This is a genomic window from Paenibacillus sp. G2S3 (assembly GCF_030123105.1).
Taxonomy (GTDB): Bacteria; Bacillota; Bacilli; order Paenibacillales; family Paenibacillaceae; genus Paenibacillus_AQ.
Window position 1 is genome coordinate 3,287,272 of sequence record NZ_CP126095.1, and the last position, 57,671, is coordinate 3,344,942.

29 protein-coding genes (2 of these 29 only partly in view) are annotated in these 57,671 nt (G+C 43.2%); 15 read left to right on the plus strand and 14 right to left on the minus strand.

What is annotated here, in order from left to right; genetic code table 11:
• The 4 genes from QNH28_RS14470 to QNH28_RS14485 all read left to right on the plus strand — a co-directional run.
• A protein-coding gene (locus QNH28_RS14470) for a GH39 family glycosyl hydrolase (RefSeq protein WP_283911963.1) crosses the window boundary here: on the plus strand, positions 1-1,560 show its 3' portion. Its footprint begins 972 nt before the window's first position; only the last 1,560 of its 2,532 coding nucleotides appear in the window; its start codon lies beyond the left edge, outside the window; its stop codon occupies positions 1,558-1,560.
• Between the two features lie 167 nt (positions 1,561-1,727).
• Positions 1,728-3,041, plus strand: coding sequence for an MFS transporter (locus tag QNH28_RS14475; protein WP_283911964.1), 1,314 nt, complete (start codon positions 1,728-1,730; stop codon positions 3,039-3,041).
• A 37-nt stretch (positions 3,042-3,078) separates the two neighbouring features.
• Positions 3,079-5,352 (plus strand): glycoside hydrolase family 3 protein, encoded by a 2,274-nt coding sequence (locus QNH28_RS14480; protein ID WP_283911965.1) that lies wholly within the window; start codon positions 3,079-3,081, stop codon positions 5,350-5,352.
• Positions 5,353-5,574: 222 nt separating this feature from the next.
• On the plus strand, positions 5,575-8,286 hold the full coding sequence (locus QNH28_RS14485) for a galactose-binding domain-containing protein (protein ID WP_283911966.1): 2,712 nt from the start codon (positions 5,575-5,577) through the stop codon (positions 8,284-8,286).
• A gap of 130 nt (positions 8,287-8,416) precedes the next feature.
• Here QNH28_RS14485 and QNH28_RS14490 read toward each other — a convergent pair whose 3' ends face one another.
• Both QNH28_RS14490 and QNH28_RS14495 read right to left on the minus strand, forming a co-directional pair.
• On the minus strand, positions 8,417-9,553 hold the full coding sequence (locus QNH28_RS14490; RefSeq protein ID WP_283911967.1) for a glycosyltransferase family 61 protein: 1,137 nt from the start codon (positions 9,551-9,553) through the stop codon (positions 8,417-8,419).
• A gap of 111 nt (positions 9,554-9,664) precedes the next feature.
• Positions 9,665-10,528 carry a helix-turn-helix domain-containing protein gene (locus tag QNH28_RS14495; RefSeq protein ID WP_283911968.1) on the minus strand — a complete coding sequence of 288 codons (864 nt, stop codon included), beginning with the start codon at positions 10,526-10,528 and terminating at the stop codon, positions 9,665-9,667.
• A gap of 139 nt (positions 10,529-10,667) precedes the next feature.
• Between QNH28_RS14495 and QNH28_RS14500 the strand changes: the two genes are divergently transcribed.
• Entirely contained in the window at positions 10,668-12,164 is a 1,497-nt protein-coding gene (locus tag QNH28_RS14500; protein ID WP_283911969.1) for a glycoside hydrolase family 43 protein, read from the plus strand.
• A gap of 82 nt (positions 12,165-12,246) precedes the next feature.
• On the opposite strand, the gene QNH28_RS14505 is transcribed toward QNH28_RS14500, so the two are convergent.
• A complete protein-coding gene (locus QNH28_RS14505; protein WP_283911970.1) occupies positions 12,247-12,789 on the minus strand; it encodes an RICIN domain-containing protein in 543 nt (180 codons plus the stop codon).
• A gap of 471 nt (positions 12,790-13,260) precedes the next feature.
• Between QNH28_RS14505 and QNH28_RS14510 the strand changes: the two genes are divergently transcribed.
• On the plus strand, positions 13,261-14,154 hold the full coding sequence (locus QNH28_RS14510; RefSeq protein ID WP_283911971.1) for a hypothetical protein: 894 nt from the start codon (positions 13,261-13,263) through the stop codon (positions 14,152-14,154).
• Positions 14,155-14,256: 102 nt separating this feature from the next.
• On the opposite strand, the gene QNH28_RS14515 is transcribed toward QNH28_RS14510, so the two are convergent.
• The gene (locus QNH28_RS14515) at positions 14,257-14,478 is read right to left on the minus strand and encodes a DUF3955 domain-containing protein (protein ID WP_283911972.1); all 222 of its coding nucleotides are present in this window, start codon (positions 14,476-14,478) and stop codon (positions 14,257-14,259) included.
• A 391-nt stretch (positions 14,479-14,869) separates the two neighbouring features.
• Between QNH28_RS14515 and QNH28_RS14520 the strand changes: the two genes are divergently transcribed.
• From QNH28_RS14520 to QNH28_RS14555, 8 genes are all read left to right on the plus strand, one after another.
• Entirely contained in the window at positions 14,870-16,429 is a 1,560-nt protein-coding gene (locus QNH28_RS14520) for a response regulator transcription factor (RefSeq protein ID WP_283911973.1), read from the plus strand.
• The gene (locus QNH28_RS14525) at positions 16,426-18,204 is read left to right on the plus strand and encodes a sensor histidine kinase (protein ID WP_283911974.1); all 1,779 of its coding nucleotides are present in this window, start codon (positions 16,426-16,428) and stop codon (positions 18,202-18,204) included. Before QNH28_RS14520 ends, QNH28_RS14525 begins: the two co-directional genes overlap by 4 nt.
• Positions 18,205-18,389: 185 nt before the next feature.
• A complete protein-coding gene (locus tag QNH28_RS14530) occupies positions 18,390-19,700 on the plus strand; it encodes an ABC transporter substrate-binding protein (RefSeq protein WP_283911975.1) in 1,311 nt (436 codons plus the stop codon).
• Between the two features lie 227 nt (positions 19,701-19,927).
• Positions 19,928-20,740, plus strand: coding sequence for a carbohydrate ABC transporter permease (locus QNH28_RS14535; protein WP_283912155.1), 813 nt, complete (start codon positions 19,928-19,930; stop codon positions 20,738-20,740).
• Positions 20,740-21,561, plus strand: a complete 822-nt coding sequence (locus QNH28_RS14540) for a carbohydrate ABC transporter permease (RefSeq protein WP_283911976.1) — start codon at positions 20,740-20,742, stop codon at positions 21,559-21,561. The genes QNH28_RS14535 and QNH28_RS14540 overlap by 1 nt, the downstream gene beginning before the upstream one ends.
• Before the next feature lie 39 nt (positions 21,562-21,600).
• A complete protein-coding gene (lacZ, locus tag QNH28_RS14545; protein ID WP_283911977.1) occupies positions 21,601-24,669 on the plus strand; it encodes a beta-galactosidase, LacZ type in 3,069 nt (1,022 codons plus the stop codon).
• A 212-nt stretch (positions 24,670-24,881) separates the two neighbouring features.
• The gene (locus QNH28_RS14550; protein WP_283911978.1) at positions 24,882-31,895 is read left to right on the plus strand and encodes a discoidin domain-containing protein; all 7,014 of its coding nucleotides are present in this window, start codon (positions 24,882-24,884) and stop codon (positions 31,893-31,895) included.
• Positions 31,896-32,109: 214 nt separating this feature from the next.
• A complete protein-coding gene (locus QNH28_RS14555) occupies positions 32,110-44,928 on the plus strand; it encodes a glycosyl hydrolase family 95 catalytic domain-containing protein (RefSeq protein WP_481858390.1) in 12,819 nt (4,272 codons plus the stop codon).
• 75 nt (positions 44,929-45,003) lie between these two features.
• Here QNH28_RS14555 and QNH28_RS14560 read toward each other — a convergent pair whose 3' ends face one another.
• Together QNH28_RS14560 and QNH28_RS14565 are read right to left on the minus strand one after the other, a co-directional pair.
• Positions 45,004-46,257 (minus strand): sensor histidine kinase, encoded by a 1,254-nt coding sequence (locus QNH28_RS14560; RefSeq protein WP_283911980.1) that lies wholly within the window; start codon positions 46,255-46,257, stop codon positions 45,004-45,006.
• Positions 46,258-46,350: 93 nt separating this feature from the next.
• Positions 46,351-46,899, minus strand: a complete 549-nt coding sequence (locus QNH28_RS14565) for a TetR/AcrR family transcriptional regulator (protein ID WP_283911981.1) — start codon at positions 46,897-46,899, stop codon at positions 46,351-46,353.
• A 185-nt stretch (positions 46,900-47,084) separates the two neighbouring features.
• On the opposite strand from QNH28_RS14565, the gene QNH28_RS14570 reads away from it, so the two are divergent.
• Positions 47,085-48,254, plus strand: coding sequence for an MFS transporter (locus QNH28_RS14570; protein ID WP_283911982.1), 1,170 nt, complete (start codon positions 47,085-47,087; stop codon positions 48,252-48,254).
• A gap of 102 nt (positions 48,255-48,356) precedes the next feature.
• On the opposite strand, the gene QNH28_RS14575 is transcribed toward QNH28_RS14570, so the two are convergent.
• The 8 genes from QNH28_RS14575 to QNH28_RS14610 form a co-directional block, all read right to left on the minus strand.
• Positions 48,357-49,496: a Ger(x)C family spore germination protein gene (locus tag QNH28_RS14575; protein ID WP_283911983.1), complete on the minus strand. Its 1,140-nt coding sequence runs from the start codon at positions 49,494-49,496 to the stop codon at positions 48,357-48,359.
• Between the two features lie 2 nt (positions 49,497-49,498).
• Positions 49,499-50,944, minus strand: coding sequence for a spore germination protein (locus tag QNH28_RS14580; protein ID WP_283911984.1), 1,446 nt, complete (start codon positions 50,942-50,944; stop codon positions 49,499-49,501).
• Positions 50,941-52,035 (minus strand): GerAB/ArcD/ProY family transporter, encoded by a 1,095-nt coding sequence (locus tag QNH28_RS14585; RefSeq protein WP_283911985.1) that lies wholly within the window; start codon positions 52,033-52,035, stop codon positions 50,941-50,943. The genes QNH28_RS14580 and QNH28_RS14585 overlap by 4 nt, the downstream gene beginning before the upstream one ends.
• Before the next feature lie 126 nt (positions 52,036-52,161).
• A complete protein-coding gene (locus QNH28_RS14590; protein ID WP_283911986.1) occupies positions 52,162-53,913 on the minus strand; it encodes an ABC transporter substrate-binding protein in 1,752 nt (583 codons plus the stop codon).
• 77 nt (positions 53,914-53,990) lie between these two features.
• Positions 53,991-54,893: a carbohydrate ABC transporter permease gene (locus QNH28_RS14595; RefSeq protein ID WP_283911987.1), complete on the minus strand. Its 903-nt coding sequence runs from the start codon at positions 54,891-54,893 to the stop codon at positions 53,991-53,993.
• Between the two features lie 9 nt (positions 54,894-54,902).
• Positions 54,903-55,859, minus strand: coding sequence for an ABC transporter permease (locus QNH28_RS14600; RefSeq protein WP_283911988.1), 957 nt, complete (start codon positions 55,857-55,859; stop codon positions 54,903-54,905).
• 126 nt (positions 55,860-55,985) lie between these two features.
• Positions 55,986-57,545, minus strand: coding sequence for a response regulator transcription factor (locus QNH28_RS14605; RefSeq protein WP_283911989.1), 1,560 nt, complete (start codon positions 57,543-57,545; stop codon positions 55,986-55,988).
• Positions 57,538-57,671: the 3' end of a cache domain-containing sensor histidine kinase gene (locus QNH28_RS14610; RefSeq protein WP_283911990.1), read on the minus strand. Its footprint extends 1,654 nt past the window's final position; only the last 134 of its 1,788 coding nucleotides appear in the window; the start codon falls outside the window, past its right edge; it ends in the stop codon at positions 57,538-57,540. The genes QNH28_RS14605 and QNH28_RS14610 overlap by 8 nt, the downstream gene beginning before the upstream one ends.

A 57,671-nucleotide genomic window follows, 5' to 3' on the forward strand; every position in this document is an offset into this window, starting at 1 on the left:
GCGAGCATTTCTTTAGACAGGATTCAGCGGCAAATCCAGCATAGCTGGAAAAATATCATTACGATTAGTAAAGCAAATGAAGGACTTCAAAGTGATGTACAAGCTCATTTGAAATATGTACAAGAGCGGTGTCCGTTTCGTTATTTACGTTTTCATGGAATTTTTGATGATTCAATGATGGTGTACCGGGAGGATCACGAAGGGCAGGTACATTATAATTTTCGCTTTGTAGATCAGTTGTTTGATTTTCTGTTATCGATCGGCTTGAAGCCTTTTATAGAACTTGGGTTTATGCCTTTTGATCTCGCAGCAGATAGCAGTAAACATGTGTTTTATGAACAGAGTTATGTGAGTCCGCCTAAATCCATGGACCGCTGGTGTGAATTGGTAGATCGCTTTATTCGTCATTGTCTCAATCGGTATGGTCTTGAAGAGGTGGAAAGCTGGAGGTTTGAATTCTGGAATGAACCGGAATATGGATTGTTCTGGCCAGCGACAGAAGAAGCGTACAACGAAATGTATGCCCGAACGTTTGATACCCTCAAAGCCATCTCTCTGAACCTTCAGATTGGCGCTCCTGGTAGAATTATTACTCTGAACTCCAATGCGTTTTGTGAACAGTTCTTCGCTTTCTGCAAAGAACGGGGTTGTCTTCCAGATTTTATCCCGTTACATTTTTATCCGCATGAGGACATGGATGATCTGCTTATTAAAAATGGGGAGCATAAAGAAGTATTAAGTGAAAAAGAGATATCACCCCTGACGGTAGAGGGGTTCAACAAAGTGTCCCCAAACCCCGATTATTTGAAGGAATCGCTGGAGCGTGAAATCGGGCTGCTCGCTGAGGTGGGACTTAACGGACAAGAGCTATATTTAACCGAATGGAATTCAACAGCATTTCATCGTGAACTGACCAATGACACATTATATAAAGCTGCATATATCGTAAAAAATATCATCGAAAATCTCGACCGCATCAGTGGATTTGGTTACTGGGTCCTAAGTGACAATATCGAAGAAACAGCAGCATCATCCCGGATTTTTCATGGTGGGCTTGGTCTTATGGCTCAGTATGGAATTCCCAAAGCGGCTATGCATGCCTATGAAATGCTCGCTAAGCTGGGGAATCAGCTAGTAGCACACGAAGAGGGTTATATCGTGACGGCTGGAAGAGGGGGTTATCAGATTTTGGCTTATAATTACTGTCATTTTGATGATCTATACGCACTTGGTGATACTTCATTCATTACACCTACTAGCCGTTATAGTGGCTTCAAGAACGAGAGGCTTCTCAAAATTGAGCTAACATTAACTGGATTATCATCTGGCAGGTATAAGCAAGTAACCCATACGATCAGCAGGGCACATGGCAGCAGCTTTGACAAGTGGGTAGAGATGGGGGCTCCAACCGTTCTGACTGCAGAGGACACAGCATATCTGAAAGCTGCCTCTCTTCCAGGTAGACAGATTCAGCTTCTTGAAGTAGGTGAAGAGCTTTCTGTTGTCATTAGAATGGAACCTCATAGCGTAGAGCTCATTGAGCTGACTCCATTGTTTTGAGAAAATGAGTCATTTTTTAAGCTTCATCTTGATGAATAATATTGAAACGCTTTCATTTAGATTAAAAATGAACCTAAAAGTGTGTAATTGACCACCTCTCCTCCAAGAGGTGGTTTATTTTATAATCAAATTGTAAACGGTTTCTAAAAGGACGAGGAGGAATTACAATGACTGGAGCATCGACTAAAGGGCAGGTTCACACCCCTTTTCGTAGATTGACCTTTGGTATTCTGCTTGGTTACGGCATGATGATGCTGGCACTGATGACACCTGCCACCTTGCTGCTGACCTTTAAAATGATTGAAGTAGATCCGAATGGATATACCTCTTCCTATGGACTGGTTGCAGGAATAGGCGCATTCTTTGCTCTTATCGGAAATCCGATTGGCGGTGCACTCAGTGACCGAACCCATCTTTCGTTCGGACGGCGGCGCACGTGGATTATCCTAGGTCCACTAGCTGGCTGTGCTGCACTGGTATGTACTGGTTTCGCCAAGGAGCCTTGGCAGATCATGATTAGCTGGGCAGTCGCACAATTTTTCTTCAATGTAGGGATGGCAGCCTATACAGCGCTCATTCCAGACCAAGTACCTCAGGAGAAACAAGGGACAATCTCGGGATTAATCGGTCTCACTATTCCAATCGCTATGACGGTAGGGATGATCATGATGACAGTGATGACCTCAGTTTCTTCAGAAATTAAGTGGCTTTTGCTAGGTGTAATCGGCATCATAGGTCCACTTCTCAGTACGTTGATTATTAAAGAAGGTAAAGTAGAACTTGTTCCCAAGACACATAATCAAATATCGCTGGGCAAGAAGCTGAGTACGATTTTTCCTAGTCCACGTAAATTCCCGGAATTCTCTTGGGCTTTCGTATCCAAGTTCCTGATCATGATGGGATATTGTAGCACTTTATACCTCACAGTCATGCTGGTAAACCGGATGGGACTTACGGAAGAGCTGGCCACCGCCAAGGTTGCTACGATTAATATCGTTATGCTAGTGGGTGTTGCAATTACAAGTATCTTCGGTGGGGTGTTGTCAGATAAATTTGGTAAGCAAAAACCATTCCTGATTGTTTCAGGGTTCATCATTGCTATTGGGGTTCTGTTGTTTGCCTTTGTGCCAAGTTATCCGGCCTACATTGCCGGAGCTGCAGTGATCGGATTGGGCTTTGGCTGCTTCTCAGCCGTAGATATGGCACTCGTTGCACGCATTCTTCCAAGTAAAGAGGATTCAGCCAAAGACTTCGGGATTATGAACGTAGCTAATGCCTTGCCACAGTCCATTGTTCCAGCAATCGCTCCTGTGCTGTTAGGCATCGGTAGCTGGACCTTCTTTTACATCTTCCTTGCCTTCTGCACTATACTCGGTATGCTGGCAGTGAAGCCACTTCCAGAAGTGGGAACAGAGAAAAGAGCTCAAACTGCTGAATTAACAGCAGTCGAAGCGCAATCACAAAAAGCCAATTTGGTCTAAGTAAAAAACAAACAAGAAAACAGTGGAGGGAAACCATATGAATCAGAGAGAGACTATCAACACTAAAAGCCTTCATACCATTTCTTACGTAAGCAATAAGGGCGGTCCAACTTTGGGTTATTCCCCTGAATCTGGAGTGCAGATTCTCGAGCAGGACGGACTGTTCTTCAAAGATCTGAATCGTAATGGCAAGCTGGATAAATATGAGGACTGGCGATTGACGCCACAAGAGCGGGCTGAAGATTTGGCTTCACAGATGAGTATTGAACAAATTGCTGGACTCATGCTGTATAGTCGTCATCAATCCATCCCAGCACTTAGTAGCAGCTGGTTCTCAGGAACGTATAACGGTAAATCCTATGAGGAGAGCGGAGCTAAGCCATGGGAGCTTACCGATGAACAGCTGGCATTTCTGGCACAGGACCATCTGAGACATATTCTGGTGACCACCGTGGAGAGTCCAGAAATAGCTGCTCTGTGGAACAATCAGGTGCAGGCATTTGCAGAAGGAACCGGCCTAGGGATTCCAGCCAACAACAGCTCCGACCCACGTCATGGCTCAGATTCTAGCTCAGAGTTTAATGCTGGAGCTGGTGGGCAAATCTCCATGTGGCCGGAGACGCTGGGCCTTGCGGCAACCTTCGATCCGAAGATCACCTATCGGTTCGGGCAAGTTGCCTCACGTGAGTATCGTGCACTTGGTCTAGGGACGGCGCTATCGCCGCAAATCGATATTGCTACAGATCCACGATGGTTTCGCTTTAACGGCACTTTTGGCGAGGATTCGAAGTTGTCTGCTGACATGGCAAAGGCTTATGTCGACGGCTTCCAGAACTCGGAAGATGACCGGCAGATTAACGAAGGCTGGGGATATGACAGTGTGAACGCTATGGTAAAACACTGGCCTGGTGGGGGTTCCGGGGAAGGCGGAAGGGATGCACATTATGCTTGCGGCAAGTATGCTGTCTATCCGGGCGGTAACTTTGATGAACATCTTATTCCTTTTACAGAAGGAGCTTTCAAGCTGGATGGCCCAACCAAGCAGGCTTCAGCGGTCATGCCATACTACACAATTTCTACAGATCAAGATCAAGTGAACGGGGAGAATGTCGGAAACTCTTATAATTCATATCTTATTACCAACCTGCTTCGGGGAAAATACGGTTACGAAGGTGTTGTGTGCACGGATTGGCTTATTACAGCCGACGAATCCAATAGTAAGGATTCCTTTCTCAGTGGTAAGCCTTGGGGAGTAGAAGGGCTGTCCGTCGCAGAACGTCATTACAAGCTCTTGATGGCAGGCGTTGACCAATTCGGCGGCAATAATGAGATGGAGCCAGTCCTTGAAGCATACCGAATGGGAGTAGCTGAGCATGGAGAGGTGTGGATGCGGAATCGTTTCGAACGGTCAGCTGTTCGACTTCTGCTTAATATTTTTCGCCTGGGTCTCTTCGAGAACCCCTACTTAAAGCCTGAGGAGAGCACGCAGATTGTTGGGAATCCGGAGTTTATGCAATCAGGCTATGAAGCACAGCTGAAGTCTATCGTGCTGCTAAAGAATAAAAACAATGTATTACCGCTGGCGGCTAAACAAACCGTATATATTCCGAAGCGTTATACTCCAGCAGGAAAGGACTGGTTCGGTAATCCAACACCAGAAAAAACGGAATATCCGGTAAACCTGGATGTTGTGTCTAAATATTATCAAGTGACAGATCAGCCGGAAGAGGCAGACTTTGCTCTTGTCTTCATTAGCAGTCCCAAATCAGGAGTAGGCTTTAGCCAGGAAGATTCGGATCAAGGCGGCAACGGCTATGTACCAATAAGTTTGCAGTACAGACCGTACACTGCGGAACATGCTCGTGAGCAGAGCTTAGCCGGAGATGCACGTGATACCGATGTACTTAACCGCTCTTATAAAGGGAAAACCGTTGTTACGCATAATGAGAGCGATCTGGATAGAATTCTGGAAGCTCGTAAGCTGATGAAAGACAAGCCAGTCATTGTGTCGATGCTGCTCTCTAACCCTTCGGTTGTTGCCGAATTTGAGGAAGAGGCAGATGCCATTCTTGTTAACTTTGGGCTGCAGGATCAAGCACTTATGGAAGTGCTAACAGGTGCCGAGGAACCTTCCGGGTTGCTCCCCGTACAAATGCCATCAGGCATGCAAACGGTAGAAGAGCAGCTGGAAGATGTGGCGCATGACATGGAATGTCACGTAGATTCAGAAGGGCATGTATATGATTTTGCTTTTGGGATGAATTGGAATGGTGTTATAGAGGATGAAAGAACGAAAAACTACCGGAAATAAGAACCGCTCTGGTGATAAATAATAGCAAGGCACCGCCTGAAAAATCCTTCAGGCGGTGCTTTTTGTTTCACTTCAACGTTGCTTAAGCCCGAGAGAAAGTACGAATGTCCGGATACTCCCCCCTAGAAGTCCGGTTAACACTCGCTGGAAGGATTTATGATTAAATAGCCTGAATAGCAGGCCCGATACTTCGGATGATTGATAATGAATGGAGGCAAACAAATGTTAAGAAAGCCGCGAATTAACAAGTATGTGTCTTATGTTCTAGTACTGACTTTGCTGCTGCTACAATTTCCATTAGGCACACCCGCATCAGCGGCGGCACAAATCTATGAAGCGGAGGCGGCGGTGCTTTCGGGGGGAGCTGTCACAGCTGCTGACCATACCGGGTATACCGGATCTGGCTTTGTAGCTGGGTATACCGATGCCAATAAAGGTAATGCTTCAACCCGATTTTCTGTAAGCGTTTCCTCTGCGGGAAGTTACACGGCAGTATTAAGATACGCTAACGGTTCAGGTGTAACCCAGACCTTAAGCCTGTACATTAACGGGATCAAACTTAAGCAAATTTCCCTTCCGGCGACTTCGGATTGGAACACATGGGCTACTGTAACGGAAACGGTAGCCCTAAACGCAGGAAGCAATACCATCGCTTATACGTTTGATGCAGCGGACTCTGGCAACGTAAACCTTGATAACGTGGCTCTGGATACCGTCCTCGGCGCAAACTTGGCGCTGAATAAAAGCGTAACCGCTAACAATGTATACGCTGGATTTCCCGCTGCGAATGCTGTAGATGGCAATGCATCAACTTATTATGAAGGTGCTGCTAATAGCTATCCCAATACAATGACCGTAGATCTTGGAGCTGCGCAGAGTGTTGGAAAGGTTGTGCTGAAGCTCCCTGCTTCCTGGGGAGCGAGAACCCAGACTCTGTCCGTACTGGGGAGTAGCAATAATACGACTTACACGACACTCGTGTCTTCGCAATCCTATTCTTTTAACCCGGCTTCGAATAACACAGTGACCATTCCCTTCACTACGGCATCTGCAAGATATGTACGCATCAGCTATACGGCCAATACTGGCGCTACAGCAGGGCAAACGGCAGAATTCGAAGTGTATGGATCAGGTTCGGTCACACCGACAGCTACACCAGCACCAACGGTAACTCCAACACCGGCGCCATCGGCTACGGTAGCGCCAACAGCTACACCGACTGTGACTCCAACGCCAACCCCACCTGTAGGAACTTATGGAGCATCCATGCCCTATGAGACCTATGAAGCGGAGAATGCTGTGTTTTCAGGAACCATTATCGGCATGTCCACCAAACCTGGAGAGCTTGCCTCTGAAGCTTCAGGCCGAAAGGCTGTCAAGCTAACGGCTGCAGGACAATATGTGCAGATTACGCTGGCCAAACCAGCCCAGGGGATCACACTCAGATACTCGATTCCGGACAATGCGGCCGGTACCGGGATCGATTCTGCGATCAGCATGTATATCGGAGGAACCTTGTATAAAGATATTAATTTGAGCTCCAAATACAGCTGGAACTATGGGGAATGGGGCACGGAAGGCGGGGAAATCCACTGGTCCAACAATCCGAATGCTGCCTCCACTACCCCGCATCATATGTATGATGAAGTATCTGTTGCGTTAGATAAGCAGTACCCTGCGGGCACCGTGATTAAACTGCAGAGAAACGCTTCCAACTTGAACTTCAGCTCTACAGCGAACGTAACGGTTGACCTACTGGAGGCTGAAGCGATTCCTGCGGCATTAACGATGCCGTCCGGTTATGTATCTATTGCAAATTATGGGGCGGTCGCCAATGACGGCCAAGATGATACGACGGCCATCAATAACGCCATCAACGCGGTGAAGAATTCCGGCGCCACTTACAAGGGAGTATGGATTCCGGTCGGCACCTTTACTTTGAACAGCGGCAACAGAGGGGCTGGTTGGGATGGAAGCGGCACAAGACTGTATCTGGATAGCGGGGTATCCGTTAAAGGCGCGGGTGTATGGCACTCCACATTGTCCGGAAATTATGCGGGATTCTATTTAAGAAGCGGTAATGTTACCCTCTCAGATTTCAAGATCAGCGCCAATGATCTGATCCGTGATGATTATAACGGCATAACCGCGGTGGAAGGGAACGGAACGAACTCTACTCTGAACAACCTGTGGATTGAACATGCCAAGGTGGGATTCTGGCTGACAAACCAGACCAATACAGCAGTTATCTCCAATTCCCGGGTTAGAAATGTCTGGGCGGACGGTATCAATCTACACTATGGCACCTCCAACACCACGGTTACCAACAACTCCATACGAAACAGTGGAGACGATGGGATGGCGATGTGGTCGGACACTCATCTGGATACAAATAACACATTCAGCTACAATACCGTGCAGATTCCTACACTTGCCAATAATATCGCAATTTACGGCGGCAAAGACAACAAGGTCATCGGCAACCTGCTGACTGATACAGTGCGCACCGGCGCGGGAATTTCCTTTGGCACAAACTTCAATCCCCCGTCAATGACAGGGACCTTGACGATTCAGAACAATCTGCTGCAAAGAACTGGCTCCGCGCACCGAGATTACGGCTATCAGATTGGCGCCATTTGGGCCTACTGGCTGAACAATAGCGGCAAAGCCCAGAACCTCACTGTTACGGTATCGGGCAATACACTGCAAGACAGTACTTATTCAGGTATCTTCATCGAACAACCTGCGCCGGGTATAGCGGTGAACTTTAACTCTAATACGATTCTGAATTCCGGCACTTACGGTGTTTATATTAATGGCTCTGCCACTGGCACGTCGACTTTTAATGGCAATACGGTGAACGGGGCGCCTTCCGGTAAATTCCTCAATGAGTCAACCAGCTTTACGGTTTCCGGTACGGGGAACAACTGGTAAACGGAAATCCGCGGATTAGAAATCAATAGGATGTAATGAAAGGGCTGCCTCCTAGCAGCCCTTTTTCGTGTGCGGGTTGCCGGACTTGCAGCACGGCGGTTTTCCTTTTTAAATTAATTAAGGGATATTGCTAAGTGTCCAAGCCTGCTAAATGCAGTGTCTGCTTCAGGCGCTGTATATCTACATAGACATCCTCAAGTCCCGGAAAACGAATAGCAGGATCTGGAATGCCTTGCCCGTACACCATATAATATTCGAGTTCATTATGGTTGCTGATCATCCAATAGGTTGGAACAACATGCTGAGCATGGAAAATTTCAATGACCTGTGTTCCACGCTGACAAAAAGCTAAATTGGCGAGTCCAGCACCATGTGGTCCAACGATCACCTTTGCAGAGGCGAATAGTTGGATTTGCTGGCCAACTGTCCAGTCCTCAAGACAAATCGGCACGATGTTAAATTTCTCAAGGGAGCATATAACATCTTCATCATTGACAATCCGCCTTGAACTTGCTTTTTTGCGTGAGATATAAATGCGTTCTGGAGTGACGTGTGATTCATCTCTATGAGGTAACAAAAATTTACGCAGCGTATCCGTCGCCCAAGGAGGATAGTGGGAATTCATCATCAAAGAAGGAACAAGCAGCTGATTGGCCTCAACATAGGCTTCTGGATTTGTCCGGATTACTGAAGATTCTGATATGCCGAGCATAGCCCAGGTTTGTGCCACAAATGGTCCGTATGGATTTGGATTCATGATGATAGAGGTATAAGGAATTCCACTCGTTTTGAGCATCGCCAGCCTAGGGAGTACATCATACATCCAGTGGAAATAGTTATGACTTCCGCAAAAAGTCAACACAGCCACGGTTCCTTCTAAATGTTGAAGTTTCGGGTCATTCCATTGCTGGAATACAGGATGCTCATCTGCTTCTAGCATTCTATTTTGCAGCGCGTCATATTCTTGAGACAGATCAAAGATCAGCTTTCCCTCGGGAGTTAGAACAGCACCAGCTTCTCCCCATACCCTTCCACTCGAGATGGTCGCTACGTATCCGCCAAACGGTTGTAAAGAATAAGGTGTTAATGCAGAATGAATACTCGATTCAATGCTTTTTGGAGCAATGAAATCGGCCGCCCGACCGAAATCAAACGGAATAACCTGTCCAGCTTCATGGATAGTTCCTTTTTGTCTCCATTCTGTTTCAAGTTCCAAGATGCTCTGGTAATATCCAGAGGGCGTTCCCCCGTTCACAGAAAAACTCATCGTTTCACCTCTTTTGACCAAGTAGAACTCCAGAAACATCATTAAGCTATTCTATGGAACAAAGAACTTAAGGACACAATTACTTCTGAAAAGGGCGAGTGAACAGTTATTTTATGATTTTTTCCGATAAGCTTTTGGAGACATACCGTAGGTTTTGGTAAATTGTCGTGTGAAATAATTGCTATCGCTAAACCCGCTTTCATGTGAGATCTGGGTAATACTGTAGTCAGAATGCTTCAACAAGCCGCAAGCCCGCTCCAGTCGCAATCGATGGAGATAGGAGATAGGAGTCGTCTGATAGTAGGAGCGAAAGATCCGGTTTAAGTGTCTAACAGATATCCCTGAGTATGCGGCGATTCGATCCAGCGACAACGCTTCAAGATAATGGTCTTCCATAAAAGAAAGTGCGTTCGCCAAATGTATTAGATGATTATCCTGGCTCCCTTTATCCTGTTTTTCATAATGCCTTGATAAATAGACAACCAGTTCCATAAACCGTGAGATGAGCAAAGTCTGATATCCCTGAAGCTTGTGGCTATATTCTTCAATCATACCGGCAATAAGGGCAGTAACGTACTCCAGCATGGGAATTGGCAAGCTTAGTTTACTTGTGTAGGCGTGTTTGTGACGATACAACGGTTCCAATACAAACAGGGCCTGAAAGCCGTTCGAAGTCCGCAGATCCGATCCAGCCGTCGACAGCATTTCAGGCTTGTACATAATATTGCAGATCTTAAAATCCTGAGGATCTTTAAAAGCATGCGGGGTAGAACCGTTAATCACAAAGACATTCCCCTTCTTGATGAATGATTCTTCGGTATTCACAATATGAGTAGCAGTCCCACTCAAGACAATTACGAGTTCAGAAAAGTCCACATGTCTATGAAGGTCAGTATCATTGTCGTGAAAGCCGTATTGAATAAAGAATGGGAATTTCTGATCCGATGTAAACCAATTCAAATAAAATTCGCTCAATTCGTCACCCTCCAAAAGCATCTCTAGATGAATGTCTATATCATGCTATTTTACGACCGAATAATCAAGGTTTATCGTTTAGCTAGTGGAGTATAATCCATGACATACATGTAATTGTTCAACAAAAGGAGAATGCTTCATGAAATATAACAATCCGATATTACCAGGTTTTTATCCAGATCCAAGCATTTGTAGAGTAGGCGAGGAATATTTTTTGGTAAATAGTTCATTTGCTTACTCTCCGGGTATACCCATTTGGCATAGTAAAGATTTAGTTCATTGGAAGCAGCTTGGATATTGCTTGACGCGCGATTCCCAGCTTCAATTTGACAAATCGGTCGTATCTGGTGGGGTGTGGGCACCAACCATTCGTCATTATAACGGTCGATTCTACATGGTGACGACAAATCAGGATAGTGGTGGACACTTCTACGTTTGGACGGATGACCCAGCAAGTGAGTGGTCGGATCCTATTTATGTGGATCAGGAAGGGATTGATCCATCCTTATTTTTTGACGATGGCAAAGTGTATTTTACAAGCACTGGCACAAAGCATGGGATGGGAATCTACCAATGTGAGATTGATATTGAGACGGGTCACAAGTTGAGCGATTCTCGCTTGATTTGGACAGGCAGTGGCGGTAAATTTCCTGAAGGACCACATCTATATAAAGTAAACGGCTACTATTATTTAATGTGTGCAGAAGGCGGGACAGAATATGGACACATGGAGACCATAGCAAGAAGTAAATCACCCTATGGACCTTATGAGTCCTCATCGCGCAATCCCATTTTGACTCATCGGAGCTCAGATTACCCTATTCAAGCTACTGGTCATGGCGATTTAGTTGAAGCGCAGGATGGCAGCTGGTGGGCGGTATTTTTGGGGATTCGACCGGTAGGATATCCATACCGACATCATCTGGGCAGAGAGACATTCCTAGCGCCAGTTCAGTGGAGTGAGGATGGATGGCCGATGATTGGAGATCAGGGAGTTGTCGGATTAGAAATGGAAGCTGACACACCACCACCAGTGCTATGGGAAGACGAGCCTGAGACCGATGATTTTAATCCATCTGATTTAAGAATGAGCTGGAATTTTATTCGCAATGCTAAAAAAGTCGATTGGTCTTTACAGGAGCGAGCAGGATGGCTAGCATTACGTGGAGCGGATGTGAGATTAAACGAAAAGGAAACGCCAGCGTTTATTGGCTGTAGGCAGCGGCACTTCGATTGTGAAATCACCACCAAAATGGAGTTTAATCCTCTAGAAGGTGACGAAGCGGGTCTTGTTGTTTTTATGGATCAGCAGTATCACTACGCAATTGGGCTTACCCATGTAGAAGGCGAAAATGTGATCACGCTGCGAAGACAGGTGGGTAGCATAAGTGATGTGAAATATTCTTCTCCATTTGAAGGCACAGTCGTAGAATTGAAGATTCAGGCATTACCTGAGAAATATTTGTTCTCTTATCGAGGTGTGGATCAGACATGGCATTCACTAGGAGAAGCCGAGACACATTTGATCTCTACAGAAGTCGCAGGTGGATTTACCGGCGTGTTCTTTGGGATGTATAATTACTCTGCCAATCGAACGACCGCTTATTATGATTGGTTTCGCTATCAAAAGGAATAACAATCCAAAAATATGTTGAATTAAGAAATGGCGGTGCTCAGGAGGTTATCCCTGCACCGCCATTTTTATATTCGGCAATAGCTTAATTTTTCCGTATATATTCTATATGCCAGTGCTGATTGTGACCGCCGTTATCACTCCATTGAATGGCCTGCGCACCGTCGGTTTTATCTTGTCCCGATATATCCAAAAACTTGCCACTGGCTCGGTTTTTAATTTTATACGAGTTTTGTTCACCAGTTGGAATAAGCTCCCACTGTTGGTTCCACCCGTTATTGCTCGGCCATTGAATAACACTGGCCCCATCGGAAGAAGATGCTCCGTTGACATCCAATAAATCTCCGCTAGCTATGTTTCTGAAATTAAAATATCCGGTCTCTACAGTTTCGAGATACCATTTTTGATAATCTGCTCCTTGATCGATGTATTGTACGATAAGCGCACCGTCCGCTTTTGAATCCGCTCCGCTGACTGACAGCACTTTATTGCTGTGTTCATTGATAATTCTCAGCGGAATTGGCACTCCAGCGTGCGTCGTTGAAGGTAGGGCGAGTGACGATGCAGATACAACTAACACAAGTGCCAAAAACGTTTTCAAACCGTACCGAATAAGAGATCTTTTCATGAAAATACACTCCTTCTTCAATTTAATTTAATTTCTTAACTTGCGGCCTGTCCAATTTAAAAACAAGCTTTATGTATTCAAATTAATCACCCCCTAAATCAGTAAATGTATTGCATGACATTTGATAGAATCTGAAAAAGGATTCTATGTTCAAAAGTAAAAAGATAAAATATAAATAAATATTGGATCATTTGCTAAGAATATACTTTAATTTCAAATAATGAGTCAATATGAATTTTTTCGCTATTTATATAAAAATAATACTGTCAGCAGCTTTAAAAGAGCACATTAAAAACCAAAAAACACTCACCAGCCTGCAAAAACACACTGATCTAAATCAGTGTGTTTTTGCGGGGTTTCATGATAATTCACTTCTATGTTCAATGCTAAAGGAAATATCTTCTTGTCTACTTTTCGAGAGAATATTGGTAAAGTAAGGGGATATCAATAAATAAGAGGTGATGAGTTGTCATGAGTAAGAAATACTGCTTGTTCTGTGATGAGATCGTCTCCACTACACAGGATGGCGATTACGATAAATATTTAGGCTGTAATTGTTCACCCGACGGGTTCTATAACTTATTGAAAGACAGCTATGAGCCCATTAATTCACTCCCGCATCAAAAGAAACGCGACATGTTTCATATTGCATCAGCTTATATACGAGAGCAGACAGATCGCGGCGAGAAGGTCAGTCTATCGGCAGACGATTTAGAGTCCGTTGTAATTTCTCCGAAAATTCCTGTAACGATTGAAGATAAAGGAAACCGGTTACTGCAATACTTGTACAGACATTCTGAAGCCCCGGGAGAATCTGTTGTTATTCAACCACTGTCTAGTAGTTATAACCTGACGTATTCGCCCAACCTGCAAGAGCTGGTATATATCATCGATAAGCTGGTTAACGAGCAGTTTATTATCCGGGAAGGCATGACCTTTAAGCTAACAGACGAGGGATGGAAAGAAGCTGCCGCAATCGCAGGCGGTAAAAAATTAAAACCTTGTATTATTCTAATGTCGGAGGCGGAGGATTTGCACACAGAGTGGGTGGACAAGCTGCTTCCTAAAATCGAGCAGTTTGGTTATGTGCCACGTTTGCTAAGGCATACGACAACGCAAAATCGAGAACCGTATTCCTTGGAGCTTATAGAGGAGAGTAATCTGATTATCGCTGATTTAACCGGCCAATCCCCTGAAGTGTATTTTACTGCAGGATATGCGCTCGGTTTGAACATTCCAGTGATTTGGACTGTGAACAGCAGCGATGCTAATAACCTTTTCGTACAAGTGAAAAATATCCGTCCGATCGTTTGGGATACAGCTGAAGAGCTGGCTGTTTTACTCCAGCAGAAGTTGAGTTCATAAAGTTCATGTCATATTTAAAAATAAACATTCCACGAAGAAGAAGCCGCGAATTTCGCGGCTTCTTTCTTTTCAATATAAAGTTAATGTCTCAACTCATGGCTATTACGAAATCTTTTTTCTTTTATGGAGAACTGAACCGAACCCTAAAAATAGGAAAGCAATAATACTGCAGAATAAAAATAAATAGCTAAGCGGAATTAAGAAAAAGGCTGGCTCATGCAAGATTCCATCGGGTCCTACGCTTGAACCCACCATACGTGAGATCATTAAACTGATGATGCTTAATAATAAGGGCGAAGCAGCTAATAAATACTTTTTTTTCATATGACATTCTCCTTTACTTGATAACCACATAATACACAAGTTGAACTTGCAAATCAACATTAATTTATTGTAAATCGATATATCATTATTGTAACTCAAATAAGTTCACTTGTGCTTTAGATTTGAAATGAAAATGAGGACTTGACCATAATTGCTAGTGAGGACTATTATTTGGTTTAAACAAATTCAAGAAAGTGTTAATGCTTTATTTGTACAGATGGTCGCTCCAAGTCGGATAGGTTGAATAGTAACAGATAAATAGAAAACGGTTACATCCAATGCTTCGATAGTATGAAAGGAACGGCGTTCTGATCATTGGCATGGCTTTTTAAATTTGTTCAATTCAGTGTATGAACTTAATAACAGGTTGAACAGCTGCAAGGGGGCAGGTATGAAGCCAATATTTAAAATTATGATTGTGGATGACGAGATGCTGGTTAGACAGGGAATTAAACATCTTTTGAATTGGGAACAAGAAGGGTATCGAATCGTCGGTGAGGCCTCTAACGGTGTTGAAGCACTGAGTATGATGGATGAGCTGAATCCTCATATTATTATTACGGATATCGTAATGCCAATAATGGGCGGGGAGAAGCTAGTCAAGATCGTTAAGGAGAAGTACCCACAGATTGAAGTAATCGTCTTAAGCAGCTTCAGTGAATACGATTATGTCCGTTCCACATTTCAGAGTGGCGTAGCAGATTATATCCTGAAGCCGAAGCTGGAAGCCGATTACCTGTTGTCCATCCTAAATAAAACTACAGCTAAAATGGCAGGGATGAAGATGACCGATCCAGGGACCGATCCAGAGGAAAAGCAGCTTTTGTTCGCGATCGAGAAGCTTATGACGGGATATGAGTCAGTGCTAGAACCTGCTTTGCTTCATTCCAAGTTTCCACACGCACAATTCGCATTTTTCGGAGCAGATATGAAGCATATTAAAGATTCTGGTGATAAGTTAGCATTCGCAAATGAAATCGAAGGAGGAATTCAAAAGTTCGCTTTGGACGATGTTGTGTTTATTCGGCTAAAGTTTGTTAACGACTCGGTCATTTATTTACTTAACGTTAATCCGGAACAATGGGACGAGCTTGTGATTGAACTCCGTTATCTGATCTCTGAAATAGAACATCGTATGAGAGAAGCGCATTTTATTATTAGTCAGAGCTTCGCGGACTTTGAGAGACTTGGTGAGATTTATCGAGATAATTACTTGAAGCTTACACGATACAGTTTCTACTTGCCGGAACGAAGTCTGATTGAGAATGATCATTTGCCGGGTCTTCCGGGAGCTTATCAGGAAATTGACATGGGAGAATTAATGGATCAGTTGAGACGTAAGCAATTCCAGAAGGCATTTACAGAGTTTCTCGAATATGTCCATCTGCGTTCAATGGATTATCGCATTGATATTTTCGAATTCAAATCGCTATTGGGGAACTTTATATTTAACGTAGCGACCACGCTTGGAAAAATGAAGTGTGAGATCGGAGGTCTGGAGGAGACCAAATATGACTACTTCCGAAAAATAGATGAAGCGATGTATGCAAGTGATGCTATTGCAGTTACCGAAGCATTCATTAGAGAAGTTGAGCGCACTATTGGTGAGACGAATTCATCGGTTAACCCCAATATGACAAAACTACTCGAATATATTCAGAATCATTTTGCAGATCCGATTACACTGACAGGAGTAGCTAGACAGTTCCATTTCAATGCTTCTTATTTATCGAGCTATTTTACTGCCCATAATGGCGAAGGCTTTAGTGAGCATCTGAACAAAGTCCGTTTGGAAAAAGCTATGGAATTGCTCGAGACAACGGAAAAATCAATTTCCGATATTAGCGCAAGCGTGGGATATTCAGATCAGAGTTATTTCACCAAGGTATTTAAAAAGCAGACTGGCATTTCTCCGAGCAGGTATCGGAGACAGGATGTAGAGCAGCCATGATTGGAAATACCATAAATAAGTTTAGACAGCAGGGTTTATTTCTCAAGCTGTTTCTCGTGACCCTCATTAGTATTGTAACCGTATCACTCCTGACGCTGGCTATTACGATCAGTATGTCGGAGAAATTATTTTTACAGACCTTTAGCATAACTAATGGAAAATTACTGAACCAGATGAAAACAAACCTGGAATCTTATAACAACATTATTGCTACTGGCGCAACTATGATGGCTCAGAATGAAGCTATCCGAAACTATTTATCAAGCGGAGAGACGGATGCAGTAAATCTTGCGATCAAAACATATCACATGACAGAGGGCATGCGCGCAATCCGCTCTAACCTCAGCGCCGTTGATGTTGGAATCATGATCGTTGGCGTGAATGGCAGGAGTTATTCAACAGATCCTTGGTATTGGGCTATTTCCGCAGATGAACTTATGGCTCACCCAATTACGAAGGAGACCATTAACCATCCTGATCAAATCCTGTATCAGCTCGATCTAAGAGATAATAAAGCGAATGTGAAAGAGCCAATGCTGGTGGCATCCAAAGCTTTATTTGATCATTCGACCGGAAGAATCTATGGCACCATGTACGTAGCCATTCGTGATCGAGATTTCAAGCCCTTTTACGCTAACTTTACGAGTGAAGGCAATGATGTAGTATTGCTGAATCAGAAGGGATTAATTGTATCCAGCAGTAAGACAGAGATGATTGGGCTCCTCGATAAGCAACTGCTTCAAGCAGTAGAGGGTGGAGGTAAAGACGGCGAGTCTACCTATGTGATGGGGAATGAGCGAATTGTTTTTACAGAATACTTACCTGAATTTGATTTTTATTTGGTGAACCTGATCGATAAGAACGCTGTGATCGGACAGATGGTGAATGTCAAAGCGGTGACATTGACAATAATGGCTATCGTGGCAATTTCGCTCATTATTGTTTTTTTAATTACCCGAAAAATGACAAAATCCTTACGTGTACTGGTTAAACAGATGTCGAGTATTCCTACAGGCGAGTTCGATAATCATGTAGATGTCACCAATAGTAGCTATGAAGTTAAGGAGTTAGGTAACGCCTTCAATTTCATGCTTGATTCCCTACATGATTATGTTGATAAGCTGATGGAGACCCAGAAGCAACAGCGTAATGCGGAGCTGGCGGCACTCCAAATGCAGATCAACCCACATTTTTTATATAATACGCTAGCTTCTATCAAATTTCTGGTGCAGCAAGGCAACAAGGAAAAAGCAGCTGGAACGATAAATTCACTAATCTCACTCCTGCAAAATACAGTAAGCGATGTTCATTCTACCATTCCTGTTAGTCAGGAATTGGAGTCGCTGAAGCATTATGTGTATATCAATCACGTGAGGTACGGTGAGAAGATACGTGTAAATTACTTTGTGGAGCCTGAGAGCTTGGATTATCATATGCCGAAGCTAATTCTACAACCTTTTATAGAAAACGCGTTCTTTCATGCATTCAACCTTAAAGATGAGGGAAGAATTCTGATCATGATTGCCGTGCAGGAAGATCAACTTGTATGTGAAGTAGTAGATAACGGTGATGGAATGGATCTTGATCCGAATTTGCTGGAAGAGGAGCAGCTACCAGCTTCGAAGCACAAACGCCAACTGTTCTCCGGGATCGGTATACGGAATGTGGATGATAGAATTAAATTGTTATACGGTGAGAGATACGGGATTAATATTACAAGCAAACGGAATGAAGGTACAAAAATCGTTATTACGCTTCCATTGTTAAAAAACTAAAAATTTTACATGAATCTAAAAATAGTACCAGAGTCGAAATGAGAATCAAAATAGGACCCAATAATATCACCAAAGCTAACAAAGATACTGCCAAAGAAAACGAATACAAAATGATAAGATGGAGGCGTAGCAGAGAAAACGCTTCCATCTTTATTATTTTTTAGACTATCAAGGGGGTTTACGTAGTGAAAAAATTATTATCCGTAATGCTAGCTAGTGTGGTTCTACTGTCGGCATGTTCCACAGGTGGAACGAAAAATGAAACGAGCAATTCTGGTAACTCTGGAGCTGAAGGTAGTACCAAGACAAAAGAGATCACAGTTTGGGCTTGGGACCCGGCTTTTAACATTGCCGCTATGAATGTTGCCAAAGATGCTTATGCGAAAGTTAATCCGGACGTAACGGTTAACGTCGTTGAGAACGCGCAAGCTGATATCGTTCAAAAGCTGAATACGGGGCTAAACTCTGGTTCCACAAAGGGTCTGCCTAACATTGTATTGATCGAAGATTATCGTGCACAGAGCTTCTTACAAGCGTATCCGGATTCCTTTTATGAATTGACGGATGTTGTAAAGGCTGCTGACTTTGCGGATTATAAGATTGGCCCTACCAGTGTTGACGGCAAGCAATACGGTGTTCCGTTTGACTCTGGCGTAACTGGAATGTATGTACGGACAGATTATCTCGAGCAAGCAGGCTACAGCCTGGATGCATTACAGGATATCGACTGGAAGCAATATGTCGAGATCGGTAAAGCTGTAAAAGAGAAAACCGGCAAAAGCATGCTAACACTTGATCCAAACGATCTTGGACTTATCCGAGTGATGATCCAATCGGCGGGCGCATGGTATACGGGAGATGATGGTCAGACTCCGACCATAGAAGGCAACCCTGCTTTGAAAGAGGCACTTGTAATGTACAAAGAAATGATGGATTCCGGTATCGTAAAAGTAATTTCAGACTGGAGCCAGTTTGTAGGTGCATTCAATGGTGGTGAAGTGGCTAGTGTACCTACAGGTAACTGGATTACACCTTCGATTAAAGCCGAAGCTTCCCAATCTGGTAAATGGGCAGTAGCTCCACTACCTAAGTTAGGAGCAACAGAAGGCTCTGTTCACGCATCCAACCTTGGAGGTAGTTCCTGGTACGTTATGAATGTAGATGGTAAAGAAGCAGCAGCGGAGTTCCTATCTAAGACTTTTGCCTCTGATGCGGAACTATATCAAACGTTGAATACAAAAGTTGGTGTTATCGGCACCTTGAAAGCTGCGGCGAGCGGTGAAGCTTACTCAGCTGCGGATGAATTTTTCAAAGGTCAAAAGGTTGTATCAGACTTTGCAGCATGGACCGAGCAAATTCCTAACGTCAACTATGGCATGAACACTTACGCAATTGAGGATATTATGGTTGTAGCGGTGCAATCATATCTAGGCGGTAAAGATGTAGATACTGTTCTGAAAGATGCGCAGAAGCAAGCGGATACTCAAATTCGATAATCGCACTTAGGTAAACAACCGATGCCCTTGCTCCTTCTTCTCCTGTAAATTGGATTTCTACAGAAGGATGGGTAGCAGGGGCTTTCATCTCTAATATATAAGACAGAAGGGTGCGGAGTGGAGTGGAAACTGTAAAGACAGGGCTAAGCCCGCAAAAACAAAAGAGTTCTAAAGGGTCACGGCAGATCCATCTGACGGGTTGGTTATTCATCCTAGTGCCGGTCATCATGATCACTATTTTCTATTTTTATCCAATGATCCAAGCGTTAATTCTATCCTTTAAGACGGGTAGAGGAAGCAATCTTCATTTTACCGGATTTGATAACTATATTCGACTGTTTAGCGATACCACGTTCCTTACAGCCGTCAAAAACACATTTATTTACTTAATTATTCAGGTCCCCGTCATGCTGGTGCTGGCACTCTTTATCGCTGTGCTGCTTAATGACGAAAGACTGAAATTCAAAGGTTTTTTCAGAACGGCCATATTTCTGCCGACGGTAACTTCACTTGTAGCGTACTCCGTTGTTTTCAAGTATATGTTTGGTGCCGAAGGTATCATCAATAAATCTCTAATGAATCTCCATCTAATCAGCGATCCAATTCAATGGATTACTGACCCCTTTTGGGCCAAAGTTACAATCATCATTGCCATCACCTGGCGCTTTACTGGCTATAATATGATTTTCTATTTATCATCCCTGCAAAATGTAGACAAATCTATTTATGAAGCAGCTCACATTGATGGCGCAAGTGCATTTACTCAATTTTTCAAAATTACAATTCCTCTATTAAAACCGATTATTTTGTTTACGACGATAACATCAACCATTGGAACCCTTCAGTTGTTTGATGAGGTGGTTAACATCACGAAAGGTGGACCCGGCAATGCAACCATGTCGATTTCCCAATATATTTATAACCTTTCTTTTGAATACACACCTGACTTTGGATACGCCGCAACCGTCTCCTACTCGATTGTTGTAATGGTACTCATTCTGACGCTAATTCAGAACAAAGTAGGAGGAGACAAGAGATAATGAAAACTAAACGCATGTTTACTTACCTGTTTCTAATCATCGCTGCGCTGATCTCTATCTTTCCATTTATCTGGATGGTGATTAGTGCCACGAATCAGTCGGTTGATGTAACTAAAGGGACATTACTACCGGGTGCGCATCTCTTTAAAAATATTGACAATCTGTTCAGTTCCGTGGATATGTGGCAAGCCCTTTGGAACTCCGCAAAAATCTCAGTGGTGACTACTGTGCTTTCATTGCTGGTAGCATCGGCGGCTGGATATGGTTTTGAAATGTACCGCAGCCGGAGTAAAGATATCGTATTTAATATTTTGCTAGCTTCAATGATGATTCCGTTTGCGGCGATCATGGTACCTCTATTTCAAATGTTCGCCAAAGTATCAAGCGTTGTCCCATTTCTTGGCATTGATACAGCAGCAGCAGTTATTCTGCCAACATTTACAACAGCTTTCCTAATTTTCTTTTTCCGTCAAAACACAAAAATGTTTCCTAAGGAAATGATGGAGGCTGGTCGCATCGATGGTCTTTCAGAATTTGGTTTATTCTTCCGCATCTATATGCCGACGATGAAATCAACTTACGCTGCCGCCGCAATTATCACCTTTCTAAACAGCTGGAACAACTACTTATGGCCATTGATTGTATTGCAATCCACAGAAAATATGACCGTGCCACTTCTAATCTCGAATCTTGGATCGGGTTATGCGCCTGACTATGGTCTGATTATGTCCGCGATTGTAATTACGACACTGCCGACTGCTCTTGTATTCTTCATGATGCAAAAACAATTTGTGGCTGGGATGACGGGTTCAGTTAAATAAAGTAAGCAATCATTTTAAGAAAAGAAGGAGGAAAAATAGATGAAGCAACAAGTTGAACGGGGAGTAGCTCCAAGTCTGGAATGGTTGTCGGACCCTTCCATTTATGCAGTAGGCAGAATACACGCGCACTCCGATCATCGGTATTACGAAACGAAACTTGAAGCCGATGAGCTTGGAGAAATGCCTTGGCGCCATAGCCTGAACGGAAGTTGGAAATTTAGTTACGCCCACAATGCTATGGAACGGCAGGCGCATTTTTATAAGGAGAACGTGTCCTGCAGAGGATGGGATAATATTGAGGTTCCTGGACATATCCAGCTTCAGGGTTTTGGGCAACCTCAGTATGTGAATACGATGTACCCATGGGATGGCCATGAGCATCTGAGACCTCCGAAGATATCAGAGGATCACAATCCAGTAGGTAGCTATGTTAAATATTTTGTAGTACCTGAGGGCTGGGAGCAACGTCCACTGTATATCTCCTTTCAGGGAGTTGAATCCGCTTTTTATCTCTGGCTAAATGGGGAGTTTGTTGGCTATAGCGAAGATAGCTTTACACCTAGCGAATTTGATCTGACACCGTATATGACGGAAGGTGAGAATAAGCTAGCGGTTGAGGTCTATCAGCGCAGTACCGGGAGTTGGTTGGAGGATCAGGACTTCTGGCGCTTTTCTGGAATCTTTCGTGATGTGTACCTATACACAGTGCCTGATGTTCACGTGCGGGATCTCCACATTCAGACTAATCTGGATGAACAATTTGAGCTGGGGACGCTGACAGCTGATTTGCAGTTGATGGGTAATCCAGCTTCGAAAGTGCTCCTTGAGCTTAAGGATAAAGCAGGAAATCTTGTAGTTCGCAGAGAGACTGAAGTTTCAGGAGATTCCGTTACGCTGGTGCTTGAGGCTTCAAAGGTTCATCTGTGGAGCGCAGAAGACCCAAATTTGTATACCCTTTACGTATCTGTCTTCAACGCATCTGGGGATCTTGTGGAAGTCGTGTCGCAAAAGGTTGGTTTTCGAAAATTCGAAATGATCGATAAGATTATGCACTTAAATGGTAAACGTATTGTATTCAAAGGTGTTAATCGCCACGAATTTAATTCCCGCTTCGGTCGCAGCATTACGAAAGAGGATATGTTATGGGATATAAAGACTTTGAAACAGGCGAATATCAACGCTGTACGGACGTCGCACTATCCGAATGAAACACTCTGGTATGAGTTGTGTGATGAATACGGTGTCTATGTTATTGACGAGATGAATTTAGAGTCGCATGGATCATGGCAAAAAATGGGTGTTGTAGAACCGTCTTGGAACATACCGGGCAGTAAGCCTGAATGGCAGGATATCGTAATGGACCGTGCGATTTCCATGGTAGAGAGAGACAAGAATCATCCTTCGATCCTGATTTGGTCCTGTGGCAATGAGTCTTTTGCGGGAGAAGTCATTCGGGATGTAGCGAATTATTTTCGAGAGAAGGATTCCACCCGTTTGGTTCATTATGAAGGAGTGTTCCACAACCGCGAATTTGATGATTCGAGCGATATGGAGAGTCGGATGTATGCGAAAGCAGCAGATATTGAAATGTATTTAAAAGAAGATCCATTAAAGCCATATATTAGCTGCGAATACATGCATGCGATGGGTAATTCCGTCGGAGGATTGCATAAATACACAGAACTCGAGCAGAAGTATCCAATGTATCAAGGTGGATTCATCTGGGACTTCATGGATCAGGTTATCGTAAAAAATGATCGATATGGCAAACCTTACATGGCTTATGGTGGAGACTTCGATGACCGTTCAACCGATTACAACTTCTCCGGAAACGGAATTGTGTATGCGGATCGGAGATGGTCTCCGAAAATGCAGGAAGTGAAATTTCTGTATCAGAACGTCAAACTGTCCCCGGATTGCCATGGCGTAACCATCAAAAATGAGAATTTATTTGTTGGCTTAGATGCGTATAAATTGAACTATTGTCTGAATTATGAGGGCAGGGAATTCCATCGTGGAATTGTATTCGCCCAAGTTAAACCCGGAGAAGAAAGATATGTAGAACTTGACTTACCAGACACAAATCAGTCTGGTGAGTATAGTTTAGATGTTTCGCTTGTGCTCAAGGAAGATTCGTTATGGGCGAACGCTGGTTATGAAATCGCTTTTGGACAGTATGTTTTTCAAGTAGAGAACAAGTCAGAAGATGAGGTTCCAACACATCCTAAGGTAACCACTAAAGTGAATGATTTTCGCGTTGTTGAAGGGGATGTAAATATTGGCGTGCATGGTCGTGACTTCTCCGTTATGTTCTCGAAGCAGGCTGGTACATTGATCTCCGTTAAATATTCAGGAAGAGAAATGATTTCTTTACCTCCGGCACCACTCTTCTGGAGAGCAATGACAGATAACGACAAGGGGGCAGGAATGCATTTCGACTCATCCTCTTGGTATGCTGCAAGTTTGAGCCGAAGAATTTTAAGCTTCGAGCTTATGGAAGAAGAAGACCGAGCGACTGTGACTTACGTGTATAAACTGAGTGTGTCAGAGGGAGTACGAGTAAGTGTAACTTATACGGTGTTCTCCGATGGAAGCATAAAGGTACAATCAAGCTACCATGGAGAGCCGGGTTTACCGAAGTTTCCCCTATTCGCTTTAACCTTCAAAGTGCCAGCCGATTATTACCAGCTGAAATGGTATGCGAATGGGCCAGAAGAAAATTATATTGACCGTTTGTTTGGTGCGAGATTGTGTCGCTTCCAGAATCATGCGTTGGACAATGTATCGTCCTATTTGGTACCGCAGGAATCGGGTAACCGCACAGGTGTGCGCGAAGTATCCATAACCAACGATCTTGGTCAAGGCATTATAATATCGGCACCAGTCGAAGCTCCTGTTGAAGCCAATATATCACCCTATACGGCAATGGAGCTGGAGAATGCGACGCATCATTATGAGCTGCCGAACATTCATCATACCGTTGTTACGATTGCCGGACGTCAAATGGGCGTTGGTGGTGATGACAGCTGGGGAGCGCCAGTTCTTGATGAATATCAGATTGATCCTTCAGTAGATATGGATTTTGAATTTACAATTCGCAGAGCTTAATTTAAGACGGACAACGGTTGCCTCGATTGTAAGGTTGAGGCAACCGAATCCTATTTGTGAATGATGGAATTGTTGTTAAATAAATATTTGTAATCGTTTACATTTTATGGAGGAGGTGCTTAAAATCTAGAAATTATACGTTTGTAATGTTGATCGGAAGAGAGTAAAGAAGTGGTTTCAATGATTATTTTTATGAGAAGGGGGTAATCTGGATGATTACTACAGTTAAACGAAGGTTATTTATTTCTTTTCTTTCTATTTCTTTGATTGTACCTATGTTTTTGGGTCTACCAGGTCAGAAAGTAAGTGCAGCGAATACTACGATTAAATTAGATCCGAACCATATGCAGCAATCTTGGGAAGGATGGGGAACCTCTCTTGCCTGGTTCGGTAATATAACTGGCGGTTGGAACGATAAAGTCAAAAGTGCAATGGCTGATGCTCTATATTCTCCAGATGGATTGAACTTTAATATTGCTAGATATAATATAGGCGGCGGAGAGAATCCTGCTTACAATACGATGCGCCAAGGAGGGGAAGTACCTGGATTCTCGCCATCACCTGGAGTATTCGATTGGACGCAAGATGCTAATCAGCGCTGGTGGCTGGAGGCAGCTAAAGCTAGAGGCGCCAATATTCTAGAAGCGTTCTCAAATTCTGCGCCGTATTATATGACGGTCAGTGGAAGTACGACTGGTCACTGGGAGTCGTGGAAAGACAATTTAAAACCGGATGAGTACGAAAATTTCGCTAACTATTTGACAGAAGTGGTTAAGCATTTTAAAGAAGAATGGAACATCGATTTCAATTATCTTTCACCAGTAAATGAACCTAGTACGGATTACTGGGGATTTAGTGGGGGACAGGAAGGTTCTCACTGGGATGTTGGTTCACAGATGAAGATCATTAATACAACACGGGCCAAATTGGATGCAGCGGGACTAAATTCGGTAGAAATTGCTGCTATGGATGAATCTATTCTGGACACCTTTGTTAGTAACTGGAATTCTTATGATGAGACAACTAAAGCTAACATAGGTAAAATGAATACCCACTCTTACGGTGGGTCAAAGCGGGCTGAGATCAGAGATGCGGCCAAAGAAGCTGGGAAGACGTTATGGATGTCTGAAGTAGACTTAGGTCCTTCTGGGATTGCGCATGATCACGATGATTTCGAGCCAGCACTAGCATTGGCAGAAAGAATTATGACAGACATTACTTGGTTAGAGCCTAAAGCTTGGGTTACTTGGCAAGCGTTTGAAAGCGAGAAGAACATGCAGAAGGATAAGGAGAACATGAACTGGGGTCTCCTTCACGCGGATTTCGACACGCAAGAATGGTGGTATACGAAGAAGTATTACGCCATGCAGCAATTTAGCAAATTTATTCCTCAGGGCGCAAGCTTCATTGGGGATAACGATGATAACACTTTAGCTGCTTATGATCCTACAACTAATAAAATTCATATTGTATATAGAAATCCTAATGTAACCAGTCAAAATATATCTTTAGATTTGTCCCAGTTTGATACAGTTACTGGGGATGCAACACCTTATGTTTCTTCCGCGACTGAGAATGTCGTACAGAAGGGCAAAATTCCTGTTCTGGATAAAACGTTGCAAGCGACGGTTGGAGCGAAGTCCATTACAACCTTCGTAATTGATGGAGCTTCCTTTACAAGCAACTCACTTATTCCTCAGAGTGATATGACGGTAACAGCAAGTAGCGCTCAATCTGGTGAAGAAGCAGAAAGAACACTGGACGGTAATAACTGGACGAATTGGCACACTTCATGGGAACCTTATGATGCGGGGCCGCATTCGATTACCTATGACCTTGGAGCCCACTATGATGATGTCAACAAGCTCAGCTATTTGCCACGGCAAGATAAAGATTGGAACGGAATCATAACGAAGTTTACCATCGAAGTCAGCTCGGATGGCAAGGTGTTCACACCGGTTGCACAAGGAACCTGGAAGAACGACAGATCTGAAAAAACCGCAACATTCTCTTCGCATGCTGCGAGATATGTACGGTTAAAGATCGACGAAGCGAATGATTCAGGAACACAGTATGCATCGGCCGCCGAGATAAATATCATGAGAAAGTCTAATTTCACGGTAGATTCGACTTATCTCAGTAATGCAATTTCTAGAGCAGAGGACTATATTACTGCTAACAACGGGAATTCGAACGTATCGTATTTGCAAGATTTGGTAAATGAAGCCAAAGTAATACAAGCAAACACTTTAGCAACACAGGAAGATATCACACAAATTATCAATAAGCTGAACGTTGAATATAGCGTTCTAGACCAAGGACTTATCCCACAAAGCCAAATGACCGCAACGTCTGACAATTCCGCTTCTGAAGATGGACCGGGAAAAACAATTGATGGAGATAGCGGAACCAAATGGCATACAGCGTATAACAACGAATATTCAACACTTCCGCATCACATTACTTTAAATCTCGGCAAAGCATATAACGGGATCTATATGTTGAAATATTTGCCGCGACAAGATGTGGACTGGAATGGTGTGATCACCAAGTTCGAGGTTTCCGTTAGTACCAACGGTACTGACTTTACCAAAGTTGCAGAAGGAACATGGGCTGCAGACAAAACGGAAAAAACAGCAACCTTTAATGCAAAGGGCGCTGAATATGTAAGATTTACTGCACTTGAATCGAGAAGTGATGCAGGCAAACAATATGCTTCAGCTGCAGAGATAAATATTCTAAACAAGTCTGGTTATAAAGTGGATTTCACCAACCTAGACAGCGCAATTCAAGCTGCAGAGAAATTCAAAACAGATTCTGCGAAAGATTCGTCTTACTTCAAGAATTTGGACGCGTTCCTTAGTCAAGCAGGTACTTTGGTGAAGAGCGCATCAGCGACGCAAGAAGAAATCGTAAAAATGGCAGGCCGTATTTTAGCTGAAATAACCAATATTCAAAACAGTGATCCGAATATTAAAGGAATCAGCCTCTTCTATGCACCTGAGGCCTATAGCTCTAATCCATCCAGTCTCATGCTGGACAACAACACTTCTACCTTCTACGAAACTAACTGGGATAAGAACGGACGGAAATACAAATCTGGTGATTATATCGTTATAGATCTGGGAGAGAGCGTTCCTGACATTGGAAAGGTGCTTGTTACACCAAGACAAGACAAGGCGAATGGCCGCATCAAACAATTCAAAATCTATTACAGCGATGTGAACCTGGAAAAATCACCTTCTGACGGTACGCAAGCTTATTTGGACGAGAATTTCAAATTAGCAGCAAATGGCTCTTTTAGTGACAATAGCACGAGTGTACAATCCGCGACGTTCAAATCCGTTAAAGCTCGGTATGTCGCAATTCAGGCTATTACCACTGGCGGTGACGGTAACACACTCAGCACAGCAGAAATTGCAGTTAGTCAGAAACAAACAGCGACTTTTGATACAAGTAAACTACAAACAGCAATCGATCAATTGCGTACTTTGTCATACATTAGTCCGAAAGTGGATGCTGCGATAGAAAAGCAAATCACAACGATCGGTAATCTTGTTGATTTAACCGAAGAAAGTATTTCGTATTACACGAATCATTTAAATGATTTATACAACCTCTATTTAACTGTAAATAACAAGAGCTCCATTAAGAGCGGTGAAGTATGGTTAGATACGGAAGGCGTGCCGATTCAAGCACATGGCGGAGGTATTCTGTATAACGAGAAGAACAAAACGTATTACTGGTACGGTGAAGACAAGACGGAAGGTTATCTTCCTACTGGAGTTCACGCATATTCGTCCAAAGATTTGTACAATTGGCAAAATGAAGGCATCGTATTGCCCGTCTTCAATAACCCTCAACTTGGCGAAGATGTAGTGCCGGCTGGAAACGACCTGCCATTATATCTGGATGAAAATTCTGAAACGTACAAGAATAGCGGGGTTCCATACGATCCTGATAGAAAAGTAATAATTACAAGTAAAGATGAAGACTACACGGGTAACATGAAATCACCGAACAATACACTCAGTAAACACAATTCACCGGATCGTATCGAAGAGCTTAATAAGCTGTATGCGAATTATACGAATGAAGAGAAGCAAAAGATGTATAAGGATTTCAACTGGGATAAAGTTGTCGAGCGTCCTAAAGTTGTCTACAACAAGAAGAACGACACTTATGTAATGTGGTGGCATCAGGATGGACCGATAGCAGGCGAATATTGGACTGCAGAAGGCGGTGTAGCAGTCAGCGATTCGCCGACTGGACCATTCAAATATCTCGGCACATCCCGATTGCCAAATGTAGGTGATAAAGATGGCAATGATGGAATGCTCCGTGATATGACCTTGTATGTCGATGACGATGGCAATGAAGCGACGGATGACAAAGCCTACTTGGTTTATTCTTCCGAAGAAAATGTAACGACCGTGATCATGATGTTGAATGATGATTACACAGGTCCAGCTCAGAATGTTAAGGGTCAAACCTTAGACGGCATTCACTATAAGAGAGTATTTAGCTACAAGAGAGAAGCACCAGCGATTTTCAAGCAAGACGGAGCCTATTATATGATTTCGTCCGGCTTGTCCGGTTGGAATCCTAACCGCGCCGAATACCACGTCTCCACTCAAGGAATGTTTGGACCATGGGAATTTAAAGGCGATCCTATGGTTAACGACTATGAAGGAACCACCTTTAGAAGCCAAAGCACATTTGTTCTACCTTATCGGGATGGTAATGGCACTCTCGTACCGAATAAATTTATCTTTATGGCCGATCGTTGGTACCCGAATAATTTGAGTGATTCCAGATATGTTTGGCTTCCGATTGAACTCGATAACGAGAACCGTCGAATAGCGGTAAGTTGGCATGACGAGTGGGATACTTCTCTATTCAAGACTGGTACGACTATTAACTTCAATAGCAATGGAGGAAGTTCGATTTCTTCCTTGTATGGGGTTGAAGTCGGTACAAAAATTACTGCGCCTACAGAACCGACTCGGGCAGGATTTACATTTGTGAATTGGTATAAAGACGAAGCATTGACTACGCTATGGGATTTCTCTCTTGATACGGTTCCAGCAAATGATATTACACTCTATGCGAAGTGGGAGCCTATAGCTGCACCGGTAATTACAAATATCATGCCAGTGAACGTAGCTACGTTGATCGGGACCCCACCTGTATTGCCTTCGGTTGTAACAGCTGTATACAGTGATGGAACAACCCAAATCAAATCAGTAGTATGGGACGCGATAGATCCTTCACTATATGCTGAAGCAGGCAGCTTTAGCGTAAATGGAGCGGTTGATGGTGCTTCTATTCCAGCTGTTGCGAATGTAATCGTAAGTGAGGATGTTTATAGAGCACAACTTGCAGCGCGTATCGCAGATGCTCAAGCCATTTATGATTTAGCAGTGGAAGGAATGGACGTCGGTCAGTATCCGATAGGAGCGAAACAGAAATTATTGGATTCGATCACGGAAGCACAGCAAGTGCTTGACAATGATTCAGCTACCCAGACGGAGTTAGAACAAGCAACAATGGATATAAATTCAGCACTTCAAGTATTCGAGGCCTCCAAGAATCAACATGTAAAAGTACAATCCATCTCGATAACGAGCGCATCGTCGTCCATTGAAGTGAAGAAAGGAGCTTTGCAGTTACAAGCGGAAGTCCAACCGGCTAATGCTACGAACAAAACCGTTACGTGGGCGGTCTATGAAGCGGATGGAATAACTGTAGCGGATAAAGCGATCATTAATACAAATGGTTTGTTGACGGCTGCGAAGAACGGCATTGTGAAAGTCGTTGCTACATCCGTTGATAACACCACAGTTTACGGGATAAAAGAGATTACGATAAGCGGTCAAAACGACAGCCCAGAGCCTACTTCAAGCCCAGGAACAAATCCTGAAACAAATCCAGGCAACCCAACGACACCAACGAGTCCTACACCTACGACCCCTCCTACAAAAGAAGATCCGCATCGCTATGTTCCAACAGGAAAAGAACTAAAAAATGAAACAGTACAGAATGGATTAACGAGCCTTTCGATAAACATTGATCGGGAAGGTTTAGAGAAGAAGCTAGAAGCACTTTACAAAACAAAGGAAAGTCCTACTCTTGACATCGAGATTTCAGGAGCGAATGCATGGAATGCAGTACATCTGCCGCTTGATGTTTTGTACAACAGCATGAAAGCGAATAAGGAAACGATCATAACTCTAAGAAGCCATTTAGGAAGTTATGAACTTCCGCTTTCTATTCTGAATCGTGAAGAGTTTGAAAAGGCCGCTAAAGTTGAGGGTGCAACCTTAATCATTCGAATCGATAATGTGACATCAGAGCAAGATAAGAAGTTTGAACAATCCAAGTTAGAACAAGGGTTGAAGCGGGCAAGTGACATCGTCACATTCAAAGTCATTCTTAAATCGAAGGATAAAGAAGAGGAAATTCAAAACTTTGGGAATTCCTTTGTGACACGCGTGATGTATTTGGATGCTGCCATTCAAGATCCTTCGACTGCGACCGCTGTTATATTCGATCCAGCTACAGGTCAAATGCGCTTCGTGCCATCGGTGTTCACAGTGAAGAACGGCAAGACTGAAGTCACAATATTCGGTCAAGCAAATGGCCTATACGCAATCGTACAGAACAAGAAAACATTCGATGACATGATTGGACATTGGGCGCAAAAGGATGTTGAGACCTTAGCCTCTAAACTGATCATTAACGGAATGACGGATCAGACATTTGCTCCAGCGAGCCAAGTCACACGTGCTCAATTCGCGGCATTACTGGTCAGAGCGCTGGGGTTATCGACAGAGTCATTATCGAATGTATTTGCAGATGTTAGTGCCACTGCGTGGTATGCGCAGGACGTGAACACAGCTGCGCAACTTGGTTTGGTTCAAGGTACAGGCGAAGGGAAATTCAGCCCGGATACAATGATTACAAGAGAGCAAATGATCGTCATGATCATGAAAGCTGTTCATCTCGTTCAAGGTGATCTTGGTACGGAAGCTCAAATAAGCACTCCTTTTGCCGATCAAGACCGTATCTCTGATTATGCAAGTCATGCGGTAACAGAAGCAGCAAGCAAAGGATTAATCAAAGGAAAAACAGAAACAACTTTTGCTCCTCAAGATGCAGCTACACGTGCTGAAGCAGCGGTGATGATCAAACAAGTGTTACAATACTTGAAGTTTATGAACTAGATAAAAAGTCAAAAAAATTGTGCTCGGCTCACTGAAATGTGAACCGAGCACAATGATTATCAACTAGTTATATAAGGAGGAGTGAATGATCTTGTTCAAAATCAAATCTTTAGCTAAACGTTTGACAGTGAGTGCTTTATCATTGAGCTTAATTATTCAGCATCCTATATCTGTCCCCATAGCTAAAGCAGAACCTGTAAGCGCAATCACTGGGATGTCCGATGCTCCGGAACATAAATTATCTCTATGGTACCGACAACCGGCGATAAGTTGGGAAACAGATGCGCTTCCAATTGGCAATGGTCTTATGGGTGGAATGGTCTTTGGTGGCGTCGAGCAAGAACGCATTCAATTAAATGAAAAAACGTTGTGGTCAGGCGGCCCAGGTTCTTCTTTTGTATACACTTGGCCTTCCACGGATGAACCAACGACTTCTAACCCGTATACATTCGGTAATCGTGAGGATGGTGCAGATCATTTAGAGAATGTCCGAGCTAAACTCCGCGAGGGGGATATCCAAGGTGCTCATAAAGAAGCAAATGACAATCTTACAGGCTTGAATGAAGGATTAGGAAGTTATCAAACGTTTGGAGACTTGTACCTAGACTTTGAGAAGTCATCGGGCAAAACAGAGAATTATCGCCGGGAGCTTGATCTTGAAGACGCGATATCTCGAGTTAAATACACGCTGGAGGGAGTAGAGTATACACGAGAATATTTTATTAGCTACCCAGATAAAGTAATGGTTACGCGTCTGACAGCCAATCAGCCGGGCAAGCTCTCCCTGGATGTACGTCCGACGAGTGCTCAGGGAGGAGTCGTTACGGCGAGCGGTAACAACATTAATATTAGGGGTAATGTAGTTGACAACAATATGCTATATGAAGGGAATTTCCGTGTTCTCCATCAAGGTGGGAGTATAACGACAGGTAATGGAAAGATCCATGCAGCGAATGTAGATTCGCTAACCATTCTTACGTCATTAGGCACCAACTATGCTAATAGCTATCCTAATTATAGAGGTACTGATCCGCATAATGAGGAAGTGGCGATATTGGATGCCGCTGAGAGTAAATCTTACGAAACACTACTTGAGAACCATAAGAAAGATTATAAGTCTTTGTTTGATCGCGTGAAATTAGATTTGGCCGAGTCCAAGCCTACGATTCCGACAAACGAGCTCTTAGCCACCTATGCAGGCGCGAAAAGTAAAGCGCTTGAGGTTTTATTTTATCAATATGGCCGATATTTATTGATTTCATCTTCTCGTGCCGGATCACTACCGGCCAACCTACAAGGCGTGTGGAATAATTCTAATAGAGCACCTTGGAGCAGCGATCATCACTTTAATATCAATATTCAAATGAACTATTGGCCAGCGATGGTAACGAATCTCCAAGAGACGATGACACCCCTGATCGATTACATAGATTCACTGCGTACTCCAGGGCGTATTTCTTCCGAAAAATACTATGGCATTACTAATGCATGGTCAATTGGAGTGGCGAACAATCCATTCGGATATACTGCGCCGGGATGGGATTTTGATTGGGGCTGGTCACCAGCATCCAATGCTTTTATCTCGAATAACATTTGGGAGAGTTATAAATTTTCCGGAGATATCGATCTACTAAAGTCACGTGTTTATCCAATTCTAAAGGAAACAGCACAATTTTGGACTAAGTTTTTAGTAGAAGACTCAGATGGAACTTTGGTATCAACACCTTGTTATTCTCCAGAACAAGGTACGATCAGTGCAGGATGTGCGTATGACCAGCAGCTTGTACAAGATTTATTTACTAATTATTTGGAGGCAAGTACAACATTAGGTGTCGATTCCGAATTTCGTGAGGAAGTCCAGAGTAAATTAAATCGGGTGTCTCCAATCAAAATCGGAAAGTACGGTCAAATTCAAGAATGGAAAGAGGACATCGACGATCCGAATAACAAACATCGCCATTTGTCCCAACTAGTTGCCTTGTATCCAGGCAAGCAAATTAACAAAAATACACCTGAACTTATGGAAGCTGCCAAAGTATCATTGCAGCATCGCGGAGACGAGGGTACAGGGTGGAGTAAAGCTAACAAAATTAACATGTGGGCTCGTGCGCAAGACGGTACACATGCACATACGATTCTAGAAGGCCAGCTTACTGGAAGTACACTAAATAACTTGTTCGATACACATCCGCCATTCCAAATCGATGGCAACTTCGGTGCTACGTCCGGTATGTCTGAAATGCTGCTACAAAGTCATTTGGATAATATCGACATTTTGCCAGCGCTCCCTGCTTCATGGCCCAAAGGAAGTTATTCTGGCTTGGTTGCCCGCGGGGGATTTGAGGTCAGTGTGAATTGGAACAATGCTAGAGCTACAAACATCAGTGTGAAATCTAATAAAGGCAATCGTGCAGTTGTTACTTATCCAAGCATAGCTGGAGCAATTGTCATGGATCAAGCTGGACAAAGTGTAAAGTATTCGGTAGACAATAACAATCAGATTTCCTTCGACACACAAGTTGGAGGCGTTTACACGATTGGTTCGATTCCTCTACAAGATGGACAACTTTACAAAATGACAATGAAAAACAGCGGTCATTTGTTGGACATTGAAGGGGCATCGGAGGAAGAGCAAGCAGCCGTTGTTCAAATGCCCGAAGTTTCGTTAGTAAGCAGTCAACAGTGGTATATAGAAGGAGCAAGTGATGGCTTCTATAAAATCACCAATAACACAAGCAAAAAAGTGATTGCTGTTCTAGATTCATCAAAGGACGATGGTGCGAAACTCGTACAGCAAACTTATACTTCAGACAACTCTTATAATGATGAATGGCTACTCGTAGACAAAGGAAATGGTTATTATCAGTTAGTTAATCGCGGTAGCGATAAAGCCCTTACGGCTTCAAATAACAGCATAGACGCTGGGGCACAGTTAATCCAATCTTCAATAACAGATTCAAATGAGCAATTATTGAAGATTGATCCTGTGAGAGATCTGTTTGATCAGCAAACGTTCAATCTAACCCTTCAGCACAGCAATTTTCGTATGGACGTGAACGAAGATTCAAAAGCAGATGGGGCTGCAATTATACAATGGTCTGCAGGCTCAGGGTGGAATCAACAATGGATGTTTATGAAGACCAAACCAGGTTTTTACAAAATCATCTCGATGAGCAGTTCAAAAGTGTTGGCTGTAGAGAATGCGTCAACAGCGGATGGTGCAGGAATTATTCAAACTACATACACCGATGATGCGACCTACAATGATGAATGGTCCGTCGTAGATGTAGGTGATGGCCACTATCAATTGAAAAATCGGGCTAGTGGAAAAGTGATTGAAATACCCGATAACAGTTTATCAAGCGGCGAACAATTCGTACAAAACAAAGCTGGTACCGGTAGTAACCAGAAGTTTGAATTCTCGTTAGATAGAACCGTAAACGACAATGCAACCGGATCAGGAAGTGATCAGTTTGTATACAGTTCAGGTTGGGACTATAGCTCTTCCGAAGCTGGGGCATTCAGTCGTGACAACCACTATTCTAACAAATCGGGTTCATACTCGTTTTTGCGTTTTACTGGCTCAAAGGTGCAATTGTATGGAGCTAAAAACGATAATCAGGGGATTGTTGCATTTTCCATCGACGATGGTCCTGAACAATTGGTTGATACTTATGCCTCTTCGCGTTTAGATCAACAACTACTTTTTGAAAGCTCGGAGATGTTGAATCAGGAGCATGTGCTCAAAATCCGGGTGACAGATCAGAAGAATGCCAATGCAAATAACACCTTTATTTCAGTTGACCGTGCGGATATTCAGTCCCGTGTAGTTAAGGGCGTAGATAAAGCTGAGGATTATTATAAACAGACGAAAGAAACAATTAACGGAGTTAACTATAGTGTAATTACCCTGAATTATAAAGGTGAAGACGCTGGGGAGGCTGTGAGAGCAGCAATTGAGGCTGCCAAGAAGGTGCAAAAGCCTGTTATTCTAGACTTTCCGACAGAAACCTATCACTTTAAAGCATCAACCGCGAAACAAGTGCAATATTTCATTTCAAATACATCGACTATTCAACAGACACCAAGCAGCACTCGAAAAGTAGGCCTATTATTCAAAGATATCGAGGATCTTACCATTCGAGGAAATGGCTCAACCTTGTTGTTCCATGGCGTGATGACGCCCATCGTATTTGACCATGCGACCAATATCAAGGTGAACGGAATAAACATTGATTTTAACCGTCCTGTAGTATCGGAGATGACCGTTACTGAAGTGGGCAATAACTACATGAAAGCGAGCATACATCCGGACTCATGGTACTCTATTCAAAATAATCAATTAGTATGGTTTGGAGAAGAGAATTGGACAGAGAACGGAACTCAAAATGTACGAGTTGTGCAAGAATATAATCCCGTTACAAAACAAACCTGGAGAGTGGATAATCCACTGGACGGGTCAACAAGCGCGAAGGATCTTGGTAAACGTGAGGTGCAATTCAGTTTTTCTAAAAAACCAAATGTGACGGTAGGAAATACGTTTCAGTTAAGGGATACAGCTAGAAGAGAACAAGGTGCATTGATTTATCGAAGCAAAGATATTGCGTGGTCGGATGTCAATTTCTATGCTGCTCCAGGGCTAGGGATTGTCAGCCAATACAGCGAAAATGTAACGCTCGATAAGTTGAGCTTTGCACCTAAGGCAGGCAGTGGACGGACGAACGCATCGATGGCGGACTTCCTACAAGTTTCAGGAAGCAAGGGCGAAATTCAGGTGTCGAATTCCTATTTTGCCGGAGCACAAGATGACGCGATTAACATTCATGGCACACATCTGCAAATTGTACAGATTCCGGCATCGAATCAGGTAAAAGTCCAATTTATGCATCCTGAGAGCTGGGGATTTGATGCATTTGCAGTCGGGGATAGGATTGAATATATTAACAAATCAACTCTGCTTTCTAAGGAAAGTGCAGTGGTCACTGGCGTGACACGTTTAAATGATACTCAGATTGTTCTTACCTTAGATAAAGCGGTACCTTCATCGGTAACTGCAAATGAGTATGTGGTGGAAAATGTCACCTGGACGCCGAATGTTACCATTACGAATTCAACATTTGAAACGATTCCAACCAGAGGCATCCTCGTGACAACGCTTGGTGCTGTTCGTATCGAGAATAACACATTTAATGGCATGCAAATGAGCGCGATCCTGATCACTGATGATGCGAACAGTTGGTACGAATCTGGAATGGTGAAGGATGTCTTGATCCGCAACAATACGTTTAATAATAACGGGAATGCGGTGATTAGTGTTGAACCGAGCACTTCTCTGACAAATCCGGATAAGACCGTGCACAGTCATATCGTGATTGATGGCAACCAATTTAATAAGACGGACGGTAACTCTGAGATTTATGCTAAGAGTGTAGATGGATTTACGTTTACGAACAATACCGCAAATCAAGGTGGTTTTGCGCTTTCATTTGATGCATCTAAAGCTGTAACCATTGCAGGGAACAGCTTCGCACAAAGCGATGTTGACAAGAAAATTAACTTTAATCGCATGATCGTGGGCACAGACTCCGTTGAAGCAAGTCAAGGATTTGTTGTCACGAGAACGAATGACTATACACCTACAGTTTCGGATCCAAATGAGATTCCGCAAAGTGAAATGACTGCGACATCAACCAGCAATCACAGCGGAAACGAAGCAAGCAATGTCATTGATGGTGAACCTTCAACTTATTGGCATTCAGAATGGGATCCTATGGCGGAATTACCGCAGTCGATCACCCTAGATCTTGGAAAGCCGAGAATGGTATCTAAACTAAAATATTTGCCAAGACAAAATGGGTCACAGAACGGAAATATTACTTCATATGAATTATCAACAAGTTTGGACGGAACAACATTTTCACGGTTTACAAGCGGAAATTGGAGTGATGACAGCAATGAGAAAATGGCAACATTCGCTCCGGTTACAAGCAGATACCTGAAACTTACCGTTACTGCAGGTCATGGGGGATATGCATCTGTGGCAGAGCTCCATGTTAGCAAAGATGCTAGTGACGTCCGGTATCAGGAGTTGGTTGAGCTTATAACGAATGCGCAAGGCAAGCATGATAGCGCAGTTGAAGGAAGTAGCATAGGGCATTATCCAGCTGGTTCGAAACAAACGTTACAGACGGCTATTAATTCAGCAAAGCAAGCAATCAACACTAGTTCGATTACATCGCAGCAGTTACAGAAGGCTTTTGATGTCTTGAATACTGCGCTAAAAACCTTTGAATCGCTCAAAATCAATGATTCAAATGGCAAATCTATCACGATCACAAGCACAACAAATCGCATTAACGTTAAAGGCGGAAGTCTTCCATTAGGGGTAGTTGTACTCCCGGTTGATCAACCAGTCACATGGAGTGTCTTTGAAGTGGATGGCACTGCAACAGATAAAGCGATTATCAATCAATCTGGTGTATTGACGGCTGCGAAGGATGGAAATGTAAAAGTCATTGCAACGGCAACGAGAGATTCTTCTCTCTTCGGTGAAAAAGTCATTGTCATCACTGGTCAAAATGATGAGAACCCATCAACTGATCCGACGAATCGAGAGGAATTAAATTTCAACACAGGTTGGTTATTCAAACGTGAGGATGTTAGCGGCGCCCAATCGGCAAGTTTTGATGATAGTGCCTGGGAGGGCGTCAATCTACCTCATAGTGTGCGTCTGGAGCCGAAGATCAGCGGCGGCGCTAATCAAAGCTATCAAGGCTTTGCAACGTATCGAAGACATTTCACGCTCGACAATTCTTACAGCGGTAAGAAGTTGTTTATAGAATTCGAAGGTGCGATGATCAACGCTGAAGTGTGGATAAACGGCAATTATCTAGGAGTTCATCACGGAGGATACACCCCTTTTACATTCGACATCACGAAATATGTTCTATTGGAGGGGGCAACGAATGTCATCACAGTCAAGCTTGATAACAGAGATGACCCACAAACGCCGCCAGGAAAACCGCAGAGCGGTTTGGACTTTGAGTATTTCGGTGGACTTTACCGAGATGTTAAACTGCATGTCATGGATAACTTGCACGTCACTGATGCAATATACGCAAATAAGGTGGCGGACGGCGGTATCTTTGTTACCTACCCAGAGGTAAGTAAAGAAGAAGCGACAGTGCAAGTGAAGACAAATATCATCAATGAAAACGCGAGTGCTAAGAACACAAGCGTAAAAACTACGATTGTAGACAGTAACAATCAGGTGGTTGCTACAATGGTGAGTGATCCACAGAAAATAGTCGCGGGAAGCGACTATACATTTGTCCAATCGACGACGATAACTAAACCACAGCTTTGGCATCCTGACCATCCAAATCTGTATACGGTTTATACAGCTGTGAATGACGGGACTGCGTATGTAGATAGCTACAAGACCCGTATCGGGATTCGGCACATTCAATTTACACCTGATCAAGGCTTTCTGATTAATGGTGAAAAATTAATGCTAAATGGCGCGAATCGGCACCAAGAGTTTTTGTATGTGGGCAATGCAATGCCAAATTCTGGACAGTATCGTGACGCTAAGCAGCTTCGAGAAGGTGGCTTCAATAACGTGCGCACAGGTCATTATCCGCAGGATCCAGCGTTCCTCGATGCGGCGGACGAACTTGGATTGACCGTCATCTCCCCAACGCCAGGCTGGCAGTTCTTCGGGGATTCTGTCTTCCAAGAGCGTTCCTATCAAGCCATTCGAGATATGGTACGCCGTGATCGAAACCATCCGAGTATTATTATGTGGGAATCTAGCTTGAATGAAACGACCTACTCGCTGGAGTATGCACAAAATGCTCATAAAGCTACCCACGAGGAATATCCGGGAGATCAGACTTATACGTCTGCAGAATACGGATTCTTTGGAAAAGAAGTTTATGATGTGAACTACAAAGAATTAGATACAGCATTCAAACCACTCTTTACTAGGGAATGGGGAGACGATTGGTCGGAAAGCGCGACAAGTCCTACAGGGTATCGTTCGGTTCGTAAAGTGGGAGAAACCGACATGATCAACTCCATCATCATGCGTCAAAAGGCGCTAAATGGTGACGGATACTTTGACTGGGCGGGCCTCAATGCCAATCCACGCATAGCCGGACATTCGGTTTGGAGCTTTAATGATTACAACCGGGGTATGGATTCTGACCCGGCCTATTCAGGCCTTGTGGATCTGGATCGTTATCCGAAATTTAATTATTATTTCTTCCAAAGCCAGCGTAATCCTGGTGTGAAGCTAAGTGACGTCGACTCTGGACCGATGGTTTATATAGCTAATTATTGGACGCCATCTTCGTCAAGAAATGTCACAGTCGCGAGCAATACGGAACAAGTCCAACTTTATTTGAACGATACACTCATCGCTACCCAAAGTCCTGACAGTGGATTTAAGAATGTAACCCACCCAACCTTTACATTCAACAATGTGTCTTGGGCGGCGGGAACATTGCGGGCTGACGGATTGATTGACGGTGAGGTCGCGGCATCACATACTGTGAAAACGCCGGGACAGCCGCATCATTTGGCAGTAGAGTACGATACGAAGCGTAAGGAACTCGTTGCAGACGGTTCCGACCTGGTGATGGCTTATATTACGGTACGGGATGCTGACAACAACATCGTTCCGACGAATCATATTTCGGTATCCTTAAACTTGAGCGGTCCAGGCGGACTTATCGGTAATGGTGTAACACGAACTTTTGCCAATCCGGTTGCAGTAGAAGGTGGCGTCGCAGCCGCGCTCGTGAAATCTTCACTTGTGGAGGGCACTTTGAAATTATCGGCTTCAGCGAGTGGATTGCTCTCGGGAAGCGCTGAAATCACCACTGTTGCAAGTCAAAGCGTATTCGTTCCTGGTGGAAGTGATGGAGGAGACCATTGGTTTGAAGGTGAGAATGTTGCTTTGAATAAACCTGTAACAACAAGTAGCGCGCAAAGCGGTAATCCAGGAACGAATGGTAATGATGGAAACGAGACTACTGGATGGGTAGCTACAAACAGCAACTCAGATCAATGGTGGGAAGCTGATCTAGGTGAAGTCTATAACATTACGGGATCTGAAATCGTTTGGGCGAGTAGTAGCACCTACAATCAGTATAAAATTGATGTATCCGAAGATCAGGCGAACTGGACGAATATTTTGGATAAAACCCAAAACACGACGACAACGACGCGGCAAAGGGAGAAGTTGGTTGCTAACGCACGGTATGTACGCGTAACGTTAACGGGTGTACAAAACGGTCAGGCTAGTTTCAATGAGTTAAAAGTGTTTGGAGTAGCACCGTTTCAAAATCAGGCGACGCAGCACCCAGAGTTGGTGAATGTCGCGTTGAATAAGTCCGTCAGTGCAAGCAGTTTGGTAACTGGCAACGAAGCTTCCAATGCAAACGACGGAATTAATGCCACATGGTGGGAGGCTAGTAGCAATGCACCTGGATGGTGGCAGGTGGACTTGGGTGCTTCCTACAATCTGACAGGCAGCAAAATCCTTTGGGGAAGGGATAACATCTATTACTCCTATAGAATAGAGGTTTCCTCCAACGGTAAAGAATGGTCGCAAGTGGCGGGCCGCTCGGCTTCTGGTCAAGATATGAAGCCAGACAACTACATGGCAACTGGTGTTAGATATGTACGAGTATTCGTAGATTCTCTTGCAGGAGGCAGTGGTACGGAGAAGCCAGCGATCAAAGAAATTCAAGTCTACAGCGATCCTAAGAACATTGCGCTTAATAAACCTGCTACCGCAGACAGCTCGCAAAGAAATAACCCTATCTCGGCAGGGAACGATGGAAATGAAACAACTCGTTGGAGCGCAGACGACGGTAATGTTGGACACTGGTACAAGGTTGACCTTGGGGCGATTTATGACTTATCGGGTACCCGCGTGAAATGGGAAATGGACAATAAGAATTATGGATATCGAATTGAGGTTTCAGACGATGATGTGAACTGGGCGTCAGTAGCACAAAAGTCAAGTTCACAGCAAGTGCAGTTCGACTATTTCAATACACACGCAAGATATGTACGAATCCATGTGACGGAGATGTCCGATGGTTGGGCGAGTTTCTGGGAATTTGAAGTATTTGGCGCGGTTCCGGTTGATACATCGCTGATCCCACAATCGCAAATGACAGCTACAGCAACGAGTGAAGAGACAAGCGGCGAGATTAATGACGCTTCGCAAGCCATCGACGGTAATCCGTCGACAATCTGGCACACGAAGTGGGATTTGTCCAATCCACTTCCACAGTCGATCACCCTTAATCTTGGGAATACACATGTCATTTCGACATTAAAGTATTTGCCAAGGCAAAATGGGGCACAAAACGGAAATATTACTTCTTATGAGATATTAACAAGTTTGGATGGAGTCAACTTTACACCGGCTACAAGCGGAAGCTGGGATAATGACAGCACTGAGAAAGTCGCAGAATTCACTCCGGTCGCTAGTAGATACCTGAGACTTACTGCTATCGAAGGCCATGGTGGATTGGCTTCAGCGGCAGAGATTAACATCATGAAGAATGAGATGGATGAGGACTATCAAGCTCTTGAAGCTCTCATTACAAGTGTGCAAAGCAAGCACGATAGTGCTATAGAAGGGAATGAAAATGGTCAATATCCAGAAGGTTCAAAACAAACATTGCAAAAAGCCATTGATCAAGCGAAAAAAGTACGCGATAGCTTATCAGTTACGCAGCAGCAATTGCAGCAAGCAGCGAATGACTTAACTGCTGCATTGAAAGTGATGGAGGAGAGTATTAACAATCATGAGATGGTTCAATCGATCATGATTACAAGTGAATCATCAGTGATTACGACTAAGAACGGAACTCTCCAATTAGGCGCTGCCGTACTGCCTACCAATGCTAATAAGTCGGTAACATGGGCTGTGTATGAAGTAGATGGCACAACAGCAACGGACAAAGCGACCATTGATCTATCCGGTTTGCTGACGGCTGTGAAAGATGGAACCGTGAAGGTGGTTGCCACAGCAACGGATGGCTCAGGTGTTCATGATGAAATGGATATTAGCATTAGTGGTCAAACGGACATTATCGATCCAGGCACTGATCCAGTGCATGTTGGAAAGATACACATCACAAGCTCAGGAAATGTGTCCACGATTACAGCTAAGAATGGAACATTGCAACTAGGCGCTACGGTACTACCTGCTAATGCTACGAATAAGTCGGTAACATGGGCTGTATACGGAGTAGATGGCATAACAGCAACGGATATCGCAACCATTGATGTATCTGGTTTGCTCACGGCTGTGAAAGATGGAACTGTGAAAGTGGTAGCTACAGCTGTGGATGGTTCTGGTGTCCAAGGAGACATGGTTATTACCATAAGTGGTCAAACGGACATTATCGACCCGGGCACTGAAACAGTGTATGTTGGAACGATTGACATCACAAGCGCGGGTAATGTGTCGACGATTACTGTTAAGAACGGCAGCCTCCAATTAAGCGCAATCGTGCTACCTGAAAATGCTACGAATAAGTCCGTTACATGGTCTTTATTCGAAGCAGATGGTCGAACAGCTACGGATAAAGCGACCATTGATGTTCACGGTTTGTTAACGGCTGTGAAGGATGGCATCGTAAAAGTGGTTGTGACTGCAAATGACGGCTCCGCAGTTGTTGGAGAAAAATCCATAACCATTACCGGGCAAAGCAATCAATCTGGTAATGAAAATGGCAATGGAAACACAACTACGCCGCAAGTCAAAGAAGATCCGAATCGCTATGTACTGAAAGAAACAGAACTTCGGATCTTAACTCAAGACGGTCAGACGTCGGTGAAGGCGGTCATTGATAGCAAGCGATTGGCACAGAAATTAGCTGATCTCATGGCAGCTAAGGATCGTTCAGTTCTCCATTTTGAAATTCCAGGAGAGCATGACTTGAACGCTGTAGAGTTCCCTCTTCCAATTCTGTACAACAGTATGAAAGGAAGTAGCGAAACCATCTTCACCTTACGAAGTCATTGGGGTTCTTATGAACTTCCGCTTTCCATTCTGAATCGTGAAGAGTTTGAAAAGGCCGCAAAAGTAGAGGGTGCAACCTTAATCATTCGAATGGATAATGCGACTTCACAGCACGAACAGAAGTTTGAACAATCCATAGTAGATAAAGGAATGAAGCGAGTAAGTGACATCATCACCTTCAAAGTCATTCTTAAAACAAATGATAAAGAGGAAGAGATTCAAAGTTTCGGAAATTCATTTGTGACACGCGTCATATATATGGATGGTGCCATTCAAGATCCTTCGACTGCGACCGCTGTTATATTCGATCCAGCTACGGGTCAAATGCGCTTCGTGCCATCGGTGTTCACAGTGAAGAACGGCAAGACTGAAGTCACAATATTTGGTCAAGCAAATGGCATATACGCAATCGTTCAGAACAAGAAAACATTTGATGACATGATTGGACATTGGGCGCAAAAGGATGTTGAGACCTTAGCCTCTAAACTGATCATTAACGGAATGACGGATCGGACGTTTGCTCCAGCAAGCCAGGTCACACGTGCTCAATTTACGGCACTTCTGGTAAGAGCGCTGGGGTTATCGACGGAGTCATTATTGAATGTATTTGCAGATGTTAGTGCCACTGCGTGGTATGCGCAGGATGTGAACACAGCAGCGAAGTTAGGCTTGGTTCAAGGCGTAGGTGAGAAGAGATTCAGCCCGGATACAATAATTACAAGAGAGCAAATGATCGTCATGATCATGAAAGCTGTTCATCTCGTTCAAGGTGAACAGAGCACAGAAGCGCAAGTACGTGCTCCATTTGCTGATCAGAACCTGATCTCAGATTATGCTAGCCAAGCGGTAACAGAAGCAGCAAGTAAAGGATTAATCGAAGGTAAAACAGAAATAACTTTTGCTCCGCAAGATGCAGCAACACGCGCTGAAGCAGCGGTGATAATCAAACATGTTCTGCAATACTTGAAGTTCATCAATTAAATAACATTAAACAGACTCGGTTCAAACGGATAGGTTTGAGCCGAGTTTTTTTGTGCCGTTTGAGCCTGTCCGTACTCAGTTAGTTAATGGTATCGAAAGAATGAATTCAGTTCCTTCTCCTGATTTACTTCGTACAGTTACATCACCGTTCATCGAACGGATTAATTGATAAGAAAGTGTAAGACCCAATCCGGTACCTTTGCTTTTAGTTGAAAAATAAATGCTTCCCAGTCGCTGTATTTGTTCGTTGCTCATTCCAATCCCATTATCAATTATTATTATTTTTGCGAAATGGGATTGACGCTCGATACGGATGCTTACATTACCTGTTGCCATAACAGAGCAAGCTTCTATCGCGTTTTTTATAAAATTAATGAATAGTTGTTTGATTTCAGTAGGGTTTGCAGATACATATAGTTTATCCTCCGAGTGTTGCATCTCCAAAGTAACGTTATTCATATTGGCGTACGGAGTAATGATATCTACGATGGAGTAGATTTGCTGTACAAGTTCCATTTTCTCTACCATTGAATGATTGGGTTTAGCTATCGATAGATATTCAGAAAGAATAACTTCTGTTCGATTGATCTCTTCAAGGCAAATTTCAATATATTTCTGACTCTTTTCTCTTGTGATTGAATCATCCTTCATTAATTTCAGAAATCCCATAACGGCTGTAAGTGGATTACGAACTTCATGGGCTAGAGAGGCTGCGACATGGGCAATCGTTTCCGATTTTTCACTTTGAAGATACCTTAGATACAATTCCTTATCAGAAACTGCTTTATTAAACAGGGAAATTAATATCCAAATTCCGAGGAAATTTTGAACTGGCATAACGAGGATGTTGAACTTTAAATGCTGTATCGTATATTGATATTCCGTTGCAAGCATAGTAGCTATAGGAATGATGGAAAAGCTTATCCCTGCAATGAAGGTAATAAGTTTTCGGTATTGGGAACGATGACGATATAGGATGGATAAGAGGGCAGATAAGGTAAAGGTGATGGAGAGAATAATAATCGCTGAATATAGCCCTTGTCCTCCTAAAAGCAGACGGTAGGTTAAAAACTCAACAAGAAGAAACACTCCAGTAGTTATGCCGCCATAAACCATTCCGAAAAACATAATTACGTAACGAATATCGAAGATGATTCCATTTTGGACACTAGCAGGGAAGGTCATCGACATAAACAGACAAATCATACAGGTAATCGTGATAAATTGTTTTGAATAGTTTTCGGCTTTGTCACGATAGTAAACGGTATAAAGCACAAAAGGGGTTAGGGCAAACAATAATTGCAGCAAAATATCCTTTACAAACAGCATATTAGCCCTCCCACCAGTTTAAAAAGAATTTGATATATTGTTATTCGTTGTAAGTATGAATTCCTCCTCCTGAAGATGGATAGGGTGGATCTTTTACGTTAGGTTACTTTCTAATAAAATTTCCAATTGTGCTTCCATAACATGAGGTGGATAAGGCATTTCGTTAGTAAACCACCATTCTACGATCCCTACATACGCTGGTGCAATAAACTGCAGAATAACGTCTTCGTATAATCCACGCTTCTTTCCCTCTGCCATATCCCATTCATTCTTGATATCCTCGATGACAAACTCAAGAAACCGGCTCCGAAAGAAGGGGGCTCCTTTACTAGATAACATGGCAGAAAAGAATAAAAAATTTGCCTCAAAGTATTCGAACCAGGTCAATTTTCTATGTGCAGCACTAATTTCCGAATCAGATTCACAGGATTCTCGAAGTTCTTGGATATGTTCCTCGATTAGCTTATCTAAAAGATCATATTTATCTTGATAATGAAGATAGATCGTTCTGCGGCTAACATCAGCTCGGTCCGAAATATCCTTTAGTGTGATGTGATCGAAACTTTTATCAGACATCAGTTCAATCATTGCTTTTTTTATTGCTGCTTGTGATTTAAGAATTCTTCTATCAACCTTTGCCAAGTAGAATCACCAAACTTTCCTTCAGATAATAAACAGATCCAAGCAACGTGTGAATTAATATACGGATTATTAACATTTGATCATTGAAGTAATTCGAGCATTCTTTAATAATACACATTAGAGCAATAATACATCAATGTTTACTTTCGGGTGTAAAACAAATTTTCAATACTGAAGGAGTTCATATGGCAAAACAAAATCAATTGTATTTATTTATCCTAATCATAGGAGTCTTCGGCATTCTGACAACTGAAATGGGGATAATTGGGATATTACCGCTAATCGCCGAGAACTATCATGTCACGGTCTCCAAAGCAGGGCTGTTAGTTAGTCTCTTTGCACTTGCTGTTTCTATCGCTGGTCCCACGATGCCTTTGTTATTCTCAGGTCTAAATCGTAAAAAAGTTATGTTACTTGTACTCGGTATTTTTATACTTGGCAATATCATTTCCATGTTCACATCAAACTTTACTGTGTTGCTCATTGCCCGAGTGCTGCCAGCCTTTTTTCATCCAGTGTATTGTTCATTGGCTTTGACAGTAGCTGCTACATCGGTCAGTAAGGAAGAGGCTCCAAAGGCTGTTTCTAAAGTAATGTTAGGCGTGACAGGAGGGATGGTCCTTGGCGTACCGATCACTAACTATATTGCTAGCGAAAGCACGGTAGAGATGGCGATGTTATTCTTTGCTATCGTAAACGCACTGGCATTCATAGCTACGCTACTATTCGTACCTTCTATGCCGGTTAAGGAAAGGCTTTCTTACGGATCTCAATTAAGTGTATTAAAAAAGCCAATCGCTTGGCTTGCTATTGTTGCAGTCGTATTTATAGGGTCAGCAAGTGCAAGTGTTAATAGTTACATTGCGGAGTATCTTGAGTCCGTAACACATATTTCGGGTAAAACATTAAGCTTGGTGTTATTACTATATGGTTTGGCAAGCTTGGTTGGAAACATTGCAGGAGGAAGGTTACTCTCAAAAAATGCAATAAAAACTGTAATATTATTCCCTTTTATATTGGGTATCCTTTATCTCTTATCATTCTTAACGGGTGCTTTCACAGGACCTATGATCATAACAGTTTTATTATGGGGTTTATTCTATGCAATAGGAAACTTGATCAGTCAACATTGGATAACATCTGCGGTTCCAGAGGCTCCTGATTTTGCTAATGGATTGTTTCTATCTTGCGGTAATTTAGGGATAACCATCGGTACAGCTATAGGTGGAATGTTCATATCTGGTATGGGTACACAATATATCGTTTTAAGTGGAGTGTTATTTTTGGTATTGAGTTTATTCCCGATTCTTCTGAGGATCTACTTTTTTAGTACGGCAAAACAACAGTTAATGTAGTCATATAAAAGAGAAAAACGCATCGAGTGGTTAGACCCGAAGCGTTTTTCTCTTTTATTAATCATCTGCACGCAGTTCGCAAATGAATTAAATCTTATTCATTTACTCAATCTTAGAGATACCACCACTGGTCAAATTCACCTTGATATCTATCTTGTCAATGCTGCTTGAATCGAGTGGTAACATTCCCTTAACATTCAATTTGTTCCACTCCTTTGAAAGCTGGCGATAGAATATGCCTGAGAGTCCATATACATCGGCATTTATTTCTAACCCGTTCAAATAAGTCTCCCTAATCTGATCATTAATTACTTTTATCGCTTTCAGTTCAAGATCATTTCGACTAAGGTTTGCGCTCAACTCTGGAAGAGTGCCCTTCATAGACACTTTTATATCGAAGACAGGTTTGCCTTGCTTCATTTTAGGATGAATAGAGGATTTGATTTTGTTCATGACGATCAAAGCAAGTACGGTTGTTTCATCTTTGATAATTAGAGGTGTTCTTTGCGTCTTTTTTTCCAACCATCGAACCCCTAAAATCTCTTTAGTCTTCAGGCAGCCACGAAATTTCTCATTTTGCAGAAAGCAGATCCCCGACATGCTAATGTTAGGGGAGGATTCCTTATTACTGGTCCAGTCTGGTGCAATTTCAAGGAAAGGCAATTGAACCGTTTCGGCTTTCTCTCTCCATTCCCATATAAACTTGTAGAGATACAACGGAGCGATAACCGAGCTCTGTTCATAGGTTCGCATAGGACTGTTAAGCTGCGAGTAAATCACTGATAGATCGGCGATCGACGAGGTATTCAGCACTTTATCCATAGGTTCGTTGGTTGCCATGGTCCAAACGGTATAACGAAATTCATAATATCGATCCCAAACATCCAATACTTGATTGACAATATTGCCCTTCTTTAGCGCTGCTTCACTAAATACGATCGTTTTCACATTACTCCAGATAATTCTTTGTGGACTAGTGGCATATATATTAAATATTGCCGAATCAAACGAATCTCCTTCTGCTTTCCCGATGAAGGTTTTTTGTTCTTGGCTTTGCCCCGCCTCTTTCTTTGCAATGCCACTAAAGTTAACCATTTGGATATAAACAACGACTTTGTTATCTACATAATCGACTCCTATAGTGTTCACATAGATCATATGCTCAATTTCCTTTGATCCCCAACATCCAGTAAGCAGCATGGAGAGCAGAGTGGTAACAAGCATGCATCGGATCAATTTCATGATCAATCTCGTCCTTTATTTCCCGTATTGTCCGTGAACTTTCCCTTCCCCCACGGCATTCTGAAAATAACCTTATAAAATTCCTTCCAGTGAGGCGGGGATAGAGGGGAAAGATAGTAGGTGCCGAAAGAACGCAAATTGACCATAAAGAGGACCAGTGCAAGCAGACAGGTCATCGTACCAAACAACCCCAGAAACCCACTAATCAAGAGTATCGTAATTCGAAGCAAGCTAACGACGCTAACTAATGATTGGTTCACCAATGTAAAGGTAGCCAATACTGAAATGGCTATAACCACAATCGTACCCGGACCTGCAATACCGGCACTAATGGCTGCCTGACCGATGATTAAACCTCCAACTACTGATAAGGTCTGACCGTAAGCAGTAGGTAATCTCATACCTGCTTCTCGAAAAATCTCAAATAAAATAAGCATCACAATCGCCTCCAAGGGAGCCGGAAGAGGCACGCCTTGTCTCGAATTCACTAACGTTGCAAGAAGTGTAAAGGGAATTTGATCTTGATGAAACGTAGTAAGTGCGATCCAAAAGCCCGGCAAAAACAGGGAAAGCATCACCCCTACGACTCTCAATAACCTAGTAAAAGCAACAAAAATATTTACCATATGTGCATCTTCCGAAGTATTCAACAAAAAGCTAAAGCTCACTGGTGCCATAATTACTGTGGGTGAACCATTCGTTAATAGCACAAATTTGCCATGAAGCAATGCATTCGCAGCATAATCAGGTCTGCCCGTATATGCGAATAATGGAAAAAACGAAAATCCAGTCAGACTTTCTTCGAGCTGGGTACTACTCACCAATCCCTGGATTTGAACGCTGTTTAGTTTTGACTTGATTTCATTTAGTACATGAGGCTTAATCGTCTCTTTGAGATATAAAAGATGAACTTCAGTCGCGGTTTGGATTCCAATACTGAATTGTTCAACAGCCAATAATTCGGTCTTGAGTCTTTTTCGAATAAGGGCAATATTGGTAAATGATTCTTCCGTAAAGCCATCTTTAGGCCCTCTTGTGGACACTTCTGTATTGGGTTCCTCAGGTTGTCGTTTAGGTGGATCAGCCAATTTCACAACATAGTATTGATTCGATGGCGTAAAAAGAAGGAACAGATCACCATTCAGAACCGTACTTATCATTGAAGCTTTAATCTCTTTTGATGGAAGGGAGGTCATGTGAAACGGAATTTTTTGCTCAAGATCAAGTTCAGGAGATGTGAGGATGGATTCCGGAATCTTTTTTAGTTCGGGTATGATGGATTCTTCCACTTTGATTTCATCGCACAACCCCTGGCAATAAACCAGTTGAACGGCATTTTCCGAGTCAGACAAAGAGATAGTCAGTCTCTTAATGTCTGAACTTGAACCAAATACTCGTGTGAACACATCCTCGAACGTATTAGATTCCTTTTGCTCAGGCTCTTTCATGATGTTACTTTCCCCTTTCGTTGAGCCAAGCTGATCAGCCCTGCAATAATTACAGAAAAAGCGAGTACCCCCCATAAAGAAAAGGGAAGTACATAGTGAGCTAACATACTCAGAAAAAATTGATCACTAAATGGTATGGCTGTAAACATTACAATAGCTAAAGAAATGCTTCCAAGAACCCACATTTTCACTTTTTTACTTTGAATTTGGAGTATATCGAGAATAAGAAACATGGTTAGGGAAATTCTCAGAAAAGCACCACTAAACCATTGATAAACGCTAAAAAAGTCTAGATGCTCAATGTATCGTCCAATTGTCAGTAATCTCCATTCTTCATATGCGGGAAATCTGAGTTTATTAGCCTCATCCGGACCAAATTCAACAATTGCACCTATAACAGGTCCCATGGTTAGTCCTAAGATAATCAGGATCATGATCATAAACGATAGATATGACAATCGTGATTTGATGTGGTGTTGCATAAAGAAAAGCATGATGAGCTCAACAAAACCTGCTCCTACGTACACTGACCCGTTCCAAACGGGCTGCATACCGTGCTCAAGAATTGGCCTTAACAAGGAATAATCTTTATGCGTTGTGTTTGAGATCATTATAAAAAAACCCAATATAACAACAAATGGCAACAAAATACTAGCGGTATTAGCAAGAGAATGAATACCTAAATAAGCATTTATTACAGAAATCAAAAGCAATATGAAAGTAAGGACCAGTATAGGCGTCTCTGGAGAGAAGGTCAGATGCACCCAGTAGACAGTGTCCCTAGTAGTAAGCGTGCATAAGGCAAGTAAATATACACATGCGATTACTGCAAGAATACGACTCACGATAGGAGGGTAAGCTTTTGCCAGCCAAGCGAAAAGATGCTGCTTTTTGATTTTGGTAGTACTAATGTGCAGGATAAAGATCCAGACTAGCGCACATGCCCCAGCAAGCAGTACTGAAATCCATGCGTCACGTTTTGCCGCATCCAATAAGATAGGTATGATAATGACATGATTTAGAAGGCCTGTACTCAGCATAATAATCATGATGGATTGAATAAACGTAATATTTGTTTTGATTTTCCTCATCCTCCTAAATAAACCGAACCCACCGTCTACCTTATAATGCCATTCTTGGAGAAGATTTATTCTAGAGAATTGAGTAGGGGGAAAACGTAAAGAGCCGTGCGGATGTCCGCACGGCTCAGAGTGTTTTTATTTACTACTCCATAAGGCAACACGATCCTGCACGTATTTGGTGTAACCTTTCTCCATTTTTTCTACGCCGGCTTTCTCCAAAGCTGCCAAGTAGTCATCCCAAATTTTATCGAAATCTGCTGGTTTGGCAAGAATGGCTTCCGGAATACGTTTCCATGTAATATCTCTCATTTTGTTGCCTAGAATGGTGACCTCATCTTCACCTGGAATCGCGATATTCCATGCTGCACCATAGGCTTTTTCAGTGAATTCTTCTTCTTTCGGGAATAGATCCTTCCAAGTGGTTGCCTTGTAGGCTGCTAGAGTTTCTTTCTCGACATCGCTATACCCGAGTACAAGCTGTTCCGGGAAGTTTTTAGTGTAATAATTACCACTAGCATCCTTAGCGCCGTCTCCGTAATGAACCATCATATTCCAGTAGAAGCCGATTCCTGTTTCCTTGGTGAAGGCTGTATTGTCATTGTTGATGCGTTCTTGTACATCTGCTGGAACGACCCGTTTGCCGTTCTCCACCACATAATGCTTACCTTCAATTCCCCAGTTGTTCAAGATTTGTCCTTCGTCAGAAGCGAGGAAATCCAGGAACTTAATTGTACGAATTGGGTCCGGATTTGTGCTGGAAATCGAGATGCCATAACCGCCCATGAAGCCGGTAGGCCAGAAGCTAGTTTCCTTGTATTCTTTCGTTAATGTTACCGGATAATGACCATAAGTTTGATCGAACTTTCCTGCCGTCTTTAACGCCTGCTGAGCATCATTGTAGTCCCAATCCTGGTCAATCAGGCCTAGAACCCGTCCAGTTGCTACTTTAGCTTTGTATTGGTCATACTTTTGCACAAAGCTCTCTTTATCGAGCAATCCGATGTCATTCATATGATTCAGCCAGCGGAAATACTCTTTCTCCTCCGGACGACGGAAGTGGTAAATTGCCTCATGGGTCTCTTGATCAACATAATATTCTCCATCATCCGAACCACCTGTCGTAGCAACAGCAGGGTTAGTGACAGAAATGTACATATGCCAATCATCCGCGTTCAGGGAGACTCCAATGTTCTTATTGCCGTTTTCATCAGTTGGATGTTTCTCAAGATAGGCTTTAATTACATTCTCATAATCGGTGACTGTTCTGATTTCAGGGTATCCGGCTTCCTTCAAGACACGATGTTGAAGCTCAAAACCGCCGCCAGCCACAAATTTCTTTTCATCAACTGCGGCCCAGGTCGGAATGGCATAAATCGATTGGTCATCATTCGTATATTTTGCCCGAGCAAGGTTGTCGCCGAGTACACGTTTAATATTAGGAGCATACTTGTCGATTAATTCAGTTAGATCGATGACTGCTCCAGCGTCTACAAGTTTACCGATATCCGCTTTGGCGGAGATGATATCCGGATAATCACCACCTGCAGCGATCAAGGCGATTTTTTGTTGTGGATCACCTACCGCAAATTCCGCATCGAGTGTGACGCCTGTTTTCTCTGTAATCACTTTGCTGATGTCGTCTTTCATATTGTTCCAGTTCGGATTTGGATCTTCTGCGAAGAAGGAGAGTGTCAACGGGCTTAAATCTTCGGCTTGTGCAGTTGCTTCCGCGGTAGCCTCTGCAGTGGCACTAACTTCATTAGTAGATTTAGATTTTTCGTTGTTATCTGCTGTTTTGTTGCTTGATCCGCTACAACCTGCCAGCACACTGATTAGTAAAGTAAAGACCATCAACATCACATGTGATTTTACTGACTTTCTTGTCATGAATAGAAACCCTCCCTTTTTCTGGTCAAAAAAATGTATTGTGTATACAGGCTAAGCCTGCTGATACCATAAGCGTACTAGCTCTTTACTGAACCCAAAGTCATCCCTTTAACAAAGTAGCGCTGCAAAAATGGATAGACGATAAGAATAGGCACTGTGACTACGATCGTGATTGCCATTTTGACTGATTCCGGAGAAATTTGTGCCATAACCTCCGTCATATTGCGACCTCGGAAATTGTCCGCATTAGTTGTCGTACTCTGTATGACCTTCATTAGCTCGAACTGTAGGGTAGTCAACGCATCCTTGGAACCATTGTAGAGATAAGTATCCAGCCATGAATTCCATTGGCCAACGGCTAAGAAGAGAGCGATGGTGGCTAGCGCAGGTTTGGTCAGCGGAAGAATAACCCGCCAATAAATTGTGAAGTCATTAGCCCCGTCCAGCTTAGCGGATTCCTGCAGCGCATAGGGCAAGCCATCGATAAAGGAACGGATGACAAATACATTAAATGCGCTGACGAGACCAGGGAGAACATACACACTAAAGGTTCCTATCATATGAAGATCTTTGATTAAGATGTAGCCAGGGATGAGACCACCCGAGACATACATTGTAAGCGCGAGAAATGTAGAGACGAACTTTCGGGCTTGGAAGTCTACCCGACTCAGAGTGAAAGCTAACATGGAGGCACTGACCAACCCAAGAATCGTGCCTACCACCGTACGCAAGATCGAGATTTTGAGTCCGGTCATCAGACCAGAATAGGCAAAGATCGTCTCATAGTTCTTAAAAGTGAAGACGCGAGGATATATCGTAATTCCACCCTTAATGCTGTCTGTGGAGTCGTTAAAGGAAATTGCCAACACATTCAGAAAAGGGTATAGCGTAACTATGGTCACTACAGTGATCGCAATGTAGACTACCAGATCGAAGATGCGGTCCGACCATGACACGGTGGCCAGTTTTTTACTTAGCATAAGGGCCTCCTATATGATGCTTTCCTTTGTTATTTTTTTGAATATCCCGTTGGCGACAAACAGCAGAATCACACTCACCACAGAATTGAAGATATTAATGGCCGTACCGAAGGAGAATCGACCCATGCCCAGACCATAGTTGAGCGCATACAGATCCAGTGTCTGAGAGTAATCGCGCACCAGGTTGTTGCCGAGCAGGAACTGCTTCTCAAACCCAATACTAATTAAATGCCCGATGGAAATGATGAGCAGAATAATGATCGTTGTCTGGATACCTGGAAGTGTAATGTTTCGCACTTGCTGCAAGCGACTTGCACCATCTACCCGCGCTGCTTCATAAAGCTCTGGTCCAATGCCTGAGATGGCTGCAAGATAAATGATGGTGTTCCACCCGGTTTCCTTCCAAACATCCGAAGCCGTGACGATTCCCCAGAATAAATGACCTTTAGCCATAAATTGAATAGGTTCACTGATTAGATGAAGACCCAGCAGCAGGTCGTTTACCGCACCGTTATCGGTAGAGAGCATTTTGGTAATAATCCCGGCAGCTACCACCCAAGATACAAAGTGGGGGAGATAGGAGACTGTCTGCACAAACCGTTTTAGAAACTGCAGCCGCAACTCGTTCAGAAGGATGGCAAATAGGATGGGAATGATGAATCCGGCCAATAGGCCCATGATGCTCATAGCGAGCGTATTGCGAAGTGCATTGAAGAATTGATCATCCTGAATAAGCTCTCTGAAGTACTGCAAGCCGACCCATTTCTGCTCGAAAAAGGATTTCCCGGGCTTGTATTTCTGAAATGCCATCGTCCATCCCCATAAAGGCAAATAATTGAATACAAATGCCCAGAGCACAAATGGAAAGGCCATCATATAGAGGTATTTTTGCTGTAAGAAAGTTGGCCAAAAGCGTGAGGTTGACTTCTTCGGCTCCGGCTGAGCTTTTGAGGTAATCGCTTTCATTTATGTCCCTCCTTCGATATGCCATAATCATAATCTAATGAAAGTGAAGGAAACACCCGAATATTTTATATAAAAAACAGGGGGGAATCCGTCATTTTCGTAAGCGTTCTCTGAAAAAATGTGAAATTAAATCAAGTTCTTTCTGCGGTAGTCGGAGGGAGAGACGCCTTCAAGCTTCTTGAATTTTTCACGGAAATAATCAACATCGTTGAAGCCAACTTCGTTTGCGGCCTGATGGATTTTGTAGCCTTGAATTAATAGTTCCTTGGCCTTTTCCATGCGGACTTTATCCAGATAACTGTTAAAGGAATACCCCGTGCTGTTCTTAAAAAGCTTCCCCAGATAAGCGCTACTGTAACTGAATACATCCGCAAGCGTGTCAAGCTTAAGATTCTCATTATAATGTCGATGGATGAGGTCCAGCATCCGTTTTAGGAAGACCTCCATATCGTCCCGGGCAATACCTTTTGCATAATACTCCAGAAGAGTGGCGGTATACCGCTGCAATTGAGGCAGAGAAGTATGTTTATAGATTTGTTCAATTTGCTCATCCATGTCGCTGTGAAAAGGACTCAGCTCCTTATATTGAAGAGAGAGTTTGTTTAGTAGATGAGAAACGATACGCACGTAACGCGATTTCATGGCCATCTCGGAATAATCGGCGGTAATCATAAGTTCTCCAGTTTCTTGAATCAGGGTGAAGAGTAACGCACTACTGCCGGTATCCATACAAAAAAACATCCGTTCCACAACGGACTCCAGCCTGTGCTCTATTTCCTCTGGACTAACTGTCAGCCCTTTCTTTATTTTCATGGAATCCGGTCCAATCATCCCTGGTTCGTCGTAGAAGAAATGCTCCTTCATCCTTGTCAGCGCCGATAGATGGGAGACTGAGATATCCTCCAGAGTGTTCACCAGATCACCTGCGGTGATGATACATTCAAGTCCATGTTCAAATACTACTTCCTGTATATTCTGGACCATTAATTTACGTACAAGTTCTTTCTGAAATGAGGGCTGCAGCAAAACTCCCAAATAAGAATCTAGCAAGAATACTATGCCCCAGCCATGTTCTTCAAAGCTATTTGTAAGTCTTGTCTTTATGACCGTTGAAGGTCCGTGGTCTGAATTGTCCTGCAGTAGCAGCCGAATTAGGACCACCTGATAGGAATCCCAAAGGAGTCCTGCTTCGTGTATGGTTACCTCCATTATTGGTAGAGTCTGCATGCTTCGGTCCATTAGCAAGGATTGAACCAGCATTTCCCGGCTCCATTCCTTAACTGCGGCCTGTTTCTTATGATGGGCAATACGCGTATGCAGCTCAATGGACAGATTTTCTAAGTATAACCGCAATTCATCTTCATCCACCGGCTTGAGCAGATAGTTATCAATACCAAAAGTTATCGCACGCTTGGCATAGCTGAAATCAGCATAACCACTGAGGATAATGATATGCATTTCCAGATCGAGTGCTCTCAGCTCTTCAACAAGCTCTAGACCATCTCTACCGGGCATGCGGATATCTACGATCATTAAATCAGGGGAGTAAAGTTCATATTTATGCTTTGCCTCTAAGGCGTTCGCCGCTGAATCAACTACCTGATATCCTAGACTCTCCCAGTCTAGCAGAGCAACAAGTCCTTCACGGATCGCCAGCTCATCATCGACAATCAACACGCTATACATATGAATCACTCCTTAATGGAATTGCAAAGCTGATTTGCGTTCCAAATCCGATTTGACTTGTTAAGGTTAGCCCAAATTGCGGGCCGTAGGTCAGCTGGAGCCGTAAATGAATATTGCGCATTCCAA

Excerpts from the sequence above, each read along its gene's own strand:
- QNH28_RS14580 (WP_283911984.1), bottom strand. The coding sequence starts at position 50,944 with ATGAAAGAGCCTGAGCAAAAGGAATCTAATACGTTCGAGGATGTGTTC.
- QNH28_RS14555 (WP_481858390.1), top strand. The coding sequence starts at position 32,110 with ATGTCCGATGCTCCGGAACATAAATTATCTCTATGGTACCGACAACCG.
- QNH28_RS14590 (WP_283911986.1), bottom strand. The coding sequence starts at position 53,913 with ATGACAAGAAAGTCAGTAAAATCACATGTGATGTTGATGGTCTTTACT.
- QNH28_RS14550 (WP_283911978.1), top strand. The coding sequence starts at position 24,882 with ATGATTACTACAGTTAAACGAAGGTTATTTATTTCTTTTCTTTCTATT.
- QNH28_RS14600 (WP_283911988.1), bottom strand. The coding sequence starts at position 55,859 with ATGAAAGCGATTACCTCAAAAGCTCAGCCGGAGCCGAAGAAGTCAACC.
- QNH28_RS14595 (WP_283911987.1), bottom strand. The coding sequence starts at position 54,893 with ATGCTAAGTAAAAAACTGGCCACCGTGTCATGGTCGGACCGCATCTTC.
- QNH28_RS14475 (WP_283911964.1), top strand. The coding sequence starts at position 1,728 with ATGACTGGAGCATCGACTAAAGGGCAGGTTCACACCCCTTTTCGTAGA.
- QNH28_RS14540 (WP_283911976.1), top strand. The coding sequence starts at position 20,740 with ATGAAAACTAAACGCATGTTTACTTACCTGTTTCTAATCATCGCTGCG.
- QNH28_RS14525 (WP_283911974.1), top strand. The coding sequence starts at position 16,426 with ATGATTGGAAATACCATAAATAAGTTTAGACAGCAGGGTTTATTTCTC.
- QNH28_RS14510 (WP_283911971.1), top strand. The coding sequence starts at position 13,261 with ATGAGTAAGAAATACTGCTTGTTCTGTGATGAGATCGTCTCCACTACA.
- QNH28_RS14500 (WP_283911969.1), top strand. The coding sequence starts at position 10,668 with ATGAAATATAACAATCCGATATTACCAGGTTTTTATCCAGATCCAAGC.
- QNH28_RS14560 (WP_283911980.1), bottom strand. The coding sequence starts at position 46,257 with ATGCTGTTTGTAAAGGATATTTTGCTGCAATTATTGTTTGCCCTAACC.
- QNH28_RS14535 (WP_283912155.1), top strand. The coding sequence starts at position 19,928 with ATGATCACTATTTTCTATTTTTATCCAATGATCCAAGCGTTAATTCTA.
- QNH28_RS14505 (WP_283911970.1), bottom strand. The coding sequence starts at position 12,789 with ATGAAAAGATCTCTTATTCGGTACGGTTTGAAAACGTTTTTGGCACTT.
- QNH28_RS14490 (WP_283911967.1), bottom strand. The coding sequence starts at position 9,553 with ATGAGTTTTTCTGTGAACGGGGGAACGCCCTCTGGATATTACCAGAGC.
- QNH28_RS14605 (WP_283911989.1), bottom strand. The coding sequence starts at position 57,545 with ATGTATAGCGTGTTGATTGTCGATGATGAGCTGGCGATCCGTGAAGGA.
- QNH28_RS14485 (WP_283911966.1), top strand. The coding sequence starts at position 5,575 with ATGTTAAGAAAGCCGCGAATTAACAAGTATGTGTCTTATGTTCTAGTA.
- QNH28_RS14570 (WP_283911982.1), top strand. The coding sequence starts at position 47,085 with ATGGCAAAACAAAATCAATTGTATTTATTTATCCTAATCATAGGAGTC.
- QNH28_RS14520 (WP_283911973.1), top strand. The coding sequence starts at position 14,870 with ATGAAGCCAATATTTAAAATTATGATTGTGGATGACGAGATGCTGGTT.
- QNH28_RS14575 (WP_283911983.1), bottom strand. The coding sequence starts at position 49,496 with ATGAAATTGATCCGATGCATGCTTGTTACCACTCTGCTCTCCATGCTG.
- lacZ (WP_283911977.1), top strand. The coding sequence starts at position 21,601 with ATGAAGCAACAAGTTGAACGGGGAGTAGCTCCAAGTCTGGAATGGTTG.
- QNH28_RS14515 (WP_283911972.1), bottom strand. The coding sequence starts at position 14,478 with ATGAAAAAAAAGTATTTATTAGCTGCTTCGCCCTTATTATTAAGCATC.
- QNH28_RS14480 (WP_283911965.1), top strand. The coding sequence starts at position 3,079 with ATGAATCAGAGAGAGACTATCAACACTAAAAGCCTTCATACCATTTCT.
- QNH28_RS14585 (WP_283911985.1), bottom strand. The coding sequence starts at position 52,035 with ATGAGGAAAATCAAAACAAATATTACGTTTATTCAATCCATCATGATT.